General features: G+C 41.7%; 47 protein-coding genes and 1 tRNA gene (1 of these 48 running past the window's edge). 11 read left to right on the forward strand and 37 right to left on the reverse strand.

From position 1 onward, the window contains the following. Positions 1 to 96: 96 nt before the first annotated feature. From H6G18_RS16815 to H6G18_RS16825, 3 genes are all read right to left on the reverse strand, one after another. Complete coding sequence (locus H6G18_RS16815) at positions 97 to 1,932, reverse strand: DUF262 domain-containing protein (protein ID WP_190408245.1); 1,836 nt, start codon at positions 1,930 to 1,932, stop codon at positions 97 to 99. Between the two features lie 4 nt (positions 1,933 to 1,936). Then, positions 1,937 to 4,063 carry a type I restriction-modification system subunit M gene (locus H6G18_RS16820; protein WP_190408246.1) on the reverse strand — a complete coding sequence of 709 codons (2,127 nt, stop codon included), beginning with the start codon at positions 4,061 to 4,063 and terminating at the stop codon, positions 1,937 to 1,939. Positions 4,064 to 4,143: 80 nt separating this feature from the next. After that, a complete protein-coding gene (locus H6G18_RS16825) occupies positions 4,144 to 4,599 on the reverse strand; it encodes a MerR family transcriptional regulator (protein WP_190408247.1) in 456 nt (151 codons plus the stop codon). Positions 4,600 to 4,668: 69 nt separating this feature from the next. Here H6G18_RS16825 and cas12k point away from each other — a divergent pair, with 69 nt between their 5' ends. Then, positions 4,669 to 6,585, forward strand: coding sequence for a type V CRISPR-associated protein Cas12k (cas12k, locus tag H6G18_RS16830; RefSeq protein WP_190408248.1), 1,917 nt, complete (start codon positions 4,669 to 4,671; stop codon positions 6,583 to 6,585). A 951-nt stretch (positions 6,586 to 7,536) separates the two neighbouring features. Here the strand turns inward: cas12k and mutS are convergent. The 4 genes from mutS to H6G18_RS16850 all read right to left on the reverse strand — a co-directional run bounded on the left by mutS (position 7,537) and on the right by H6G18_RS16850 (position 14,071). Continuing rightward, positions 7,537 to 10,101: a DNA mismatch repair protein MutS gene (mutS, locus tag H6G18_RS16835; RefSeq protein ID WP_190408249.1), complete on the reverse strand. Its 2,565-nt coding sequence runs from the start codon at positions 10,099 to 10,101 to the stop codon at positions 7,537 to 7,539. Positions 10,102 to 10,191: 90 nt separating this feature from the next. Continuing rightward, the gene (locus H6G18_RS16840; RefSeq protein WP_190408250.1) at positions 10,192 to 10,812 is read right to left on the reverse strand and encodes a DUF4276 family protein; all 621 of its coding nucleotides are present in this window, start codon (positions 10,810 to 10,812) and stop codon (positions 10,192 to 10,194) included. Continuing rightward, the gene (locus H6G18_RS16845; RefSeq protein WP_190408251.1) at positions 10,806 to 11,999 is read right to left on the reverse strand and encodes an AAA family ATPase; all 1,194 of its coding nucleotides are present in this window, start codon (positions 11,997 to 11,999) and stop codon (positions 10,806 to 10,808) included. The genes H6G18_RS16840 and H6G18_RS16845 overlap by 7 nt, the downstream gene beginning before the upstream one ends. A gap of 470 nt (positions 12,000 to 12,469) precedes the next feature. Continuing rightward, entirely contained in the window at positions 12,470 to 14,071 is a 1,602-nt protein-coding gene (locus H6G18_RS16850; RefSeq protein WP_190408252.1) for an alkaline phosphatase D family protein, read from the reverse strand. Between the two features lie 325 nt (positions 14,072 to 14,396). Between H6G18_RS16850 and H6G18_RS16855 the strand changes: the two genes are divergently transcribed. Beyond that, positions 14,397 to 14,948: a PEP-CTERM sorting domain-containing protein gene (locus H6G18_RS16855; protein WP_190408253.1), complete on the forward strand. Its 552-nt coding sequence runs from the start codon at positions 14,397 to 14,399 to the stop codon at positions 14,946 to 14,948. 96 nt (positions 14,949 to 15,044) lie between these two features. On the opposite strand, the gene H6G18_RS16860 is transcribed toward H6G18_RS16855, so the two are convergent. The 3 genes from H6G18_RS16860 to H6G18_RS16870 form a co-directional block, all read right to left on the reverse strand. Continuing rightward, a complete protein-coding gene (locus H6G18_RS16860) occupies positions 15,045 to 16,166 on the reverse strand; it encodes an AI-2E family transporter (protein WP_190408254.1) in 1,122 nt (373 codons plus the stop codon). Between the two features lie 106 nt (positions 16,167 to 16,272). Further along, entirely contained in the window at positions 16,273 to 16,716 is a 444-nt protein-coding gene (locus H6G18_RS16865; protein WP_190408255.1) for an NUDIX hydrolase, read from the reverse strand. 31 nt (positions 16,717 to 16,747) lie between these two features. After that, positions 16,748 to 17,152 carry a hypothetical protein gene (locus tag H6G18_RS16870; protein WP_242040371.1) on the reverse strand — a complete coding sequence of 135 codons (405 nt, stop codon included), beginning with the start codon at positions 17,150 to 17,152 and terminating at the stop codon, positions 16,748 to 16,750. A 276-nt stretch (positions 17,153 to 17,428) separates the two neighbouring features. On the opposite strand from H6G18_RS16870, the gene folD reads away from it, so the two are divergent. The 3 genes from folD to H6G18_RS16885 all read left to right on the forward strand — a co-directional run bounded on the left by folD (position 17,429) and on the right by H6G18_RS16885 (position 20,013). Then, entirely contained in the window at positions 17,429 to 18,328 is a 900-nt protein-coding gene (gene folD / locus H6G18_RS16875) for a bifunctional methylenetetrahydrofolate dehydrogenase/methenyltetrahydrofolate cyclohydrolase FolD (RefSeq protein WP_190408257.1), read from the forward strand. A gap of 148 nt (positions 18,329 to 18,476) precedes the next feature. Continuing rightward, a complete protein-coding gene (crtE, locus tag H6G18_RS16880; RefSeq protein WP_190408258.1) occupies positions 18,477 to 19,406 on the forward strand; it encodes a geranylgeranyl diphosphate synthase CrtE in 930 nt (309 codons plus the stop codon). 136 nt (positions 19,407 to 19,542) lie between these two features. Beyond that, positions 19,543 to 20,013 carry a divergent PAP2 family protein gene (locus H6G18_RS16885; protein ID WP_190408259.1) on the forward strand — a complete coding sequence of 157 codons (471 nt, stop codon included), beginning with the start codon at positions 19,543 to 19,545 and terminating at the stop codon, positions 20,011 to 20,013. 48 nt (positions 20,014 to 20,061) lie between these two features. On the opposite strand, the gene H6G18_RS16890 is transcribed toward H6G18_RS16885, so the two are convergent. The 4 genes from H6G18_RS16890 to H6G18_RS16905 all read right to left on the reverse strand — a co-directional run bounded on the left by H6G18_RS16890 (position 20,062) and on the right by H6G18_RS16905 (position 22,810). Continuing rightward, complete coding sequence (locus H6G18_RS16890) at positions 20,062 to 20,706, reverse strand: hypothetical protein (protein WP_190408260.1); 645 nt, start codon at positions 20,704 to 20,706, stop codon at positions 20,062 to 20,064. Between the two features lie 113 nt (positions 20,707 to 20,819). Then, on the reverse strand, positions 20,820 to 21,149 hold the full coding sequence (locus tag H6G18_RS16895; RefSeq protein WP_190408261.1) for an MgPME-cyclase complex family protein: 330 nt from the start codon (positions 21,147 to 21,149) through the stop codon (positions 20,820 to 20,822). Positions 21,150 to 21,251: 102 nt separating this feature from the next. Beyond that, entirely contained in the window at positions 21,252 to 21,971 is a 720-nt protein-coding gene (locus H6G18_RS16900; RefSeq protein WP_190408262.1) for an ester cyclase, read from the reverse strand. A gap of 119 nt (positions 21,972 to 22,090) precedes the next feature. Next, positions 22,091 to 22,810: a pyridoxine 5'-phosphate synthase gene (locus H6G18_RS16905; protein ID WP_190408263.1), complete on the reverse strand. Its 720-nt coding sequence runs from the start codon at positions 22,808 to 22,810 to the stop codon at positions 22,091 to 22,093. Positions 22,811 to 23,330: 520 nt separating this feature from the next. Between H6G18_RS16905 and H6G18_RS16910 the strand changes: the two genes are divergently transcribed. Further along, the gene (locus H6G18_RS16910) at positions 23,331 to 25,457 is read left to right on the forward strand and encodes a hybrid sensor histidine kinase/response regulator (protein ID WP_190408293.1); all 2,127 of its coding nucleotides are present in this window, start codon (positions 23,331 to 23,333) and stop codon (positions 25,455 to 25,457) included. Positions 25,458 to 25,467: 10 nt separating this feature from the next. Here H6G18_RS16910 and H6G18_RS16915 read toward each other — a convergent pair whose 3' ends face one another. Beyond that, entirely contained in the window at positions 25,468 to 26,910 is a 1,443-nt protein-coding gene (locus tag H6G18_RS16915; RefSeq protein ID WP_190408264.1) for an MlaD family protein, read from the reverse strand. Positions 26,911 to 26,982: 72 nt separating this feature from the next. Next, positions 26,983 to 27,765 (reverse strand): ABC transporter ATP-binding protein, encoded by a 783-nt coding sequence (locus tag H6G18_RS16920; RefSeq protein WP_190408265.1) that lies wholly within the window; start codon positions 27,763 to 27,765, stop codon positions 26,983 to 26,985. 34 nt (positions 27,766 to 27,799) lie between these two features. Between H6G18_RS16920 and H6G18_RS16925 the strand changes: the two genes are divergently transcribed. Next, positions 27,800 to 29,350 carry a phytoene desaturase family protein gene (locus H6G18_RS16925; RefSeq protein WP_190408266.1) on the forward strand — a complete coding sequence of 517 codons (1,551 nt, stop codon included), beginning with the start codon at positions 27,800 to 27,802 and terminating at the stop codon, positions 29,348 to 29,350. A gap of 34 nt (positions 29,351 to 29,384) precedes the next feature. Here the strand turns inward: H6G18_RS16925 and ftsH2 are convergent, their stop codons facing one another. From ftsH2 to sixA, 11 genes are all read right to left on the reverse strand, one after another. Continuing rightward, positions 29,385 to 31,271 carry an ATP-dependent zinc metalloprotease FtsH2 gene (ftsH2, locus tag H6G18_RS16930; RefSeq protein ID WP_190408267.1) on the reverse strand — a complete coding sequence of 629 codons (1,887 nt, stop codon included), beginning with the start codon at positions 31,269 to 31,271 and terminating at the stop codon, positions 29,385 to 29,387. A gap of 292 nt (positions 31,272 to 31,563) precedes the next feature. After that, a complete protein-coding gene (locus H6G18_RS16935; RefSeq protein ID WP_190408268.1) occupies positions 31,564 to 32,058 on the reverse strand; it encodes a hypothetical protein in 495 nt (164 codons plus the stop codon). 161 nt (positions 32,059 to 32,219) lie between these two features. Then, on the reverse strand, positions 32,220 to 33,824 hold the full coding sequence (locus H6G18_RS16940; protein WP_190408269.1) for a glycosyltransferase family 39 protein: 1,605 nt from the start codon (positions 33,822 to 33,824) through the stop codon (positions 32,220 to 32,222). Positions 33,825 to 34,164: 340 nt separating this feature from the next. Next, positions 34,165 to 34,968: a GNAT family N-acetyltransferase gene (locus H6G18_RS16945; RefSeq protein WP_190408270.1), complete on the reverse strand. Its 804-nt coding sequence runs from the start codon at positions 34,966 to 34,968 to the stop codon at positions 34,165 to 34,167. A 300-nt stretch (positions 34,969 to 35,268) separates the two neighbouring features. Then, entirely contained in the window at positions 35,269 to 36,189 is a 921-nt protein-coding gene (locus H6G18_RS16950; protein ID WP_190408271.1) for an NAD(+) kinase, read from the reverse strand. Positions 36,190 to 36,195: 6 nt separating this feature from the next. Next, positions 36,196 to 36,501, reverse strand: a complete 306-nt coding sequence (gene nuoK / locus H6G18_RS16955; RefSeq protein WP_006199065.1) for an NADH-quinone oxidoreductase subunit NuoK — start codon at positions 36,499 to 36,501, stop codon at positions 36,196 to 36,198. A 42-nt stretch (positions 36,502 to 36,543) separates the two neighbouring features. Then, a complete protein-coding gene (locus H6G18_RS16960; RefSeq protein WP_190408272.1) occupies positions 36,544 to 37,152 on the reverse strand; it encodes an NADH-quinone oxidoreductase subunit J in 609 nt (202 codons plus the stop codon). An 86-nt stretch (positions 37,153 to 37,238) separates the two neighbouring features. Then, positions 37,239 to 37,823: an NAD(P)H-quinone oxidoreductase subunit I gene (gene ndhI, locus H6G18_RS16965; protein WP_190408273.1), complete on the reverse strand. Its 585-nt coding sequence runs from the start codon at positions 37,821 to 37,823 to the stop codon at positions 37,239 to 37,241. 80 nt (positions 37,824 to 37,903) lie between these two features. Beyond that, the gene (gene nuoH / locus H6G18_RS16970; RefSeq protein WP_190408274.1) at positions 37,904 to 39,022 is read right to left on the reverse strand and encodes an NADH-quinone oxidoreductase subunit NuoH; all 1,119 of its coding nucleotides are present in this window, start codon (positions 39,020 to 39,022) and stop codon (positions 37,904 to 37,906) included. A gap of 397 nt (positions 39,023 to 39,419) precedes the next feature. Next, positions 39,420 to 40,556 carry a citrate synthase gene (locus H6G18_RS16975; protein WP_190408275.1) on the reverse strand — a complete coding sequence of 379 codons (1,137 nt, stop codon included), beginning with the start codon at positions 40,554 to 40,556 and terminating at the stop codon, positions 39,420 to 39,422. 113 nt (positions 40,557 to 40,669) lie between these two features. Further along, positions 40,670 to 41,164: a phosphohistidine phosphatase SixA gene (gene sixA, locus H6G18_RS16980; RefSeq protein ID WP_190408294.1), complete on the reverse strand. Its 495-nt coding sequence runs from the start codon at positions 41,162 to 41,164 to the stop codon at positions 40,670 to 40,672. A 449-nt stretch (positions 41,165 to 41,613) separates the two neighbouring features. Between sixA and H6G18_RS16985 the strand changes: the two genes are divergently transcribed. Together H6G18_RS16985 and H6G18_RS16990 are read left to right on the forward strand one after the other, a co-directional pair. Next, the gene (locus H6G18_RS16985; RefSeq protein ID WP_190408276.1) at positions 41,614 to 42,336 is read left to right on the forward strand and encodes an isopentenyl transferase family protein; all 723 of its coding nucleotides are present in this window, start codon (positions 41,614 to 41,616) and stop codon (positions 42,334 to 42,336) included. Between the two features lie 381 nt (positions 42,337 to 42,717). Beyond that, the gene (locus H6G18_RS16990; RefSeq protein WP_190408277.1) at positions 42,718 to 44,475 is read left to right on the forward strand and encodes a putative bifunctional diguanylate cyclase/phosphodiesterase; all 1,758 of its coding nucleotides are present in this window, start codon (positions 42,718 to 42,720) and stop codon (positions 44,473 to 44,475) included. A gap of 104 nt (positions 44,476 to 44,579) precedes the next feature. Here H6G18_RS16990 and H6G18_RS16995 read toward each other — a convergent pair whose 3' ends face one another. Both H6G18_RS16995 and H6G18_RS17000 read right to left on the reverse strand, forming a co-directional pair. Further along, positions 44,580 to 45,863, reverse strand: a complete 1,284-nt coding sequence (locus tag H6G18_RS16995; protein ID WP_190408278.1) for a DHH family phosphoesterase — start codon at positions 45,861 to 45,863, stop codon at positions 44,580 to 44,582. A 790-nt stretch (positions 45,864 to 46,653) separates the two neighbouring features. Then, positions 46,654 to 47,151 (reverse strand): HNH endonuclease, encoded by a 498-nt coding sequence (locus H6G18_RS17000; RefSeq protein ID WP_190408279.1) that lies wholly within the window; start codon positions 47,149 to 47,151, stop codon positions 46,654 to 46,656. A 532-nt stretch (positions 47,152 to 47,683) separates the two neighbouring features. On the opposite strand from H6G18_RS17000, the gene alr reads away from it, so the two are divergent. Together alr and H6G18_RS17010 are read left to right on the forward strand one after the other, a co-directional pair. Beyond that, entirely contained in the window at positions 47,684 to 48,871 is a 1,188-nt protein-coding gene (gene alr / locus H6G18_RS17005) for an alanine racemase (RefSeq protein WP_190408280.1), read from the forward strand. A 97-nt stretch (positions 48,872 to 48,968) separates the two neighbouring features. Then, positions 48,969 to 49,050 (forward strand) — tRNA-Leu (locus tag H6G18_RS17010). 253 nt (positions 49,051 to 49,303) lie between these two features. On the opposite strand, the gene H6G18_RS17015 is transcribed toward H6G18_RS17010, so the two are convergent. The 8 genes from H6G18_RS17015 to der all read right to left on the reverse strand — a co-directional run. Then, positions 49,304 to 49,978: a hypothetical protein gene (locus H6G18_RS17015; RefSeq protein ID WP_313954440.1), complete on the reverse strand. Its 675-nt coding sequence runs from the start codon at positions 49,976 to 49,978 to the stop codon at positions 49,304 to 49,306. A gap of 108 nt (positions 49,979 to 50,086) precedes the next feature. Further along, positions 50,087 to 52,768, reverse strand: coding sequence for a DEAD/DEAH box helicase (locus H6G18_RS17020; protein ID WP_190408282.1), 2,682 nt, complete (start codon positions 52,766 to 52,768; stop codon positions 50,087 to 50,089). 128 nt (positions 52,769 to 52,896) lie between these two features. Further along, on the reverse strand, positions 52,897 to 53,709 hold the full coding sequence (gene proC / locus H6G18_RS17025; RefSeq protein ID WP_190408283.1) for a pyrroline-5-carboxylate reductase: 813 nt from the start codon (positions 53,707 to 53,709) through the stop codon (positions 52,897 to 52,899). Positions 53,710 to 53,807: 98 nt separating this feature from the next. Beyond that, positions 53,808 to 54,407: a cell division protein SepF gene (locus tag H6G18_RS17030; protein WP_190408284.1), complete on the reverse strand. Its 600-nt coding sequence runs from the start codon at positions 54,405 to 54,407 to the stop codon at positions 53,808 to 53,810. Positions 54,408 to 54,781: 374 nt separating this feature from the next. Continuing rightward, positions 54,782 to 55,450: a YggS family pyridoxal phosphate-dependent enzyme gene (locus H6G18_RS17035; RefSeq protein WP_190408285.1), complete on the reverse strand. Its 669-nt coding sequence runs from the start codon at positions 55,448 to 55,450 to the stop codon at positions 54,782 to 54,784. Further along, positions 55,447 to 55,725, reverse strand: coding sequence for a transcriptional coactivator PipX (gene pipX / locus H6G18_RS17040; protein ID WP_190408286.1), 279 nt, complete (start codon positions 55,723 to 55,725; stop codon positions 55,447 to 55,449). The genes H6G18_RS17035 and pipX overlap by 4 nt, the downstream gene beginning before the upstream one ends. Positions 55,726 to 56,301: 576 nt before the next feature. Continuing rightward, positions 56,302 to 57,228, reverse strand: coding sequence for an energy-coupling factor transporter transmembrane component T family protein (locus H6G18_RS17045; RefSeq protein WP_190408287.1), 927 nt, complete (start codon positions 57,226 to 57,228; stop codon positions 56,302 to 56,304). Positions 57,229 to 57,328: 100 nt separating this feature from the next. Further along, positions 57,329 to 57,671 carry the end of a ribosome biogenesis GTPase Der gene (gene der / locus H6G18_RS17050; RefSeq protein WP_190408288.1) on the reverse strand. The gene runs 1,019 nt beyond the window's last position, so the window shows 343 of its 1,362 coding nt (coding positions 1,020-1,362); its start codon lies beyond the right edge, outside the window; the stop codon is at positions 57,329 to 57,331.

Below are 57,671 nucleotides of genomic sequence, written 5' to 3' on the forward strand. Positions count from 1 at the left end.
GATATCGGGCATGGGCTGATTGTGGTTTTTGAGTTGTCGTTGTGAGAGACAATAACTCTACTACATCGGCCCTCTCTCTTCATCCTCTTATTTTGGCTAAGGTATTGACTCAAGCAACCTGTTTAAACGCTCTGGGTTCCAAATTTCCTCTGCAATCTTTTGATAAAGCTTTTGCCGTGCGTCCAAATCAGCTTTTTTAAATTCCTTATGAGGCTGAAACAGTAGCCCAGAGCGTTCCTTATATCTCAAAAAACCTGGATTATGGTCATAACATTGAGAATTAAGTGATTGAGCTAAAAGATTCTGACCGTAGTAATGAGGTAGTTTGTCAGCGTAAGGCAAGTCACCATAACTAGCATTAAATGACTTCGGCAGCAGTAACAATCCCCCAATACGGTTACGATACTCATAGAAATCTGCACTACTGGAAAACTCATCTGAGTGACGCTGGTGTTTATTTGCCCAAATATGCTCTACCTCATATCGAGTTTTACCAGTGGCAATATATTCGCTATAACGTGATGGTATTCCCGATTGCGTTTCTATGTAATCTGTTATCCGAGCAAGGAATTGGTAAATAGCATTGTAGTTTTGCTGATGCAGTAGCAGTCGTTCATTAGAAGCAAAAACTTCTGGTTCTGCATCTAACTTCTGCCGCATAATCGTTACAAGTTCAGTCGGTGCTTTCCCCCGAATATCCCGCATAACCACAAACATGGCATACTGCATCGTGTTGTATGTAATGGTTCGGAAATTCCATAACCTCCGAGCAAGCAGAATATCAAGAAAACTTGCCGCTAAACGAATCTTTTGATTTATGATACCTGGGTCATCATCTGGATTTAAAGGTGCAAGCAGCAATGGATATTGAAGGGTAAAACCGTGCTGTGCATTGTAGAAAACTTCCTCTAACCCTGGTTTCAAGGAAATCGATGCTTCCCGCAACTGTAAGTATTGGCGACTATAAAATGCAAAATCTCGCTCTATGAAGCGCACAAAATCAGCATTTTTGTTGAGTCCCATTTTCAGCTTATGGTCACGTACCCAACGGTGAAACTCTGTACTGATGCGGTCAAAGTCACCAGGGACAGCACCTTTTTTACGTTCCCGAATTGTCTGGGCGTACTGACTGCGAAGCCAAGTTTTAATCGCATCGGCTTCTTCATCTTTACCCAACTCTATCAATTCACTTACACGCTTTTTCCAAAGCTGATTCGCCTGAACCTTTTTAGCTTCATCACTGATATTCGCCAGCAAAAAGCCTTTAAGCATATCCGTAGGTGAAAGAGATAGCCCTCGGTCATTCATCGTTTCAAAAATGGTATAGGCATCCTCATCGGAGTAAGCTGTAATCTCAACGATGTGGACGTTCTCTATCAACCAGTCTATAAAGTAGGGTAAAGCTTCTTTAGTTAAATCTTGTGGGAAATATTCTTTAATATTGGCATAACGCGCAACAATATTCTTTACTGACTCTGGTTGATCGGTGTCATCAAAAGAAACGTTATTGAAGAGAGCTTCCATGCAAGCATTACGCTCTTCAACATCTAAATTAAAGGATTTTTTCCGATGCCTTTCGGAGAAAATTAAGTCGTCGAGTTTTACTTTGTCGGGGCGATCTTTTTGAAGATTATGCAGAAAAATTAGTAATAGAGATAAGGTAGTGAGGCGTTGCTGTCCATCAATAATGAATTTCTTTATTTCTTTCTGGCTAACAATAATTGACCCCAAGAAATAATGCCCGTAATTTTCAATGGCTTCTGGTTCATGACTCGGATCAAAATCATTAAGGAATTTCCCGGCTAGGTCTTCCAGCAGTTCTTGAACCTGTTTGGGTTCCCACTTATATTCTCTTTGGTAATAGTCGATAGCGTATTTATTACCACTGAGCAGTTGACGAATAGTTTTAGCATCACCCCGAATTTCTTTCATAATGCTATTTTTCCTCGCTAACAATCTGGCGTAAAACACCTTCTGTTTCTGCTTCTAAAGCAAAGATATCTGCGGCTATTTCTTCCAAACTCCGCAACGGTTTGAACTTATAAAAATATTTAGTAAAAGAAATTTCATAACCCCTGACCGTTTTCTCGTAATCTATCCAAGCATCTGGTACATGAGGTAGCACTTCACGAGCAAAATACTCGTCAATATCTTCCTTCAATGGCACATTCTCTGTATCTCGCAATTCAGAATCAGGCTCATAAGTTACTGCATCTTTAGTTTTTTTCTTAATTACAGGTTCCGCCGTTTCGTCTTTCTCTGTGAATGTGTCATAAACTAACTTAAACTCTTTAGCAGTTAGTTTAAGTTCTTTCGCCTTCAGTGCTTTTTCAAATTCTTGCTTAACTCGATTAAAATCTTTGTGAGGTTCGCTGCCAAACAAGTCTTTTAATATCCCCAAAATTACACCATTTTTTGTAGCCGAGGTGATATTTAGTGGTATTTCCTGTTGTCCTACACTACTTGTGTTAGTAGATGAAGTAGTAGGACTTGTTCCTAGAAACTGCGCTACTTGTTCAGGTGTAACTTGAAAAGTTAACCTTAAAGGACGGTCAACAGTAATTTTATGATAACCAAAATCTTCGTTATCAAAAATTTTAGACTGTTCTGTTTCTTCAAACGCTAAAAATGTTTCTGTAATTCGCTGAATATCTGCTTGTGTTAGCTCACAATTTTTCTTACCTAAATTTTTTCTTAACTTGCCATACCATTCAGTGGCATCAATTAACTGTACCTTGCCTCGACGCTGTTCAGGTTTGCGATTAGACAGCACCCAAATATAAGTAGCAATACCCGTGTTATAAAACATATTCAAAGGTAAGCCGATGATGCACTCTAACCAATCATTTTCAATAATCCAGCGACGAATATTACTTTCCCCGCCACCTGCATCACCAGTAAATAAAGCTGAACCATTATGAACAATTGCTATTCGACTACCCAAGGTAGTGGACTGCTTCATTTTAGAAAGCATATTCACCAAAAATAACAATTGACCGTCACTGCTACGAGGTAACAAAGTCAGCTTTTCTCCTGGTTTTAACCCAGGATGTTCTACAGCAAAACGGGGGTCTTTAACTTCCTTCTTTTTGCCATCAAACACAGCTTCTTGGTCTACAGTCCAAGACTTGCCATAGGGAGGATTAGCAAGCATAAAGTCGAACTGTAAATCAGCAAACTTGTCATGAGAAATTGTTGAACCAAACCAAATTTTTTCCGGGTCACGACCCTTAATCAACATATCCGACTTACAAATGGCGTATGTTTCTGGGTTAACTTCCTGCCCATATAACTCGATTGTGACTTTTTTCGCTGATTTTTCGACAAGATGTTGAATAAATGCTTCTGATTCTGTCAACATCCCCCCAGAACCACAAGCGTCATCATATACCAAATAAGTACCACCTTGAATCTGATTTTCAACTGGCAGAAATATCAAATTCACCATTAACTGAATAATGTCACGAGGGGTGAAGTGTTCCCCCGCTTCTTCGTTATTCTCTTCGTTAAACTTGCGGATTAATTCCTCGAACACAGAACCCATGCCCAGGTTAGTTAATCCCTCATGAATAATCTCACCCTTTTCATTTTTAACTGCTTCAGAACTAAGGTTAATTTCCTTAGCAACAAATTTTTGAATTAGAGCATAAAGCCGATTACTTTCTACTAAAGTCTCAATTTGATTTCGCAGTTTAAACTTAGCAATAATCTCTTGTACGTTCTCGCTAAAACCATTTAAATAATTTTCAAAATTTGCCCGAATATCGCTAGGAAAATCGAGCAAGGTTTTAAAAGTAAATTGAGAAGTATTATAAAATACATAACCCGTTACTCTAGGAAGCTGTTGCGCTATGGCATTTTGTCCGAAATTGCCTTCTTCCAGCCGCTTATAAAGTTCAAGTACCTTATCTTTAGTAGGTTCTAATAAGCAATCCAAACGCCGTAGTACCGTCATTGGCAGAATGACATCTCGGTACTTACCGCGTACATAGACATCTCTCAATACATCGTCGGCAATACTCCAGATAAAGTTAACAATAGTGTTGTGTGTCGTGTAATTCATATTGCCAGCACAGTAGGCGATTGCATCCCAATAGTTGTAACAGTTTAAGGTACAGTGGTGTCTGCTTTATACAGCCAGTCTTAATTTTTCTCTAACTTTTGACGCAACTGCTGATAAATCACGTCCAGCCAAACGGGAATCACAGGCTTACCTTCATCTAAAGATGCGATCGCCTTCGTTCTGTCATACTCCATTAGTGCAAGCGATACCTTTGGCACACCTAACGGTGAACGCTCCTGTGCTTCTAACAACAACATGAAGCGTTTACCTGTACCAGAACTAAATAACTCTGGTTCTTCGTCTCTCAGAGTTTTCAAGGTTTCGCAAGCGATATCAAAACTCAAACCTACAGACAGCCAATATACCATAGCTGCCAGCTCTACTAAATTGGTTTTTGAGTAATAAATACTACGCCCTATACCCGTATCACTAATGACAGGAATTACCACCCCTTTTTCTCGCCAATACTGGAGTTGACGGAGTGTACAACCTGTAATTTGAGATGCTTCCTTACTTGTAAAAAATGTCTCCTGCATAGATTTTTATTTTACAGAAGACCTGTTTAATACAAATATGTTAGTATTGAACAAAATTGTTTATAACGTATGAGCCAAATCACTATTCAGTGTCGTCTTGTAGCTTCTGAAACAACTCGTCATCAACTCTGGAAGTTAATGGCTCAGTTAAATACGCCACTGATTAATGAACTATTGGTTCAAGTAGCTCAACAGCCTGAGTTTGAAACTTGGCGACAAAAGGGCAAACACCCGACTGGTATTGTCAAAGAACTATGCCAGCCTTTGAAAACTGACCCTCGCTTTATTGGTCAACCAGGACGTTTTTACACAAGTGCGATCGCCACAGTGAATTACATCTACAAATCTTGGCTGGCATTGATGAAGCGATCGCAATCTCAACTGGAAGGTAAAATGCGCTGGCTGGAAATGCTGAAAAGTGATACCGAATTAGTAGAAATAAGTGGTGTGACTTTAGAAAGCCTTCGTACTAAAGCTGCTGAAACACTGGCTCAATTTGCCCCCCAGCCAGATACAGTTGAACCACAACCAGCTAAAGGAAAGAAAAATAAGAAAATCAAAAAATCTGAAAAATCAGATAGCGACCGTAGCATTTCTCAAATTTTATTTGAGGCTTACCGTGATACAGAAGACAACTTGACTCGTTGTGCGATTAGCTACTTACTCAAAAACGGCTGCAAAATCAACAATAAAGAGGAAGATAGTGAAAAATTTGCTAAACGCCGCCGTAAACTGGAAATTCAGATTGAACGTCTAAGAGAACAACTAGAGGCACGAGTCCCCAAAGGCCGAGACTTAACTGATGCTAAATGGTTAGAAACTCTTTTGCTTGCCACTAATAACGCTCCTGAAAATGAAGCGGAGGCGAAATTTTGGCAGGACAGGCTTTTAAAAAAATCTAGCACAGTACCTTTCCCAGTTGCTTATGAAACCAACGAAGATATGACTTGGTTTAAGAACAAGCTTGGACGTATTTGTGTGAAATTCAATGGTTTGAGTAAGAAACATAGCTTTCAAGTCTACTGTGATTCTCGCCATCTCCACTGGTTCCAACGCTTTTTAGAAGACCAACAAATTAAACACAACAGTAAAAAGCAACACTCTAGTGGTCTATTTACTCTCCGAAGTGGGCGTATTGCTTGGCAACAAGGAGAAAGTAAAGGCGATCCTTGGAAAGTTAACCACTTAATCCTTTACTGTTCTGTAGATACTCGCCTGTGGACAACTGAAGGAACAAACCTAGTTAGAGAAGAGAAAGCAGAAGAAATTGCTAAAACTATCACCAAAACAAAAGCCAAAGGAGAACTCAACGATAAACAACAAGCTTACATAAAACGCAAGAACTCATCTCTAGCGAGAATCGATAATCCCTTTCCTCGCCCCAGCAAACCCTTATATAAAGGTCAATCTCATATTCTTGTTGGTGTCAGCCTTGGTCTTGAGAAACCTACAACAGTAGCGGTAGTAGACGGCACTACCAGTAAAGTCATGACCTACCGCAGCATTAAACAATTACTGGGCGATAATTACAAACTGCTAAATCGACAGCGACAACAAAAACATTTATTGTCTCACCAACGGCAAATAGCTCAAATGCTGTCCGCACCAAATGAATTTGGAGAATCAGAGTTCGGGCAGTATGTCGATAGATTACTAGCTAAAGAAATTGTGGCGATCGCCCAAACATACAAAGCTGGCTCTATTGTCCTGCCTAAATTGGGCGATATGCGAGAACAGCTACAAAGTGAGATTCAAGCTAAAGCCGAACAAAAATCAGATTTGATAGAAGTTCAACAAAAATATGCCAAACAGTACCGAGTTAGTGTTCATCAGTGGAGTTATGGTCGATTGATTGCAAATATTCGCTCGTCAGCAGCTAAGGCTGGAATTGTGATAGAGGAATCGAAACAACCGATTCGAGGTAGCCCACAGGAGAAAGCGAAAGAACTAGCGATCTCCGCTTACCATTCTCGCAAAAGAAACTGATTGACAAAACACCGAACCTTGACAATAAAATAAGGAAATTCAACAGCGCCGCAGTTCATGCTTGTTACAAGCCTCTGTGCTGTGTAAGTTTGGGTTAGTTTGACTGCTGTTAAACAGTCTTGCTTTCTGACCCTGGTAGCTGCCCACCTTGATGCTGCTGTTCCTTGAGGACAGGAATAAGGTGCGCCCCCAGTAATAGAGGTGCGGGTTTACCGCAGTGGTGGCTACTGAATCACCTCCGATCAAGGAGGAACCCACCTTAATTATTTTTTTGGCGAATCGAAGCGGGGTCAATTTTCCTGGGGATTCTGCCAAAAGTTCAAATCGCTTATCTAGTGAGGTTCATAGCCTTTAAAGTGTCAGTTAATTTACTTTTTTGAGTGTTGACTGATGAGCGATTTTGGGAGACATGGCAAAAATGCTTTTAGAACTATTGGCAAGCCAAGGGTTTGAGGTGCAGAGTTTCAACGCCCCTCCCAGCTAGAGGCGGGTTGAAAGCTGATGCCTTGCGATTTTACTTAGCAGCCAATACCTGTTTCAACGCCCCTCTCAGATAGAAGCGGGTTGAAAGAACGTATAAAGTGGTCAATTGTTGATTGTGATGGCGAGTTTCAACGCCCCTCCCAGATAGAGGCGGGTTGAAAGATTCGAGTTAGTCAGTTAATAAATCAATTAAATTTGAGTTTCAAAAGCAATGTCAGAGTAAGGTGGGTTGGAAGATGGGGCAGATTGAGAATAGAAAAGTTGAACACAACGTGAGTTTTAAAAGCTGTGTTATCGTGTGCCAAGTTTTATACATTACACAACACATCACGTTGAAAAGTTTAATGAGATTATTTTCTTAATAGTTAGTCAACACAATTTGAAAACAAAAAATTGTTAATATGGACATTAATTAATTAAAATTGACATTAATTTGTTAACAGTGACAAATAATTAGTTAATGTACAGCTAAAGACCTTCACGCAATCCCATTGCAATCTTACTATGTTTCTCAATCTGCCCCATGACTTGTTTTGCCCGTTGAATGACCACGGCTGGTAAACCCGCTAACCGTCCTGCTTCGATACCATAGGATTTATCAGCGCCGCCTGGTTGGACTTGGTGCAGAAAGATAATTTGGTCTGGTAATTCTTTGACTGTGACTTGATAATTAGCCACATTGGGTAACATTCCCGCCAGTTCGTTTAATTCGTGGTAATGGGTAGCAAAAATGGTGCGGGAACGAATTTCGGTGGCGAGATATTCTGCTACCGCCCACGCAATAGAAAGACCGTCAAAAGTTGCGGTTCCTCTACCAATTTCATCTAGTAAAACTAAGGATCTAGATGTGGCATGATTGAGGATATTTGCTGTCTCATTCATTTCTACCATGAAGGTAGATTGACCAGTGGCTAAATCATCAACTGCACCAACACGGGTAAAAATGCGATCGCATACTCCCAACCTAGCAGATTTAGCCGGCACAAAACTACCAATTTGTGCCATTAACTGAATTAATCCCACTTGACGCAGGTAACAACTTTTACCACTGGCGTTAGGCCCAGTCAGAATAATCAGGTCAGGAAGTGAAATGTTTTCTTCCCCACTCCCCAAATTAGTAGAATTTGGCACAAAGAAGCCGGCAGGTAAGGACTGTTCTACAACTGGATGACGACCATCCACAATTCCTATTTCGCGCCCATGCACCATTTCCGGACGACAGTAACCTTGATGCACCGCCAACTCTGCTAAACCACACAACACATCGGCGGCGGCTACGGCGCGGGAAAGGTTGCGAATTACTTCCGCCTGTTCTCCTACCTTTTCCCGCAACGCCACAAATACCTCATATTCTAATTTATGTAAATCATCCCGTGCTGTAAGAATCCTGGCTTCCCGTTCCTTCAGTTCTGGGGTGATGTAACGTTCCTCATTCTTCAGGGTTTGTTTGCGGATATAATTAGCGGGTACTTGGTCAGCTTTGGCGCGGGAAATACTGATGTAATAACCGAAGGTTTCGTTAAATCCTACTTTGAGGAGTGGGATTCCCGTTCTCGCCCTTTCGTCCACTTCTAAATTAGCAATCCATTGGTGGTCTGCTTCTACCGTCGCCTTTCTCTCATCCAATAAAGGATTCACCCCAGGACGAATCAAGCCGCCTTCTTTCAGGTGTAGTGGTGGTGTTTCTACTAAGTGAGCTTGTATATTTTGTGCCAATTCCTCTAAAATTGACGGTACTTTTTGCAAAGCTTTGAGAAAAGGCGAACGAGTATTAACTACTAAACTCGCTAATTCTGGTAAACGGGAGAGAGAATCAGCTAAAGCAACTAAATCTCTAGCATTCGCTGTTCCTGAACTTGCTCGTCCTGTGAGTCTTTCTAAGTCGTAAATTTGCCGTAATAAATGCCGTAAATCTTGACGTAGAGGGGTATTATCTACTAGTTCTTGAATGGTGTCTTGGCGTGAGCAAATACCTTTAATATCGAGTAGCGGTTGTAACAACCATCGCCGCAAAGCCCGACTCCCCATTGCCGTGCTAGTTTTATCTAATGCCCAGAGTAAGGAACCGTGAAAAGTGCCATCACGGACTGTTTGCGTGATTTCTAGATTCCGGCGGGTTTGGTTATCAACTATTAAATAATCGGTAATAGTGTAGGTGCGGAGTCTTTGGAGAGTAACGGGGCTAGTTTTTTGGGTATCTTCCACATACTCCAACAACCCCCCAGCAGCACGGACTGCTAAAGGGAGATTGTCGCAACCCAAACCTTCAAGCGATCGCACCTTAAATTTCTGTAATAATGTACTTCTAGCTTCGGCTTGGGAAAAAGGTAGTTGCGGCCGCAAACTATAACAAAATGATGGTGGTAAACATTCTGGTAAGTGGGGTGAAGTTTCCCCCGGACGCAGCAGTGTACCCAAATCAGGGGCGTTGGTAGGAACAAGCACCTCGGACGGTTGCAAGCGCATCAATTCTTGGGTGAGATGTTCTAAATCACTACCCTGAGTTGTGAGAAATTCCCCAGTGGAGATATCTGCATAAGCTAAACCCCAATGATTACCAGTAATTACTACAGCAGCTAGGTAATTATTGCGTCTGGAACTCAGCATTCCTTCTTCTAGCAAAGTTCCTGGGGTGAGGATGCGCGTCACCTCCCGACGCACCAAGCCCACCGCTTCAGAAGCATCTTCTACTTGGTCACAAATCACCACAGCGTAGCCCTTTTCCACCAGTTGGGTAGTGTAGCGTTCCCAAGCATGGTGAGGGACACCAGTCATTGCTACCCGTCCGACTTCACCACCATGTTTACTTGTCAGAACTAATTCCAATTCTCTAGCTACTGTGACAGCATCTTGAAAAAACGTTTCAAAAAAATCACCTACCCGATACAGCAACAACGCATGAGGATACTTATCTTTAACCTCCACATAGTGCTGATACATTTTACTCAGCTTAGTCCGGTCTACTAGTTGAGTGTTGGCGTGGGGTGTTGGGGGAGTATTCGGTTGCGTTGGCTGAATGTCAGAAGCGGTCATAGATAGATGCTAGGATTTACGCACAGAAAAGCCACAATATTCGATGATAGCGTGATGTGTTGAGTTGGGGGGCGATCGCGCAAACTTTTTTTATGGTTCCATTATCTCTTGTAAAGTCATGAATAGGCGATCGCAGTACGGTGAAGCTTGGCGGACTTTGCTGACATCCAGCAATTCCAGCAGCTTAGAGGCGTGTTTAATTTTCTGATACTCTCCCTTAGTAGTATTACGAGTAGCATCCTTGAGACTAGGCTCTAAGCTATCTTTAGCAATAGTCTCTACATTAGAGTTTGTGGAAATAGCATTTTCTTTAAAACCTTTACCATAAAATTTTTTGAGCATTTCCATATCGGCAATCAACCAAGCCTCCATTGCTTGTACCATCAAATGACACTGGCTGTTATCAACTCCTGATGGTTTATCCCAATTATCCCTAAACTTTAAATGTTGCCAAGGTGACTCTACTTTTACCGATGCTTCTGCATCAACCAACAGTACATTAAATGCGTCTGGATGGTCTTGCAAAGCATTCTTGAAGTCCCGAAAAGCATTATTACGAGTCCCACAGATAATAATACTCCATTTGACTTTTTTACTTCTTGCTAGTTCAACCAATGGCCTGAAAAATTGATTAAACCCTTGCCTAATTAATGCTTTTTGATTTTTACCATCACCACCACCTTCTACATAAATTCGCACCTCCTTTACCATCGATTTCCCCCAATTTCACCCATCCGCCACAAGTCACCAAGATTATAATTTTCTAACCAATTCTTCAGTTTTTCAGCTTCAAGACTACGCAGATGAGAACCTTTATCATCTCGTTCACATACTAATATTGATTCAGGATACTCAGTTAAAGCAGAAACCAAAGCATCAGAGTGAGTTGTGACAATTAATTGTGTTCTTTGAGATGCTTCAATCAGCATTTCTGCAATAGTTGGTAAAATATCTGGATGTAAACCGATTTCTGGTTCTTCAAGACAAATTAGTGGTGGTGGAGTGGGGTCAAGCAGCAAAGCCATTAAAAATAAATAACGGAGTGTACCATCAGATAAACGATTTGCAGGAATTGGTTGAGTAAGTCCCTCTTCTCGAATAAATATTTGTACTGTACCACCATATATTCTGACACTGAGTTCTTCTGCTGCTTCATAAAATTTATTCAATTTTTCAATGAGTTTTCTATTACCTATTGTGTGTTGTAAATTATTTAAGAATAGTCCTAAGTTGCTTCCATCTTCTAGTAAGGGATGTTCAGGTAAATCAGTTTTCTGAGCATTTCTTGGTTCTGAATATCGCCCCATTTGCCAATGACGATATAAACTGATATTTGAAAAGCTTTTACTTATGTAAAAAAGTTCTGGATGCACTTCAGGGTCTCTTCTTTGAGATAAAATAGACTGTTCCAAACTCAAATTATCTCTATTAATATAGGCTTTTAATCTTTCTCCATTTTTAGTAACATTATTTAATATAGGACGACCACTTTGATAACGATAGTAAAAATAGACATCATCTTCAACTGGATATTTTTCTTCATCCTCTACAAGTTCGTCAACTAGCAATAGTCTTTGCCCTGTCGCAGTAAAGCTTAATTGATAATGTAAATTCTGAGGTTTTTGTGGGTAGTCTAAAATAACCTCTATTGTAGCTATTAGATTTTTATCACTACCTTTCCAAAGAAACTCATTCACTCCCCCACCTTGACGAAATGGAACAAGTAAATCTGTAGGTGTCGCTTTTAAAATACCGATGGCTTCAATTAAATTAGACTTACCAGATGTATTTGGGCCTATTAATACATTGAGTGGTTGTAATTCGATTTCTTCGCCTTCACTTCCATAAGAAAGAAAATTTCTTGACCTAATTTTATGGATGAATCTTTTGCCTTCCATTTACGTATCCTATTCGGCTCATCATCTCTAAGCTTACTACGGAAATTGTTAAGCCTAAACGCAACCTTAACGCCAAGCAGTCACTTAAAGCTTCCCTTAATGTAGCGTTTATCAGTATATATTCCTGCGGCGAGCTATGCCTACGCTCTAATTGTGCAAAAAATCACGCAAAGGCATTACCTGGTTCAACGTTATAATTTATTAACTGGATAAAGCCAAGAGACTCTAGGTTACTTGTTTATTGCTGTAACCCAACTAAATCTATTCGGGGATAATCTGTAATTACTACTACTTTAAAAAACCAAAGTCATTTATTACTATACTTAGTTGCATTGCTGGTCTTGTTCTAATACATTTATCTCGTTAGAGTACCCAGCCAAACAATTTAAATAACTATGGCATGAGTGTTTTTAATAAGGACTTTAGTGCTTAGAAAAATTAGGACTAAAGTCCTTACTACGAACTGATGTTTATGCTTCTGGTGGTAAATCTACGCTGTAAACTGTATCTCCTACTAAGTTACGTAGTGATACAGTCATTACTTTTGAGACAGCATCAATTTTGACTGCGCCGAAGAATTGCAAACCTGCGCTGGGAGGGCGATTTGCTCTTGTACCTGGGGGTAGGCTTTGAAAAATTAATTGGGGGCCAAAGGTGTTTTCTAATTGGTTGGGGCCGAATGTACCAGAGTTGAGAGGCCCGGCGACAAACTCCCAGAAAGGCTTAAAGTCTTGAAACTGGGCTTTGTTGGGGTCGTAATAGTGGGCAGCTGCGTAATGAACATCAGCCGTTAACCAGACAACATTCTTGATATTTCTATTTTTGATAAATCTTAGTAAATCTGCAATTTCTAATTCCCTTCCTAAAGGTACGCCGTTGTCTGCGTTAGCCCAAGCTTCAAAATCAGTGCTACCATCTCTAACTATCAATCCCAAAGGCATATCACTAGCGATGATTTTCCATGTGGCTTTTGATGTGAGCAATTGTCTTTTTAGCCATTGTATCTGTGTGACACCAAGCATTTGTGTATCTTTGCTGGCTGTTGGCTGACGGTTGGGGGTGTTTCGACCCCGGTAGGTGCGCTCATCTAGCATGAAAATGTCTAGTGATGGGCCGTAGTTAAAGGAGCGATAAATTCTGGCTTGGTCTGTATTATTGGTTGCATAGTCAATAGGCAGATATTCCAAAAAGGCTTGTCTTCCCCTTTGCGCCAATAAGTTAACATCCTTGACTTGATAGCGGTTATCGTTGAGAATTTCGCCAGGATACCAGTTATTTGTGACTTCGTGGTCGTCCCACTGTGCCAACATGGGAACTTCAGCGTTAAAACGCTTAACATTTTCATCTAGCAAGTTGTAGATGTAGTTACCACGAAATTCTTTGAGTGTTTCGGCTACTTTTGATTTCTCTTCTGTGGTGATGTTGCGCCAAATTGTGCCGTCGTCTAATCTGACTTGTGCTTGAATTGGGCCATCAGCATAAATATTATCGCCGGAATGGATGAAAAAGTCTGGTTGGAGTTGGCGCATGGTTTCATAAATTTTCATTCCACCAAAATCGGGATTAATACCCCAACCTTGACCGGCTGTATCACCACCCCAAACAAAGAATATGTCTCGTCCAGATATGGGGGGTGTGCGGAAAGTACCATCAACAGGAGCGCTGTAGGTGTTTTGATTATCTAAATCTTGGAAAAGCACCCGATAAAATATTTGTTGGTTTGGGGGGAGGTTTCTGAGATTAAGTCTGGCGGTGAAGTCGCTATTATCTAAGGCGTTAGGGCCTAACACCCGTTGCACGTTACTAAAAGTTTCGCTAGTGGAATATTCTACGATCATTTTGGCAGGGCGATCGCTCCGGCTCCAAATCACCACACTATTATTTGTGATATCTCCAGTGGCTACGCCATAAGGTATAGCAGGACGCATTCTATCAGATGTGATAATTGCAGGCGCTTGAGCAAAAACTTGTGATTTTGATACTAGATTTGTAGTGACAATACCACCTGCTGTCATCGCTGAACGTAGCAAAAACTGGCGACGATTTAGCTTTAATTGATGATTTGGTTCCATATTAATTAATGGCAAGCTGAAGCCAAAGGATTACAGCATCAGTGTTTACCATAGCTAGTTATGACTAAAAGTAAAGGTGGAGTTATCTAAGGGTTAATATATATTTCTTGATAAATATTTTGGTACTAGTTCCGTTGCTTCTCGCCAAAATATGTTAAGCAATCATATTACTTAATATAAAACAATTTATCTGTTATTTTTACCTCTAATTAAAGTCTACTTAAACATAATAACCACTAATAAGGAAATAATTAGGCAGGATTCAGCTGATAACTAACCCTTGCAGTTTGCATTGCTGACAAAGATTTACTGGGAGAAAACAGATATGAAATTATTTCCACAATTAGCACTTACTACTGCCATCTTGACGATAGGTTTTGCTACTGTAGGTACACAAATTACCTCTGCGGCAATTGTCAACTACTCTTTTAGTGTGGATAGTTCTACCAAGAAAGGGGAAGGCTTTTTTAGTTTTGATGACTCAATTTTTAGTAATGACAGTATTCCAGAAACTTTAGTACAGTCACTCTATTTCCAATTTGATGGTGACTCTACCGTTTACACAGAAAAAGATGATTTAGCCTACCCTTTCTTCCCTGTTGTTTTTTCAACTACATTTTTAACAGGAAAGCCAACTGTGGGATTAAGCTATTCGTTTTTAGATAAAACTAATCTCTCTGAACCCATAGTTTATGAAATCGTTGGTGATAATTTTACAATCCTTTCTGGAAGTTTTGCCAATACAGAAATTGACTTTGGTGGTGTAAATTATTCCCAAATACCTGAGCCTGCAACCTTGGGTGGTAGTCTGTTAACTTTTGGTCTTGGTTTGATGTTGAAAAAAAAGTCAACATCAATGAAAAAATCTAAAATTTAAGGACAAGATATTTGTTCTATTTGGTAATTGGTAATTGTTTTTACCATACCAATTACCACTTGCCATAAAAACTATTATTGTCCAACAAACATAATATTATTCTTGATTAGTTAATACTTCTATTGAAGAAACATCAATACCAATTTCTATATTTGTAGGTTCTGAATCAATATCCTTTATTTGATTTAATTCTCCATCCCGCCAACTATCAGCTATATCCTTAATAAAACTAGCGGTAGGAATAGCAATTAATAAGCCTAAAACACCTCCCAATTTAGCCCCCAACAATAGAGAAATTACTACCCAAACGGGATTTAAGCCAGTTAAATTACCCAAAATCCGTGGTGCAATAAAATTAGAATTTACTTGGTCGATAGCAACAGCTACGCCTAAAACTTCTACCCCTAACCAAAAGTTTTGTAATGCCACCAATAGACTAACTATGGCGATACCGATTCCTGTCCCAAAGGGGAAGAGGGAAAATAAACCAATTCCCAGACCAAAAAGTAAAGCTAAAGGAACTCGCAATGCTACAAATGCCAGTGTAATAGTTAATCCTAGTACAGCCCCTAGAGTGGCTTGACCGATAAAATAATTGTGAAAGTCCTCACGGAGTATTTGCCGCACTCTAGAACCAATATGGCTAGGAAACCATTGATAAAGACCATCCCATAAGCGATCGCCATTTAGTACCATATAGATAGTCAACACCACCGTCAGCAATACGTTAACCACAACACCAATGGTATCAAAGGCGAAACCCAGGATTTTCCCAGTTACAGACTGTAATTGACTAGATACCTTTTCTAAAACTTGAGTAACTAGACCACTTAAATTTACAGGTAACTGCTGGGTAGCTGCCCATTTTTGGAACGCGTCAATTTGTTGACCCCCAGAATCAATCCAATAGGGCAGAATATTAACCAGTTCATTAAGCTGTTCTATGACTAGGGGTACTAAAGTCACACCCAATCCGACTAAAATCACCACAGCCAAGAGTAATACACTGCCAATAGCTAAGTTACGTTTTACCTCCTGTTTTTGGAAAAACCGAATTGGGTAGTCCAAAACAAAAGCCAACAGAACAGCAGCCGCAAAAATATTCACCAAAGGTTGAAAATACTGCACAACCTGAAGCAGCAGCCAACCGTTGAGAATGGCTACTGGAAAAGCCAAACCGACAGTTAACCATCTAGGCAATTTATTTACTGACTCCATGAGTGGTAACTCCACACGAGGGAACTAATTAATTCAAAATTCAAAATTTAAAGAACTTTTGGGTAATGGAAATGGAGAGGTGGATGAAAAAAAGAAGAACTGTTGACTATTGACTATTGACGAGATCCTTTTCGATAAACTCTAATAAAATTTGCTGTGGTATCGCGCCCAGAGGTTTCTCTCCCCCCGCGTTTGCTGAATAAAAGTTACCTTGACGAATATCGTCTGGTGTTAATAAGCCCATATCCCAACCTTCATTTAACACCAGTTGATTAAATTCTACTAATAACGGCGCATGGAACACATGACGCACAACTACATTGTCGGCATAACAACCAAATTTAAAAAAATGTGGGAGAACATAGCCAATTTCTTCTAAAATTTCTCGCTGTACTGCTATATCTGGTGTTTCGCCGGGTTCAATGTGACCACCAAACAGCGCCCAATGAGCAGGATAAGGAATATTGGGGATATCATCCCGCAGTTGCATGAGAAACTTATTATCTTGGTAAAGAATAGCGATCGCTACTTGTATTGGTTGCTTACTCATAAAATTATCGTGGAAGTTTCTGTCACCAGTATTACTCCTCTTCTAGATAAACTTCTCCCAACTCTTCACCAGCTATAGGAATGCTTTTGTAGCGAACTTTACCTTTTACAACTACTGACTCTCCCTCTTTGAGATTATTTTGCTTAGTCACCACCCAGATTGTGCCAGTAGAATCATTAATTTTATATGCCCGTCGCTGTAATAGGGGAACTTGTTTTTCTACTTTACCTTGGACGTAAACGGTAACTTGTTTATCTTGTATTGGTTTAATTTCCCGAATCGGTGTGATATTACGGACAAAGCTAATATTAACGTCCTGTAAACCAGACATATTCAGGGTATCGCAACCCCATAACCCCACAATTAATAAAAACATCAATCCCAGACCATGAAATTTTCGGCATTTCATAAAAGTTACCAATTTGTCAATAGTCATTATTCATTAGTTCTCTTCTCCCCCTGCTACGCCACTTGCTCCACTTGGGGAGACCCCTTCTCTACGAGAGGCTTCCGCCAACGCGTAGCGTCTCGTAGAGAAGACCGCAGTGGCTCCCCTGCTCTCCTGCTTCTTCTCCTCCCCTATATGAGAAGATAAAACATATAGTCTAGTGGTAGAAACGACGCTACGGCATCAGATGGCAAGGCCAGCCATCATAATAATTACTGCGGACAACTGAAATTTGCGCTGAAGGCGAATCTTCTGGGAATTCTCATGGAAACAAAAACTGCCAAACTTCTTGATGGTAAAACTTTAGCTGAAAAAATTCAAAAAGAACTTACTGCCCAAATCATAGAATCACAAGCCAAAATTGGTCGTCCTCCTGGGTTAGCGGTGTTGATGGTTGGTGATAACCCAGCCTCAGCCGCCTATGTGCGTAACAAAGAAAAATCCTGCGCTAAGGTGGGTATTGCTTCTTTTGGTAAGCATTTCCCAAAAGAAACTACCCAAACAGAATTAGAGGATGTCATTGCTGCACTCAACCAAGATGAACAGGTAGATGGCATTCTTGTACAGCTACCCCTACCTGAGCATTTGGACGCCGTGAAACTACTGCATCAGATAGAACCAGATAAAGATGCTGATGGACTGCACCCAGTCAATTTAGGGCGGTTGGTACGTGGGGAGAGGGGTTTACGCAGTTGCACACCAGCCGGAGTCATGCGGCTATTAGCAGAATATGAAATTTCTTTGCGAGGAAAGCAAGCTGTGGTGGTGGGACGGAGTATTTTGGTAGGGAAGCCAATGGCTTTGATGCTCCTCGAAGCTGATGCTACCGTGACTATTGCCCACTCGCGATCGCAAGACCTCAAGTCCATCACCCAAAATGCCGATGTTCTCATTGCTGCTGCTGGTTTGCCAGGATTAATCACTGCTGACATGGTGAAACCAGGCGCTGTTGTGGTAGATGTGGGGATAAATCGTGTCACTGATGCTCATGGCAAGAGTCGCTTAGTAGGCGATATTAATTTTGCATCGATTGCTGGTGTAGCAGAATATATCACCCCAGTTCCTGGTGGTGTTGGTCCGATGACTGTTGCGTTGTTGTTACAAAACACTGTCACCAGCTATTTACAAGCAGCCGAGGAAAGTGGAGTCTTGAATGTTAAATGAAAAATTACGAATCGTAACATAAAACATCATTTATCATTCATCCTTGATGATTACTGATGTATGAGTTAATCTTTCAGCACCAGAGCATCTTAAAATTGTGACGTGTATGACAAACAGCCAAAAGCCAAAAATTTAAGGAATTGCAAGAATGGTAGCAGCTGATAACCTCCAGAAGATGTCAGAAGAAGCCAAATTTAACCTAGTAGCTTATCTCAAAGAGCGGCAAAAACTTTGTGAAGCTGCTTTAGATGAAGCCATACCTGTCATTTATCCAGAAAAAATTTATGAATCGATGCGCTACTCACTATTAGCTGGAGGTAAGCGCCTACGTCCCATTCTCTGTCTGGCTACCTGCGAAATGATGGGTGGGACAATCGAAATGGCTATGCCAACAGCTTGTGCTGTGGAAATGATCCACACCATGTCTTTGATTCACGATGACCTACCAGCAATGGATAATGATGATTACCGTCGCGGTATGCTGACGAATCACAAGGTCTATGGAGAAGATATTGCGATTTTGGCGGGAGACGGCTTATTAGCTTACGCTTTTGAGTTCGTAGCTATCCGCACTCCCGAAAGTGTATCTAGAGACCGAGTGTTGCAAGTAGTAGCCCGTTTAGGACGAGCATTGGGAGCAGCTGGCTTGGTTGGGGGTCAAGTGGTTGACTTAGAATCAGAAGGTAAATCAGATACTTCTCTAGAAACCCTCAATTTCATTCATAATCACAAAACAGCAGCTCTTTTAGAAGCCTGTGTGGTCTGTGGCGGCATTTTAGCTGGGGCATCATCGGAAAATGTACAAAGACTCTCACGCTATTCTCAAAATATTGGGTTAGCATTTCAAATCATCGATGATATTCTCGATATCACTGCTACTCAAGAACAGTTAGGCAAGACTGCTGGTAAAGACCTCCTAGCAAAGAAAGTAACCTATCCCAGCTTATGGGGAATTGAACAATCACGAGCCAAGGCTCAACAACTAATCGAAGCGGCTTGTGCAGAACTAGAACCATTTGGAGAAAGCGCACAGCCCCTCAAAGCGATCGCTCACTTCATCATCAACCGTAATCACTAAACAAGCTCATAGTTGTTGTGTTCAGCACCTAGTATATGTAGGCAGGAAGCAGTAAAAATAATAATTACCACTGACAACTGACAACTGACAACAACTAACAACTACTGCTAATATTGACTAACCAAACCAAAATACCATGCAGGACATAGGCGACATTTTAGATAATCGGGTGCTGCTGGTTGCTCTGGTAGCTTGTTTTGTAGCTCAAGCTTTGAAGCTATTTGTTGAGCTAATTAAAAATCGCAAACTGAATGTACGCGTTTTAGTGACCACTGGCGGTATGCCCAGCGCTCATTCAGCCCTAGTAACAGCTCTTGCTGCTGGTGTCGGGCAAACTCTGGGCTGGGCATCACCGGACTTTGCTCTGGCTACAGTTTTTGCCATCATTGTCATGTATGATGCAGCCGGAGTTCGTCAAGCGGCCGGTAAGCAAGCCCGTATTCTCAATCAAATGATTGATGAGTTATTTCATGAAAAACCAGACTTTAGCCAAGATAGGCTCAAAGAATTACTAGGACATACACCCGTGCAGGTAATAGCAGGGTCAGCTTTGGGTATAACTATTTCTTGGCTAGCTAGGGCTTTATTAATAGTCAATAGTCCATAGTCAACAGTCAAAATTTTTCAAGCCAGTTAATTAACTAATGACCAATGACTATAACCTTACAACAGATCGCAGTAACATTACATTACGACTATCTACTAACACAGCAAAGAAACCACGCTCATTGAGCCTTTGCAGTGTGTTATAAGCTTCTTGTTGATTAGTAGTGTAAACTGCCAATAAGAAAGGGCGTTGTCCGTAGGAAGCCAAACCTACATTACCGCCTACAGCTTGTTGTACGCTATTTACTAGTTCTGGACGGTTGAAATAGTCTACCAGTACGGCATATCCCTGACCTAAAGCTTGGGGATTATACGTCACCCTTGGAGGTGACGGTTGTTGTTGTGCTGTTGCTTCTCCAGGTCGTGTAGTAATGATGGCAGACAATCCCACGATGGTGTTGATATATCTAGCCCAACGGTTAGCATCGTCAATTCTTTTAAATCCGCCTATCCGCGTCACTGTATCATTCAGATATTGGCAGGTAGTAGTTTTAATTTCATTTGGTAAGGCATTCCGCAATTGCGTTTGATTTTCTGTGGTGGGACTGACTACCAGTAAAAGATACTCACCAGCACTGGGAGGTTGACATACAGGAGTAGCAGGTTGGGCATTTGCAGAATTTATGCTACCCATCAACCCCGCACTGGCGATCGCCAATCCTAATATACTAGGTAAAGTTGCAAATTTCTGCACAAAATTTAAGATGTATAAATCATGAATTCCTTAAAAGATTCTATTTAGTTATTAGTCAATAGTCCATAGTCGAAACTGTGTTGGTCTAATGACTAATGACTAATGACCAGTGGCTAAGACGCTGTAGCCAAAGATGCTAAAGGATTAGGAATTGTTTCCGAAGGAGCCGAAAATTCTCCTGTAATGACATACTCTAACCGCAGTTTGAGCCAGGTAATAAACTGAGCATTGGTAGAAATAATTGCGGCGGCCGGCTGAGGACAATTTGCTTTAATTTCTGTAAACTCAGGTGCTTCTAAAAATGCAGGTTGGGGAACCAACCAAAAATCAATCTCTTTTTCTTGTTCGTGATAGTGGCGGGTGCGTTCTTTCAGCACTTCCTCTATAGGTTCTTCTTGTAACAAAAAGCGTCGGCTAGCCAAAACGTAATAATATGTTTGCATTGTCATCCTCTGATTACTAATAGTTTTAGGGTACAGTATTCGGACTGTAGGGGTATAGGGGTGTAGGTGTTTAAAACCTTTACACCCTTACATCCTCCCAAACTAACTCTTGCGGGATTTTTTCAACCAAGAACTGAAAGGACAGCCACTTCCTTTGATTCCACTATTTGTGTTTTTACCACCAGCTGTTAGCTTATCTAAAAACAGCGTGTTGTCAAAATAGTGTTCTAAGGAAACAATTTTTAAGTCATCGGTAACATGAGCAACACTCAATCCGATGATTTCGACTGTCTCGCCAGTCGGGGCATAATCTTTGTATGCACCTTGAAAATGCCCCCAGTGCCGCCATTTGAATGTTACAGTTGGTGGTCCAGAGTAAACTTCCAGAACTTCCCAAGGAAAGCCTTGAGGAAATGTTGTATGGAAGAGTTTCGCGGATGATTCAAAGCTTTCTTCGGATGCTTTGTAATTTTCAGAATCCGCCATAAATAAATTGTAAGTACCTTGGGCAGATAAATCTTCTGCTGTATACTCTGCTCCACCATTGGTACTTACGCGAAACTGGTCGTTAACAATCGACAACCACTGCTGCGGGTCTGCTTTGAAAGATACCTCCATCTCGAAGGTTCTCACTAAGTTCTGTACGATCGCTTCCAGCGTACCCTCTAAGTGATTGCGTGTACTCTCTTTAGCAAGATTTTCTTTAGAACGAGAATAATCTGGAGGAGTCTGATAACGCCATTGAGCATCAGTACTTTCAGTAATCACCTGATCCCTGTCCTGCACCCAAAGCGGAAGGTTGTTAGATTGTGTTGCGCTCATATGAAGTCTCTCAAAATACCACAGATTTTCCAGATTTCGCAGTGACAACCCCTCTATAGAAGAAGCCGGGGAGCAAGTGGTATGGCAGGGAACACCCCTGCCTCTCTCTGCCTCTTTCCCTACTCCCCTCTTATCGCCTGTTTCATTTCCCGAACCGCTCTTTCTATGCCCACTAAAGCCGCCCGGCTGATGATGGTATGACCAATATTCAGTTCTTCCATGCCTGGAAGTGCAGCCACAGGGTAAACGTTCCAGTAGGTGAGTCCATGACCAGCGTTGACTCGCAGTCCGGCTTTAATTGCTTGTTCACACCCAGAGGCTAAAAATGCTAGCTCTTGTTTGCGGCTGGTTTCATTGGTCGCCTCAGCGTACCTGCCAGTGTGTAGTTCAATAAACTTTGCTTGTACCTTGACAGATGCTTCAATTTGTGCTGGTTCAGCATCAATAAACAAACTCACTGGAATGCTAGCACTCTGCAATTTACTGACGACCTCACCCATTCTAGCAATTTGCCCAACAATATCTAAACCACCTTCTGTGGTGACTTCTTCCCGTTTCTCTGGAACTAGGGTTACATAATCAGGCTTAATGTCAAGGGCTATTCCCACCATTTCATCTGTAGCCGCCATTTCCAAATTTAGGTGAGTACGCACAGTTTGCCGCAACAAGTGTACATCCCTGTCTTGGATATGCCGACGGTCTTCCCGTAGATGTACTGTAATACCATCAGCCCCGCCTAATTCTGCCAGTATCGCCGCCGCCACAGGGTCTGGTTCCACCGTTCGCCGTGCTTGCCGAATGGTAGCGATATGGTCTATGTTTACACCAAGTGTAGCCAACCCAAATATCTCCCTATCCACAGTTCTTAGAGTATTTATCTTACCTGAGATTGTCTGTAAATTAATGCTCGAAAATGTAAATAGATAGAGCGTAGTCGGAGCATCGCCAATTAATTAAATTTAAGAATTACTATGTTTTGAAATTCCTCTTAAAAATTGGCTAGAGTAAAAATCTAGATTCAGAGTGAGGATGCGCTGGATAATTGATTTAAGTTTAAATACATAGCTTACCTGTACCCATCGACATTGCTGAAAAGATTACTTTGGGTATATATACTTATAGTTAATAAAAATTTTAGTGTTAAATTTATTGAACAATCGTCATACAAGTGATGATTAAACTTAACAAAGCTAAGAAACTTAATCACAAATTCTCATTTTTCCATCATTTTGTAATTAAGCATTAAATAACCAAATTTTTTTCAGCAAAATAAATTTTATTTTTAAAAAATCTCATTTTAATTAATATTTTCAAACAGTGAATAAATTTTAAAAAACTAGAGTGTCAATCTCAATTAATATGTCAGAATTGTGGACTTATTTTTTTAATTCATCGCCATTTATCCCACATGGGCATTGCTATCTATGGAAAACAGATTTAGTTTTGTTACATATAGTATCTGATGCCCTAATTGCAATAGCTTACTATTCTATTCCTGCTACGCTTTTTTACTTTGTCCGTAAACGGCAGGATTTACCATTTTATTGGATGTTTCTGTTATTTAGTGGATTCATTGTAGCTTGTGGTACAACCCACATCATGGAAATTTGGACACTTTGGTATCCTACTTATTGGGTGTCAGGCTTTTTAAAAGCTGCAACAGCGATAATATCTGTATTTACAGCCACAGCACTAATACCTTTAGTTCCAAAAGCTTTAGCTCTCCCTAGTCCTGCTCAACTAGAACGGGCGAATCAAGACTTAGAAAACGAAATATTAGAGCGATTAAGGGTAGAAGCAGAACTAAGAAAATATCAGAATCACTTAGAAGAACTGGTTGTTTTTCGTACTCATGAAATTAGCAAGACCAATGAGAAATTACAACAAGAAATTAACGAACGTCAACGTATATTGGAAGTTCTCAGAGAGAGTGAGGAACGCTACCGTTATTTAGCTGAGGCAATTCCCCAACTTGTGTGGACAGCTGATGCTAATGGTGAGTGCGATTATTTTAATCAAAATTGGTGTAATTACACTGGGTTGACATTAGAGGCATCGTTGGGTTCTGGATGGTTATTAACGTTGCATCCAGAGGATGTAGAACGTGCTTATGAAGTATGGTTAAAAGCTGTAGAAACTGGTACTTTATACGAGAATGAATACCGCTTTAAGCGTGCTGTTGATGGTTCATATCGCTGGCAGTTAGGACGTGGTTTGCCACTCAAAGACCACCAAGGTCGCGTAGTTAAGTGGTTTGGAACTTGTACAGATATTCATGAGCAAAAACAAATTCTAGAAGAACGAGCGCATCTGCTGGAATTGGAGCAAACAGCCAGAGCCGAAGCCGAAACAGCCAACCGAGTTAAAGATGAATTTTTAGCAGTCCTCTCCCATGAGCTACGTACTCCCTTGAATGCGATTCTTGGCTGGTCTAAATTGTTACAAGAGCGCAAGCTTGACCAAGCAAGGACATCTCAAGCCTTAGCAACGATTGAGCGTAATGCTACATTACAGGTGCAACTCATTGAAGACTTGTTAGATATCTCCAGAATATTGCAAGGTAAACTAGTAATTAATATTACAAAAGTAAATTTGGTAATTGTTGTATTAACTGCCCTAGAAACCATGCGTCTTGCAGCCGAAACAAAGTCGATTCAGGTATCGACAAGATTTGCACCCAAGATGGGACAAGTCATGGGTGATTCTGCTCGCTTGCAGCAAGTTGTATGGAATCTTCTTTCTAATGCCGTTAAATTCACACCCAACGGCGGCAAGATAGAAGTACGTTTGGAGCAGGTTGAGCGCTATGCTCAAATCGTAGTAACGGATACAGGTAAAGGTATTAGCCCAGAATTTTTACCTTATGTGTTTGATTACTTCCGCCAAGCAGACAGCAGCTCTACTAGAAAATTTGGTGGACTAGGGTTAGGACTAGCAATTGTCCGTAAAATTGTGGAAATTCACGGTGGTACTGTGACAGCACAGAGCCTTGGGGAAGAACAGGGAGCAAGTTTTACCGTTCAATTACCAATGCTCCCAGAAGAAAGTTTGAGTGTGATAGATGATCAAAGTCATACTACATCAATAAGCACTAACTCTTTGCCTCTTGAGGGTATCAAGACCTTAGTAGTTGATGATGATGCTGATTCACGAGATTTCTTAGCTTTTATCTTAGAGCAAGAGGGAGCCGAGGTGAGCTTGGCTGCTTCAGCATGGGAAGCATTACAACTATTGGCAAAAATCAAACCGGATGTTTTAGTCAGTGATATTAGTATGCCAAATATGGATGGTTATACATTAATCCGGCAAGTGAGGACTTGGACAACACAACAAGGGGGAAAAATTCCGGCGATCGCTTTAACAGCTTTTGCGCGACAATATGATCGAGAACAAGCAATCCAAGCCGGATTCCAACTACATCTACCCAAACCCCTCAACGCCGAAGAATTGATCGCCGCCGTTGTCGAGTTGGTCAATAGTCAATAGTCATTGGTCATTAGTTCTCTTCTCCCCCTGCTCCCTGCTCTCTGCTCACCTGCTTCTTCTCACCACTCCCCACTCCCTCGTTTTCTGCATACTTCCGTAACTGCTGTAATAATTTTTCCTGAGATGATATGACAGTATTTACTTGAGATTGATTATCCGCAGTTGTCATATCAGTAGGTAATGAATTAGCGCTAAGAGAGGGAATGACAATATTGGGTTTGTTGGCTGCGGCTTTCATCGATTCTAAAGTGACAGCGACCTTTGCTTGCTGTTCCACTTGGTCTGTAGAAGACACCAAACCACTCAGACCATTGACTAATTGCCGGAGATTCTGCCGGAAATTAGCATCACCAGTCAATTCATCTAAATCAGATGTAATTTTTTGCGTATTTTCAAAAGTCACCCTGGCTGAATCTAAAGTCTGTTGCAGTACCAGAGCATTTTTCGGATCATTTAAACTCTGAGTTGCATCTCGTAAATTAGCCGAGGCTTGAGCCGCATTGGCTGAGAGACTTTCTAAATTTTCGATTAACTCTCCTTGAGTCAAGCGATTAAGACTAGGTGATAAGCTACTGACAGTGAGGCGCAGTTGATTGCTAGTTTCTGTAATATTATTCAAAGCGCTGACCAACGTCGAGCGATTGGTATTCACTAAGTTATCTAAGTCACTGAGCAAACGACTTGCTTGAGTTGCCGTTGTACCAAATTGACTGGCTGTAACACCTAATTGATTGACAGTTTTAGTAGTAGAAGCAGTCAGTTCATTGGTTGCTCGTTGTACAGTATTAGCGGTGGAGGCAAAAGTACCTAGCTGACCTTGAAAGCTTTTACTTAAGCTGCGAAAATCTTGGCTCAATGCGGCTACACCAGTAGCTGCTTCTGAGGAAGTTTCCAAAAGTTTATTAACATTTTGATAAAATTCAGGGTTGTTGTACACAGTAGCTAACTCAGTAGTACTACGAATGAGTGCATCCAGACTGATACCTATTTGTCCCTTCAATCGAGAATTATTACAAACGATGAGGCTGTTGTTACAATCCTTGTCCAAGGGTTTAGCGACGGTTTGCCCACTGGGTAGTGATGATTTGGGTGTGATATCAATAATACTTTCACTAATCAATCCACTCTGATTAGCCTCAATCACTACATCACGGGGAATAATCAGGTCAGATTGAGAAATTTCAATTTCTACATCTACAGCATTCGGCCCTGGTCGAATTTGAGAAATGTTACCCACTTTTACGCCACGATAGCGGACTGCTGCGCCTCTTTGCATCCCGCCTGCGTTGGCAAATTCTACAATTGCCTTATAAGAACTACGAGCAGCAGTGTACCTATTCAACCACAAGAGGATAATTCCAAATGCCCCTAGCCCCAGCAGAAATAACAACCCTACTGAGCCTTCCCTCAATGTGCGTTGTGATGTAAAACGATTGGTAATAAAGTCTCGCATATTTTACCTCTACCCAAAAACTAGCCCTAAAGCACTCCGCACTCATTACAAACGTTGCGTGAAACGTCTCGTCTAACCGACTACCTGAATTGGCCCTTTTACACTTCCACTGACAAATTGATTAATTAATGGATCATCGGTGCTATTTATATCATTAACTGTGCCTTCCCACTGCACTCTACCTTGATAGAGAAACACCAGTTTATCAGCTGTGCGGCGAATCGTACTATCTTGGTGAGTGACAATGGCATAGGTACTACAAACTCCTTGTGTACATTGCAATTCGCGGATTAAATCTTCTATAACAGTGGAAGCAATTGGGTCAAGTCCAGCTGTGGGTTCATCGTAAAGCAAGACTTCTGGCCCCTCTGTGGGATTATCGGGATTAGACATGATTGCGCGGGCAAAACTCACCCGTTTTCGCATCCCCCCAGAAAGTTCCGATGGGTAAAGATGACTGATTCGGGGTAAACCAACCATTTCTAATTTTTCTTCAACTAATTCTCGGATACGCGATCGCTCTAACTTGGAATGTTGGTACAGTAAAAATCCCACATTCTCTTCTACAGTCAAAGAATCAAATAATGCTGCTTGCTGAAATACCATACCAATCCCCACGGGGTCTTGACCATCCTCAATCAACCCTTCTCTTTTTACTCCCTGCACATAAACTTCCCCAGCATCAGGAGTAATTAAGCCAGCTATTACACGTAAAATTGTTGACTTACCAGTTCCTGAAGGGCCGATAATCCCTAAAGCTTCTCCCCGGTAAATCGTCAAATCTACGTTATTTAAAACCTGATTGTTACCAAAAGACTTAGAAACGCCTTTAAGTTCAATTAGTGGTTCTGTCATTAGTCGGTTGTCGGTTGTTATTAATCTATAAAGTATGAACTCAGCACTCTCCACTCCCCAATCCTCAATCGATGTCATCGTTATTGGTAGCGGTATCGGTGGCTTATGTGCTGCTGGGTTGTTGGCACGTTATGGTAACCGGGTAACAGTGTGTGAAAGTCATACAATTCCCGGTGGTGCAGCCCATAGCTTTAGGCGGCGCGGATTTGAATTTGATTCTGGCCCCTCCTTTTATTGTGGTTTGACTGACTCACAGAGTTTGAATCCTGTCAAGCAAGTTCTCGATGCCTTGGGTGAATCTCTCCAAGTTATACCCTATGATCCTCTAGGAAAATACCATTTTCCTGAAGGAACTGTTGCAGTCTATAGCAACACTGAAAAATACCTTCATGAAGTAGAGAAAATTACGCCCCAAGGTGCAAAAGAACTCCAGCAATTCATAGAACGCTTGTTGGGGTTATATGATGCCATGAAAAATATTCCCACCTTAGCATTACGCTCAGACTGGCAGGTAATTTTAGTTTTATTACAACGTTACCTACTATCTTTGGGGCAAATGTTAGCTTACTTACCCTTGCTTCAGTCTTCTGTGGGTAATGTCATGGATGCGACAGTTAAAGACCCTTGGGTAAGACGACTCATTGATTTAGAATGTTTTCTCCTTTCTGGCTTAAAAGCACAAGGCACAATTGCCCCAGAGGTGGCTTTTATGTTGGGGGAACGTTCCCGTGTCGGTGTGGAATATCCTGTGGGGGGTAGTGCGGCAATTGTTAATGCTTTGGTGCGGGGGTTGGAACGTTGGGGTGGTAAGTTACGTTTGGGATGTCACGTTGAGCAGATTTTGGTGGAAGGTGGTAAAGCTGTGGGTGTGAGGTTACAAAATGGGGAAATTCTCAACGCGCCTATAGTGATTTCTAATGCCACGATTTGGGATACTTACAATCACCTGTTACGTCCTGAAGATTTGCCTGCTACTTACCGCCAAGATGCTTTAGATACAACAACTATAGAAAGTTTTATGCACCTGCATCTAGGCATCAAGGCAGATGGGTTAGAAAATTTAACAGGACATCATGTAGTAGTCCATGATTCTCATCAAGATATCACCATCCCAGGTAATACCTGCATGATTTCGATTCCCAGTGTGTGGGATGCAACTCTTGCATCAGAGGGACATCATGTAGTTCATGCTTACACCCTCGAATCCTATGCAGGATGGGAACGGAATGATGAGTATGAAGTGAAGAAAACAGAGAAAGCACAAACTTTATACCGTGCCTTAGAGCGTATTATCCCCGATATCAGGGAACGTGTAGTATTGGAACTCATCGGTACACCCTTGACTCATGCTCATTACCTACGCCGCCATCAGGGAACCTACGGCCCTGCAATTGCGGCTGGTCAGGGGATGTTTCCTAGTACACATACCCCAATTCAGGGTTTGTATCGGGTGGGTGATAGCACTATGCCGGGAATTGGTGTGCCAGCAGTAGCAGCTTCTGGTATTTTATGCGCTAATACTTTGGTGGAGCGATCGCAAACAATAGAGTTATTAAATACCATAAAAAAAACTGGGAATACTTAAGTACTCCCAGGTTTTTGTAGACAAAGCTTAACTATTACAGTTGTGGTACAAACTGCTGTTTGTCTGGTACTTCGGTGTACTCAGCCACAATTTGACGAAATTCTTCGCCGTCGATGGTTTCTTTTTCAATCAATAAATCAACTATGCGATCGGTGACGGTGCGATGTTCACGCATAATCTTCTTAGCGTTTTCATAGCATTCATCAACAATTAGCCGGACTTGAGAATCAATCCGCGCTGCAATTGATTCTGAATAATCTGATCTGGTCATCCAGTCACGACCTAAGAATACTTCTCCTTGTTGACTTTCCAAGGACAAGGGGCCTAAATCAGACATACCAAATCTTGTCACCATTTGTCTAGCCATTCCTGACACCTGTTGCAAGTCTCCGCCTGCACCAGTGGTAACTTCAGCAGAACCAAAAATGATTTCTTCGGCTGCACGACCACCCAAAGCGCCGGTGATTCTAGCTTTGAGTTGGGAACGGGAGATTAAACCTTGTTCTTCGTTGGGAGTAAACCAAGTTAAACCTTGGGCTTGTCCTCTAGGAATCAAGGTAACTTTCTGCACTGGGTCATGGTCTTTTAATAAAGTCCCAACCAAGGCGTGTCCGACTTCATGGTAAGCAATTAAGCGTTTGCTCTTGCTGTCTACTAGGGGTGTTCCTTCCATCCCTGCAACGACTCTATCTACCGCATCATCAATTTCGGTAAGAGTGATACCTTCTTTGCGTCTTCTGGCGGTGAGAATTGCGGCTTCGTTGAGCAAGTTAGCCAAGTCTGCGCCTGTGAATCCTGGTGTGCGGCGGGCGATCGCTTCCAGTGATACGCTAGGATCTAATTTCTTATTCCGGGCGTGGACTTGCAGAACTTCCAAGCGTCCTTTGATATCTGGAGCATCAACGGTTACTTGTCTGTCAAAACGACCAGGACGCAGCAAGGCTGCATCTAATACGTCGGGACGGTTGGTAGCAGCAATAATAATGATGCCTGTGTTACCTTCAAAACCATCCATTTCGGTGAGTAACTGGTTGAGGGTTTGTTCTCTCTCATCGTTACCGCCACCGATACCTGCACCCCGTTGTCTACCAACCGCGTCGATTTCATCGATGAAGATGATACAGGGGGCGTTATCTTTAGCTTTTTTAAACAAGTCACGAACGCGGGAAGCACCCACACCCACAAACATTTCCACAAATTCCGAACCGGAAATGCTAAAGAAGGGAACACCAGCTTCCCCAGCGATCGCTTTTGCTAGTAAAGTTTTACCAGTCCCTGGAGGCCCAACTAACAGCACACCTTTGGGAATCCGCGCACCCACAGCTGTAAATCTTTCTGGCTGTTTGAGGAATGTAACGACTTCTTGTAGTTCTTCTTTTGCTTCTTCGATACCAGCTACATCGTCAAACTTTACCCCAGTCTTGGCTTCCATTTGGAAACGCGCTTTGGATTTGCCAAAGTTCATGGCTTGACCAGGCCCACCAGGAAGATTGTTAGAACGACGGAACAAAAAGAACAATCCAGTTATCAATAAGATGGGAAACACTAGATTACCCAACAATCCCCAGATAGCCCCATCATTACGGGCTGGATGAGCGTCAAAACTAACTTTCTTTTCTTTAAGCTTGCTGATTAACTCAGGAGCGTTAACTGGCAAATCCACCCGCCAACGTTGGACACGATTTTCAATATCTTGATCTTGCGCTTCTACGATGGCTGTTCTCCCGCCTTCATAGAGATCCACGTTGGTAACACGTCCAGCCTCTACGTATTCTAAAAAGCGACCATAAGTCATGCGAGTGTTTGCTGCATTCTTACTCATGTCAGCAGGCGCGCCAGCAAACGTCCCTTGCCAGAAGAAAAAGCCAATTACCAAAGCTGGCAATGTCCAGAGTATTAGGACTCTCCAAGAGAATTTCATTTTAATTTGCCTCTAGATGCCAATTTACAATTCACTATTTCTAGCAACTGGAGTTGCTAGACAGTTGTACAACGGATGTTTATAAATCCATTTTGTTTAATTTGATATCTAATCATGCACCGCCATAAAGCTATAAGACCATTATGTGAAATCTCAGATGCCGATAAGAATCTTAATTAAATTTAACTTAATTCTAATACAACATTGCAAGAGACTGGGGATTAGAGATCAGGAAAGATGAGGAGAATGTAACTTAGACTGCCCATTCTCCCTCATTTTCCCAATCCCCAGCCTACTTGACTTCCGTAATTTTTAGCGTGTAGGGAAAATACTTGCCTTTTTCGTAGGAACCGATCCAAACTTCGTAATTTCCGGACAACCATTCCCCACTTATGCCCGGATTTTTGCCGTCTAAGTCATCGTTACACCAAGTACCACCAGGGCCTTTAACTATGATGGTCGTATCTTGGGGAGCTTGCACTTGCAGTTTTAAGTAATCAAAATTACTTGTGAGTTTAATGGTGTGGTCTGGTGTTTCATCTATAAATCCGGTACAAGGGCCGGTAGGCGTTTCTATTCTGCCAGCAACTCGGTTCCCTGCTACTGAACCGCCACTCATACCCCGAACTACCAAGGGATCGGGAGAAAATTTCTGACCGATGGTGACATCACCAAATATCGGTGGCGCTTCCTGAGCGTTACTTCCGGGATGAAGTGCCGAGATAACGCCGAGTGTGACCATTATTAAAGATACCCGGATGCCTCTATTTAGCGATGTTTTCGACATTGTAATCACATAAGCTTCTCAGTGTTTGTGAAGACACGAATTTTACAGAGTAAGTTCCCCTTCTGGGAGAAAATAACTATCCAAATTTTAGACGGAGAGTTCAATCTGAGCCACAGATCATTTTATAAAGTAAATCTTAATTTTGTAGTAGTGCGACCAAGCTAAAATCCTGCATCACGAGGTTTCACTAATTTCCACACTAAATAATGGTCATCTCCATACACAAGATTTGGTTGTAACTGATACTTGTTAGCTATTTGCAGTCGCCAAGCATTTGTAGGATTGAGTAAGAAAATATCTGTAAAATTATTAGGTATATTAGGAAGTTTTTGGTCTGGCATTAGTTGAAACCTTGTTTTGGATTCTAAAAGATAACTTAAAGAAAATACATTGCCATAATTAATTTCGGAATAATTACTAATTAATAGTGGGCGAGATTTTTGATTGATAAATCTAGCAATCTGGGGATTACCATAACTTACACCCTTATTCCACCAAGTATCTGCTTGATAGTACACCCTAGAAGAAACTAAACCACAAATAATTAAAAGTCCGATGATGAACTGCCAGATTCTGCGTTGTGACAGATTACCGTTATACATTTGTGTGGCGAGTAGGTAGGCGACAATGATTTGAATCCCTAAATAAGATGGTAATAAATAAGGTTCTGAGCCTAGACGAAGACCCCCAGAAGAAATAGCAGGCAGAATTAAAGGTAAAGCAGGTACTACAATTAAGGTAATGATAAATAACCAAATTTGATAGTTAGTTGTGCGGTATAAGAAATAAATACCATATAATAATAAAATTAAAAAAAATGGTGATATTAAATAATTTATTTGGTTGTCTAAACCGATATTTAAATCAAAAAAACTCCTGCTGATTTGCACTACTAAAAAAGGAATTAAAGGTATTACATTTAGGTCTTGATTATTTATTCCATCTGATGAGAGTATAAATTGAAAGAACTTAGCAAAAACAATCATTAGCCAAGGAAAAAATGCTAAAAAACCGAAAATGGTAGCTATGAAATAAGACCTTACAGTTTCTGTCAAGCGTAGTTTAGCAATTAATACTACATAAACACCATGAGCGATCGCCACAAAAATAGTCCACAAACAAGTATATAAACTCAAAGCTAAAGTAATTACATAAATCCCCCAAGTTGTAAAGGGGTCTGATTTTTGTATTGATTGCAGACGTATCGCTCTTAGTAATGCAGTACTTGCAAGTATGATGGTGACTAACCAGAGGATATATTCTCTGCTTTCTTGGGCGTATACTAGGTGCATAGGAGAATTAGCCATGAGAGCGATCGCTAAACTAGGTAGCGATACAGTTACATTGAATAACTCTCGACAAAGCAAATAAAGGCACGGAAAAACTAATAAACTAATAAGTGCCGATAAATATCTAATTACTATTACTGAATTACCAAATATTTCTACCCAAAACCTAGCAATAATATAATATAATGGTGATTTATCAGGGCTTTCAACTGCTAAAGACATAACTATATCATTAACATTTTTGTTCAAATTAGGGCGTTGAAATTCTGTAAAGTTTTCCCTCGAAATTATCCGCCCATTAAATATTTGTGGTGTTACTTCAGCTACCGTATAGCCAGATATCCTTAATGAAGTATAAGTTTCATCCAGTGAGTAAACTTTTCTGTCAATATAAACAAATCTAAATAATATACACATTACTAAAAGTAAAATCATTAAAAACCGTAACCAACTCGGCACGAGTCTAAAATGCCGCATAACTATTTTTCTCAAGAATTATTTATCTCACAATCACCCAATAAATAGGGGTATCTGGATGGTGTGCTGAAGTGTGTAGATGCAAGGTAACATCAAGTAAGCTATTGCCAATTTTATTCTCTCAATATCCGAAATCTGTGCATTGGCAATAATTATTCCACTATTATTAACAGTTAAAGACGTTGCCACAGCTTTTTTAGATACTATAATTAAGTGTTAAAAATCAAAATATGCTACGTAAAACCTTAGAAATAACCTATTTTAAGACTTTAATGACTAAAGCATCTTATTTGAACATCTCCACCCCCTTATAGATGGAGATTGTGTCATTTTTTAGACACTACTTACCCAAACAATTCGGATAACGCCATCTGGTAAATTCTTGAATATTAGCTATAGTCAAAAAATCAATGGTTTTAAATTCCCGATCAATTGCTGGTAAACTACAAATTTTAGCTCCGACGTTTAAATATGCTTGTAAAATATTAGGAATGTCTACACGACAAACATCTGAACATTTGTGTGGAATATCTATATAAAATTGTGAATGGGGCAAGACTAAAATATTTTTGTGTATCAGATTATGTTGTTCAAAATAATGATAAGCACAAGCACCTTCCCCAGAACATTGTGTTATTAATGAAGCGCATCCAAAAAAGTATTTGCTACAATTCAAAATAAGATAGTTAGCTAACCCTTCCCATAGTAATAAAAGAGATTGGAGGCTGCGATATTCTTTAGCTATACACGCACGTCCAATCTCCACAGATACCTTTAATACAGAATCAGGAATAGTATTGAGTTCAAATATATCAGCAGCATCAAATCCTAACCCTTGAGAAGCCATTTTATAGGTTTGCATCCTATAAGTACCTACAGTTTTTCCAGTAAGTTTAGAAATTAGCATCAAATGATGGCAAACTGTGTCAAACTCATCTTGATCCATTTGATTCAGGCTAGAAGTAGTAAATCCTAAACCTAATTCCAGATTAAAAACTTCAAACCGTAAGCGAAAAATAGATGCTAATTCTTCTTCAGTCTCAGCAAGTTTGAGAATGTATTTATCGGTTTCTAGAATAGGAAAATCTTTGACAGTAGTAGGAGGACGAAGTAGGCAATTGATGTGGCGGTATGAAATTTCCATCTGTCTTCCAACTTAATGGTGTGAAGATATACTAACTTTTAGAATTTACTTACTATACTGTATTAGCGTATCAAAGCGATATTCCCGCAGCTTTTGCAAACAAATTGCGCCAACAGGATTAAGGATAGTAATGTGGTTTTATTATGCGCTTAATTCACAATAAAAATCTGGCACTAGGATACAGAATTTCTTGAATATCAACTTTAGATAACCGTTGGATATACATTTACTCAAAGTTAGTAAAATTCGTAACTCGTAATCTAATAGTTAATTACGAATTACGAATTACGAATTACGAACTCAATTTTGCTGAGTATTAGTGTATCGAACCCTAGTACCGGCCCAAAGCAATTTCTCTCGTAGCGTTTGATAGTATGAATTGTTTTCCCGCAAAACGATAAACTTCGCCCGACAATCAGCCATTCGTATATCAACACGATGTCCAGGCCAAATTGAAGTAGCTAAAACCCCATCCATCCACAATTTGGTACTTAAATCGTAATCTCCCAAAGGCCAGATACTCACTACAGAACCTGCGGGGAGAACGAGAGGACGACTAGAAAGACTCATAGGACAAATAGGAGTAATAGTAATCGCCTCCATACCATCGTGCATGATGGGGCCACTTGCAGAAACAGTGTAACCAGTCGAACCTGTGGGTGTAGAAACAATCAATCCATCGCCTACGTATTGATCTACTACCTCGCCGTCAATTTCCATTTCTAGAATAGAAGTGATCATACGATCAGCCGAAGCAGGTTTGACGCAAAATTCATTCAACCCAAGATATCGTTCTGTTACCGGTTCCAAATTCGTGCGGTGTCCTTCATACACAGTTGCTTGCAACATCATGCGCCGTTGAATAGCATAGCGGTCTTCAAACAGCCTGTCCCAAACTTTCTCTGTATCTTGGAATTCATCAACTGACTCGGTTAAAAATCCCAGATGACCCCCTACATTCACGCCGAGAATAGGGATACCAGCCGGGGCTAAATGTCTGGCACTGGTTAAAACAGTACCATCTCCACCTAATACAATTGCCAGATCGATTGGTTGACTAGCTGAAGCTAAAAACACAGGATACGGGTTATCTTTTGGCCCGCTAGGCCCCATCAAGACCTGACAATTGCGATTTTCTAGCTGCTTGGCGCAGAGTTCTGCCCAACGTTTGCTTTGAGAATCTCGCGCCTTATAAGCAATGATTACCTGCTTGAGTTGCACACGCAATTACCACTTCAGGAGATTAAACTGCTCCATATCGACGGTATCGCGGTTGCGATAAATGGCCAGCACGATCGCTAAACCAACCGCCGCTTCAGCAGCTGCCACGGTAATCACAAATACTGTGAAAACCTGACCCTTAATTAATGTTGAGTCAAGAAAGTTGGAAAATGCCATTAAATTCAGATTAACAGCATTCAGCAGTAATTCAATTGACATCAACACACGTACAGCGTTACGGCTAGTAATCAAACCATAAATGCCGATGCAAAACAAAGCTGCCGCAAGTAATAAAAAGTACTGGAGTTGCATGAATCCTCGTATTCTTTCTGAAAAATCTAGCTTTCTTTGTTGTTACTCTTGAGTTTCGCTACCAGTGCCTACCAATTCTCTAGGACGTTCTGGCAATGTCAATACGGTTTGAGGCAAGTCTGAGGGTGTAACTTCAGGCAAGTACTCACGACGTGCCAAAATAATTGCTCCCACCATCGCCATTAACAACAAAACTGAAGCTAGTTCAAAAGGTAATAAGAAATCGCTAAAGAAATGCTCTCCAATCACAATTATGGAAGCATCACCAACTTTAGGAGTAATTGAGTAAGCCCAAGGTGTAGCCAACACCATCGTACTCAAGAGTGCGAATAATCCTACACTGACGATCGCCGTCAAAACTTTCCGTATCCCGGTACTAGGATAAGGCGTAAAATCTTGCCGCTTATTTACCAACATGATGGCAAACAAAATCAGTACGTTCACCGCTCCAACATAAACCAGCACTTGGGCAGCTGCGACAAAATCGCCATTTAGTAGCAGGTACAATCCGGCAATGCTGATGAATACACCCCCCAACAAAAAGGCAGAATAGACGATGCTGGATGCTAACACCACACCAAGGGCGCAGCCAATCAACATCGTAGCTAGTATGCCAAAGGAAACAACCTGTACTCCTTCCGCTAGATTCACTTTTTTTTCCTCTGTCAGTTGTTAGTTGTCAGTTGTCAGTCGCTATTCTATGTTCTTTGCTACTGACTACTGACTATTGACTACTATCATGCTTCTGTTTTTTCTACCAAATCTTCTGGACGTGCGCCAGCGCGGGGTGCATTGGCGGGTAGGTCGTGGGGTTCAAGTACACCTTTGGGTAAGTAAACTAGTTCTCTTAGTGGTGTCACCATTGGGTCGTCGGTAACTTTGTAGGGGAGACGACCTAGAGCCACACTATCATAGTTGAGTTCATGGCGATCGTAAGTTGCCAGCTCATACTCTTCTGTCATTGATAGACAGTTTGTTGGGCAATACTCGACACAGTTACCACAGAAAATACAGACACCAAAATCGATGCTATAGTGATTTAGCTTTTTCTTTTTGGTGGCTTTGTCGAATTCCCAATCCACTACAGGTAGGTTGATGGGACATACTCGAACACAGACTTCGCAAGCGATACACTTATCAAATTCATAGTGAATACGACCACGAAAGCGTTCACCTGGAATTAGTTTTTCATAAGGGTACTGTACGGTGACAGGACGGCGGCGCATATGGTCAAAAGTCACAGATAGCCCCTGACCAATGTAACGACCGGCTTGTACTGCTTCTTTGGCGTAATCACCAACTTGCTTCAGGAACTTTAGCATTTTGTCTCTCTCTCTTTTGAATTTTGGATGTTGAATTTTAGATTTTAGATTCAGTTCAAAATCTAAAATCTAAAATTGGTTTATCCACCAAAGGCGACGGGAAAGGCAAGTTTCAGGGCTGCGGTTAAAAGTAGATTCACTAAACCAACGGGTAACAAAAACTTCCATCCTAAATCTAGCAATTGGTCAATCCGCACCCGTGGCACTGTCCAACGTAAGAGGATAGCGATAAACACTAAAAAGTAAGCTTTGAGTAAGGTCATGGTGATACCCAAAGCAGCACTAATTACCTGTAATACTGGGTTTGCTTCGCTGACTCCTACCCAGCCAGCTAAAAGATTGATGGGAATAGGAAAATCCCACCCACCCAAGTATAATACTGCTACCAACAGAGCCGAAAGTACCAGGTTAACGTAAGAACTGAGGTAAAACAGGGCAAATTTCATCCCTGAATACTCAGTTTGATAGCCTGCTACTATTTCTTCTTCCGCTTCAGGTAAGTCAAAGGGCAAACGTTCGCATTCTGCCAGAGCAGCTATCCAAAAGATGATAAAACCAAGGGGTTGTCGCCAAATATTCCAGCCAAGAATACCGTAGCCAGATTGCTGGTTAACAATATCCACAGTATTGAGGCTGTTAGACATCATGACGATCGCCAACACACTCAACGCTAAGGGAATTTCATAACTAATTGACTGAGCAGCTGCTCTTAGACCCCCTAAAAGGGAGTATTTGTTATTAGAGGAGTAGCCAGCCATCAACAAGCCAATTGGTTGGATGCTAGATAAAGCAATCCACAAGAATATCCCTGTGCCTACATTCGTAATGACAATATTCTGTCCAAAAGGAACTATCAAATAAGACAGAAATACTGGCAGAACAACAAGAATTGGTCCGAGGGTAAATAGCCAAGGGTCAGCCTGAGCCGGTACAATATCTTCTTTAAATACCAGCTTCAGACCATCTGCTACCGGAGCCAGCAAACCCAAAGGCCCAATGTATTCAGGGCCAATTCGTTGCTGTGCTGCTGCCGAAATCTTCCGTTCTAGCCACACACACACCAGCACGCCCACCGTCGCCCCAATAAGCATCAGGATCATGGGCAGAGGCATCCAAATCGCTTTAGCTGCTCCTGGTGGTATTCCTAAATCCGTGACGGATTTAATAAACGTTCCTTGGAGGTCAATTCCTGAATTCATGTTTTCGCTCTTTAAGTCATCAAGTCATGGTGAGTTACAATCATTAGCTAAACTAATACCTGCAACGACACCCATTAATATCTCTGCTGAGATGACACCTGATTAAAGATTTGTTGCCATTTCCCATGCCTAGTATATCGTTGGATGGTTTTAGGCTTTTGTAACTCTGTGAGAACTTCTACTTATAGGTAGGATTGAGTCCGACTATGGGGAAGAAAAAGAAGCAGGCGGGGAACAGGGAGTATCGCTTTTTCCCCCGTTCCCTTGCCTCTTTCTACAGTCCCTCACTAAAGCATCACAAATAAGCCGCTTCCATTTTGGCAACGGTTGTCAGCTTACTATTGATTTACTGATTCCCCGTAGCAAGGGGCTAATAGACTGACGATATAACTGTCAGTTAACGTTGGTCAATGGGGGTATAGATGACGCTGTGTTTACCGTTATAAATCTGGGTAGGACGGAAGATGCGGTTTTCTTCGAGTTGTTCTTTCCAGTGAGCTAACCAACCGGCAACACGGGCGATCGCAAATATTGGTGTAAACAAGTCTGTAGGAATTCCCATCTTCCTATACACTAAACCAGAGTAAAAGTCAACATTGGGATAAATCCCCTTGTGACCAAGTTTCTCTGCGACTACCCGTTCCATTTCTTGGGCGATGTCGTAGTACTTATCTGCACCAAACTTGGCAAACAACTGTTCGGCGAGGTTTTGCAAGATTGTAGCCCGTGGGTCTTTAACTTTGTAGACACGATGCCCAAAGCCCATAAGCTTGTCTTTGCGTTGCAACCTCTCCTCTACATAAGGACGGACATTCTCCACAGAACCGATGTTTTCCAACATCTGAATTACTTCTTCATTGGCTCCACCATGTAGTGGTCCTCCCAAGGTTCCCACAGCACTAGCAACCACCGCGTAGGGGTCAGTCAAGGTGGAAGCTGTCACCCTAGCGCTGAAGGTAGAGGCATTCATTGTATGCTCGACATGGAGAATCAAGCAGATATCAAAGATTTTTGCCGCCAAAGCATCCGGTTCTTTCTCGTTGAGCATGTAGAGAAAATTGGCGGAATAATCTAAGTCATCGCGGGGCTTTACGGGGTCATTACCTTTCCGCATTAACTGGAATGCTGCTACCATCGTCGGAATAGTAGCGATTAAGCGCACTACAGCGTCCCGAATGTAGGCAGGATTAGTTAGATCCCGACGGGAATAAAACAAACCTAAAGCAGCCGCAGAGGCTTGGAGCGCATCCATTGGATGACCGGACTCGGGAAAACATTTCATCATATCCCGAATCCGGTATTTGATCCGCCTGTGGAAGCGAACTTCCTCCTCAAATGCTTGCAATTCTTCTTGTGTCGGCAGTTCACCCCAGATGAGGAGATAAGCAGTTTCCAGAAAAGTACTTTTCTGCGCTAATTCCTCAATCCGGATGCCACGATATTCTAGTATTCCCTTTTGCCCATCTACATAACTGATACTCGATTGGGCGGCGGGAATGCCTTCTAAACCAGGCTTGTATTCGCACACCATCATGGCAACACCATTTGCTTAGTGAAATATCTGATCAAGCTAACTTACCAGAAATTATTGTCGCCATAACAGTAGCCGATCTCACAACAATTCTTGAAAGAAATGTTGAAAAACAGTTACAGCAAGTACTTGGGGGGTGTCAACCAGAACAACTGACTACGACCCACAGGTAAACCTATTTCTGGTAGTTTTACTCCGATCATACCTGCTTTTTTCAAGACTAAGCTGTCTTTGGCTTCCCCCCATAGAAGAATTTCTGCCCAGTTACTTAAACAAGGCTCGTGTCCTACTAGGGCAATTTGGGCATTTTCAGGAAAATTTTTCGGTTTTAACCAATAATCCAGCCAATTGAAAATATGGCCATGAGGAGCAAGGTAATTAGATTCCTCTAATTGGGAACTGAGTCCAAAAGCTAAAAGAATTTCTGCTGTTTGGCGAGCGCGGACTAAAGGACTAGTGACAATTAAATCAAATTTCAATCCCAATTTTAGGATGCGGAGGGCAACTTTCTCGGTTTTTTGTTTTCCTTCTTTGGTCAGCTCACGCTCTTCATCTTTGATACCAGTTTGTTGTGCTTCAGCGATGCCATGACGAATTAGATAAAGTTCCATAATTTTGATGTGTAAACAATGGCGTAACTGCACACCGTAGCTGATGAGCTACGCTCCGCCGTAGGCGATGGCGTTCCGCCCACCGTCGGTGATCGCACTTACATTATCTTGCCATACTTGACAACCGTGAGTGCAGATGCTTCATCTCACGATAGGCGCTGGCGCAGCCTCTGTCTCCGCCACGCTCCGCGTACTCCTACGGAGAAGCAAGCTACTCGCAGCGTCCCGCAGGGAACGTAGAGATGGCGTTCCGCCCGCCGTAGGTGACGCCAAAGTTTTCTCTACTAATATTTCTCATGTTCAATATGAAATGTTATTTTTTCTCTCAGTATTAATACTAAAATATTTTCTGTATAGATCAAAATTACCGTAAATATCTCATGTCCAATGACAATTTCTTGTTTTAAGCTCATGACACAAAAAATTCACAGCATTAAGTATTAACCCTCATGCAACTGCATATAATTTTGGGACCAACCAGTATAGGCAAAACTGACCGATCTGTTGTATTAGCCAAACAAACCAAAGCACCTGTCATTGTGCTAGACCGCATACAAATTTACCGAGAATTGACAACAGGTAGCGGCAGACCATTGATTGATGAACTTGACGGAACAACCCGTATATATCTTGAAGATCGTCAGATAACAGATGGAGAGCTTACTACAGTTGAATCCTTATCATTAGCATTGCAGCACATCGATAGACTATCACAACAACATAATTTGCTGATTCTTGAGGGAGGCTCTATTTCACTCTGCACATCTCTATTTAAGAGTGGCATTCTGGATAACTATCAAACTACCATCGAATACTTGACGGTTCAGGATGAAGAGCTTTACCACAGTCGGATGTGGAGACGTATGCAGAAAGCACTCATGTATAATCCTAGACAGCCATCGCTTATAGAGGAGTTATCTAGAGTTTGGAAACAGCCCGAAAAATTGGCGTTTGTGCAAACAGTGGTTGGTTACGACGTACTAATAGACTGGTGCCAACGTTTTAATTTCTCACCAGATGAAATGTGGCATAATTTTCAAGACAATTCGCTCTACATTAATCTGACTCAAGAGATGTTTTCCGCTTACATACAGTACTCGCAAAACCAACGCAAAGCTTTTGATCAGCTTGTAATCGAGTATAAACAACGACGAACCTTGCTAACGTTTTGATGTTTTAAATTGCGCTGAAAATATAATTAGCACAATTTAAAACATCAAAAAACACAACGTCTTTAATATTTCCCATTCTCAGTTCAAGCTCAACCCAAAAGTTATTTTCACTCCTTGGGGAATTTTTTGGGTAGAATTTGGCTGAGTGTTTTTATACTGGATCTAAAAAAGCTTGTATCTGTCGGAGGATGAGTTAAAGAGACAAAAGTCATGTGTGACTTTATAGTTGATATTGGGAGGTATAGCAATCCTAAGTGAGTTGTCAGAAAATTCACCCCCAGCTATCGCTGTCCCCTCTTGTATGGGGACTTCAGGGGGATAATAACAATCCCAAATTCTCACGAATAATTTAGGACTGCTGTAGCACGGAGCGTCATCTGCATGACAAGCATCAGTGAAAATATTACTGAAAGCAATAAAGCTGAAGCGGCACTGCATGAAAGTGAAGCTAAATTTCGTTCGCTGATTCAAAATAGCTCTGACATCATTGGTATTTTTGAACCAGATGGAACCATTCGCTACGAAAGTCCATCCGTTGAGCGAATTTTAGGATACAAGCCAGAAGAACTAATCGGCAAAAACGCTTTTGATTTTATTCATCCTGATGATATTTCCAGCAATTCTGATAGCTTTAAGTACTTAGTTCAAAACTTAGGTGCTACTGTACTAGTAGAGTCTCGCTTTAGATGCAAAGATGGTTCATGGTGCTTTCTAGAATCAACTGGTAGTAATCTTCTTGATGAACCATCTGTGAGAGGCATAGTCATTAATTCCCGTGATATCACCGATCGCAAGTTAGCCGAAGAGCAATTAGTTCATGATGCCCTTCATGATGTTTTAACAGGTCTTCCCAACAGAGCTTTGTTCATGGATCGCTTAAGACGTGCGGTCGAGTATTCAAAACGGCATTCGGATCATCTGTTTGCTGTGCTGTTTCTAGACCTAGATCGCTTCAAGTTTATCAATGACAGTCTAGGACACACATTTGGTGACCAATTACTAGTTATTATTGCTCAAAGGCTGATAGAATGCTTGCGCCCTACAGATATAGCTGCACGGTTTGGCGGAGACGAGTTCATCATTCTGCTTGAAGGTATTCAAGATATCAGTGACACAGTACGTGTTGTTGAGCGAATACAAGAGAAATTGCTACTTCCAGTGGCTTTAAGTGGACAAGAAATTTTTACCACAGTCAGTATCGGCATCAGCTTGAGTGGAACAGGTTATGAGCAACCGGAAGAACTCTTACGTAACGCCGACATCGCTATGTACCGAGCTAAGGCACGGGGTAAGGCGTGTTACGAAATATTTAATACCGATATGCACGTTCAGATAGTGGAACGCTTGCAGTTAGAAAACGACTTGCGCCGAGCAATTGAACGTCAGGAGTTCCAGGTTTATTATCAGCCAATTGTGTCACTGAAGACTGGAAGCATAACTGGCTTTGAAGCGCTTGTACGTTGGCTGCATCCAGAACAGGGAATTGTTTTCCCACAGGAGTTTATGCCAATCGCCCAAGAAACTGGGTTAATTATCCCAATTGATGAGTGGGTGCTGCGTGAGGCGTGTCGTCAGACAAAGCAGTGGCAAGAGGAATTTCTCCCTGAATCAACGAATTTAGATGAGCAGCCTTTGGGTATTAGCATTAATCTTTGTAGTCTACGATTCAGTCAACAAAAGCTGCTGGAGGAGATTAATCAAGTACTACAGGAAACTGGCTTAGATGCCAAGAGTCTGAAGTTGGAGATTACAGAAAGCGTCATTATGGACAATGGCGAGAATGCAACTACCATGCTCAAGCAACTGAGAAATTTAGGAATTGAATTGGCGATCGATGACTTTGGTACAGGATATTCTTCATTAGGTCGTCTCCATCATTTTCCGATTAATGGGTTGAAGATTGACCAGTCTTTCGTTAGTGGGAGAGGTGCGGAAGAAGGAAATTTACACATTGTTGAGACAATAGTTACTCTCTCTAGAAAACTGGGTGTAGATGTGACAGCCGAAGGAGTGGAAACACCAGAGCAACTTCAAATACTCAGAGATTTGAAATGCGAATATGGACAAGGATACTTTTTCTCGAAACCATTGGATAGCAAAGCAGCAAAGGCGTTAATTATCACGAATCCGCAATGGTGACAATAATTGCTAGGGACAGTTCCCAATTACGTTAGTTACAACCCTAGCCTCTAACCCTTAGTCTCTAGTCCCTAACTTCAACGAGAAATGCTAGAAATACCAGGCTACTCTGACTGAATTGGGTTATCTTTAGGATTAACTAATCTCAGTAGCTTTTGCTTAATTTGAGCATCGAATACTTCCCACTTCATTCTGGCATAAGCGGAATTTTCGTTCCCACCAGATAAAAAACCCATCGGTATCTCAAAGCCGCCAGCGCCTGTCCTACCACCACCAAAAAATCGACCTGTACTATCTTGACCAAAGGCTTCTTTGATAAATTCATCAGGGTCTAAGGTGAGTTTAGTGGTTCTCAAAGAGCCGATGACTACTTCTAGTTCATCGTCTTCATCGTGAACGATGCCATAAACTACGGCCGTATGGACATTTTCTTCAGTAACGAGAAAATCTGCCGCTTGGGGGATAGCGTCGCGGTCATCGTAGCGCAAGTAACCCACGCCAGCAATGGAGAAGTTATTTTGGACGATGCGATTTTTGAGCGATCGCTCGATCACATCCATTACTCGTTTGGAACGGTTAGCCTGGAGAATCGCGTTTAGCAATTGGGCATCATAAAATCGACTAAGATAGGCTGCTGCCATAAAGTCTTCTTCTTGCGCTTGCATCAGTCGATTTGTATCTGATCGCAAGCCGTGCATCAAGGCAGTCGCACATTTAACATGATGGCTGATGCTACTGTCTAAACCTAGTAAACCAGACTGGAGATATTGAGTAAAAATTGTTGCAGTTGCTCGCACATAAGGGCGAACATCAACAAAATCTGCTTTCAGTTCTGATTGCAGGCTATGGTGGTCAATCACTGCTACCAGTGGGATACCTGCCTGTTGCACAGCTGACAATAGCTGACTAGTTGTCCCCTGGTTATCAATTAAAATAAACCCTTGATAAGATGATAGGTCTTTACCCTTGAGGGTTTGCGGTGTCCAGCGCTGGGCTGGCAAACCTGTAAGTTTAACTAGGGCAATATTTTCTTGGTGGCTTAAAGTCCCAGCATAAATAATTTCACACTTGATATCGTATTGTTGGGCGATTAATTGGTAAGTCCAAGCGCAAGAAAGGGCATCTGGGTCAGGGAAGTCTTGCAGAATTACCAACTGACGCTCATGTCGGTGTGATAATAAAGTCTTTTGCAATTCTTCTGACTTCTGGAAGGCAAGGGAATTGTTCCGTTGCCCTATATAAATACCTACTCCTTCACCTGTAGATGCTGGCAAGGATGGTTTGGTTAATGTCACTTCTGCTTCTTTGTCTATTTCAGGTTCTTCCGGATTTGGCTCTTTAGTCAATGAAAAACTCTCAGACTGCTTAAATGAAGAATTCAATTGCATAAGCAAAGTTTTTGTAAATGTGAGGCTCTATTTATTTGTTCAGAGATATTGCCATCAGCAATTGACTGATTTAGCCCCACATTCTGATCTTCGCAAAAATCTAGCAATATGGGGATACATATCTCGGTATATTTTTTGTCAAAATGGAAAATTAGCAATCTGACAAATTCCACCATCATGCTGATAAAGTATGAAAACAAAGACTATGGGTTCTTGGGAAGGCATTATTAAATTTTGATTCGTCTTTGTTATCTTTCGTTGATAAATGGGACAGGGTGCGAAGTTAAGCTATCTGCTATCACAGCTTTTGCTAATTCAAAGTTGAATGGGATGATTTTATTGTGTACGATTTATCTCTTACTAATTATTCCCATTAGGCATATTTTTTACATTCCCCTGGTTTACCTCGATGGGGTTTAGTTTTGACTTCACATTTCAGTCTATCCTTTGGTTGACAAAGATTTATACTCAATAGTCTATTGACCAGAATACGATTTTACAATTTTTTATATTTAAAAAAAAGACGAATTAATTCTGTTTTTCTGCTTATTTATGTGTTACTATTAGAGGCTGTTGGCTATTTTGTGGGTTAAATTCATCAAATCTATACTAAAACCTGAGGAAAAATATCCCTCAAAAAGTAGAGAAAGAAAATTCAACTTTATGCCCACTTTATGACCTGAATAAGCTGAACTTCAGGCTTAGAGTGTGCTACCAAAATAGACAAGCAACCACTACACCTACTTGTAGGTGACAAATTAACTTGGGATATAAGGTTATTGTATTAGTGTCAAAGTCCTATAACATATTTCTGCCACTCTTGATGCAAGCCAGTCTTCAGGTGTTTGCTGACCTCAAAATAGAGGCTACTATACGGCTGTCGAGGAAGATGACGGAGGGGCATACGAGCCTCCTGAGGTGTGCGATTGCCTTTTTTGACATTACAACGGACGCAAGCCGTCACGATGTTCTCCCAGCTATCACCACCGCCACGCGATCGCGGAATGACATGATCTAAAGTCAATTCGTCCCCTGTGTAACCGCAGTATTGACAGGTATGCCCATCACGATGCAAGATATTGCGGCGAGTAAGAGGAATTTCCTTATATGGAACGCGGACATAATGACGCAACCGGATCACAGTTGGTAACGGAAAGTCCGAGTAAAGAAACTTGCCGTTGTGTTCAATGCGTTCTGCTTTGCCTTTGATTAACAGAACCGCAGCGCGTCGCCAGCTCGTTATATTGAGCGGTTCGTAAGAGGCATTTAGGACTAAAACCTTCCCCATTGATTAGCGCTCAAGGTATTAGTTTTACATATATTAACACAAATTTCCCCTTCTTGGCAGAAGAGGAAATGTGATACTTCCTAAATAATTCAGGAATTATCCGGAAGAGTATTTATGATTACGCAAAAACTCTCATAATAGGCGACTATCCCACTAAACAGCAGAATTTTATCTCTTCTTCTTACAAGTGATTAGTAGTTAAAACCACCTGTTAATTTTAATTAAGTTGTTGCTTACCTAAAATTAAGTGGAGAGTAGAGAGTGCTGAGTTATGAATACTGAACGATAATTTCTTCCTCTCTGCTGCCAAAGCGTTCGCGTAGCGTCCCGCAGGGATGGGACATTTATTTAGTTGTAAGTCCCTGAGTGGGAGTTACGCAAAACAATTAAAAAAATTGACCCAAGTATGTTGTATCTGTTGCGAAATGCGCGTTAAACTTCCTGATTAACTCTGATGTATTTATCAGAATAGGAAAGACAAATCAATCAGACATTCAATAGCTGAATAGTGGTGTGATACAAGGAAGTAAAAATGTTAAGTCGTCAACAAGCCTCAAGTATGGCTTCTCATCAACAGTGTGATACTTACGCTTGGTTCTCACAACGTGCTTGGGTAGAAATTGACCTGGACGCGTTGTCACATAACGTCCAGCAACTCAAGCAATTTTTATCACCACATACTAAGTTAATGGCGGTGGTTAAAGCAGATGCTTACGGTCATGGTGCTGTGACAGTGGCGCAAATAGCCTTACAAGCAGGTGCTAGTTGGTTGGGTGTCGCCACGGTTCCAGAGGGGATTCAATTGCGAGAAGCGGGGATTCAAGCGCCAATTTTGATTTTAGGAGCTACCCACACATCAGAACAGATTCAAGCGATCGCCCAGTGGCAACTCCAGCCAACCATAGGTAGTCCCAAACAAGCTTTGATATTTTCCAATACTTTGGAAACTATCCAACATGATTCTCCCATACCTGTACATATTAAGTTAGATACGGGTATGTCTAGGTTAGGGACTAACTGGCAACAGGCTGGTGAGTTTGTCCAGTTAGTAGACCGTTTACCCCATCTGGATATTGCCAGTGTTTACTCCCACTTAGCCACAGCAGATAGTCCAGATCCAGAGATTATGCAAGAACAGCATAGACGATTTGAGGAAGCGATCGCCCAAATCAAAGCTTTGGGTATTAAAATCCCCAGCTTGCACTTGGCAAACTCAGCCGCAACCCTAGCCGACCAACGACTACACTACGATATGGTACGTGTAGGTTTAGCTGTGTATGGACTCTATCCAGCTACTCATTTACAACAGGAAATTAACCTGAAACCAGTTATCCAAGTTCAAGCACGAGTTACCCACGTCAAAACCATTGCTATGGGTACTGGTGTAAGTTATGGGCATCAATTTATTGCCCCCCGTGAAATGCGCCTTGCAGTTGTTGGTATTGGTTATGCTGATGGAGTACCGCGTAATCTGTCCCACAAAATGCAGGTATTGATTCGTGGTCAGCGCGTGCCACAAATCGGTACGATTACGATGGATCAGTTAATGATAGATGTTAGTGCTGTGCCTGATGTACAAGAAGGGGAAATAGTCACTTTACTAGGGGAACAAGGAAAAGAAAGAATCACAGCTGATGATTGGGCAGAAGAACTAAATACCATTTCCTGGGAAATTCTCTGCGGCTTTAAACATCGCCTGCCTCGTGTAAGCGTGATGTAATTGAATGGTCAATGGGGGATTGTTATAGATTTTAACTATTTCCCATTCTCTGTTGTATTTTTTCAGAAAAATGTGTTACGCTAGTATAGTTGCATAAGCGGATGTGGCGGAATTGGCAGACGCGCTAGATTTAGGTTCTAGTTCCGAGAGGAGTGAAGGTTCAAGTCCTTTCATCCGCATATAGATGAATAAGATAATAAAAGGGGCTTCAAAACTAGTACTTGGTTGAAGCCCATTTTTTATGTCTGTTGATTGGTGGGTAATACCAATTCAAAATTAAGAAAGCCAGACATGACAAAGCTTTGGTTATGGGTATCTGTCGCATTCTTTTTTCAAAGTGGTATAAGAAATAGGGCGCAGACTTGATTTGAGTCAGGATTGCTATAGTAAATCAGTATTTAACGTGAGTCTGCAACGGAGGCGCACGTGTATTTAATCGGGGTTTAGTAGAACAATAACCTGTGTAAGCTTGACTCCTAAAGGCTTCCAGTGGCGATCGCTAGAGGCAAAAGTAGCATCTCCAGAAACGGCTCGGTAAGCATTAGGATACTTCTCACCAGCATTGGCTGCTGCATCTACCCGTAAAACAAGTTTTCCTTGGTAGCGCGATAATTTGCTACTTTCTAACAAAATAGTACCGCCATAGTCCCAACCCAGTCCCAATACTTTAAAGTCACCTAACTTATTGCGTAACTCATTCCAAGAAGTTCCGACTCCAATACCTTCACGAGTTTTCCACGCACTACCCAAGTCACGCACATCCAAGGGTTTAGTCCGAGTTTTATCAGTCCAGACTATCGAAAATGACCGTCCTCGATTGAGATTTACTTGAGTTGCGGGAAAAATACCTATACCTTCAGGGCCATAAATGTTTTTATCAACCAAACGGGATGCACCAAAAATTCTTGCTAAATCTTTCCTTGTAGTTTTGCGGGTCACCGGGCCAACCCTTTCTCCAGGGACAATTAAGGTGTCTGTCAACTGTGGCGCTTGAGCAACCGTAAAGTTTTGATGGTGATTACTGGGTAGTGCAACTACTGGATTAGCTGAGTATCCCAGTAATAAAGTTAAGGTAGTAGCAGCAATGGTTTGAACAGATGGGTTCACAATTGACCTCGGCATAGAAAATGAGTTCGTTCTTACTTTCTACAATTCCCCATTTCTAATTTCCCATTGCTCACTAAACAAATAACTTTTATGACAAGTCCCTATCCCTTACTCGACAACTTCATTGACTGGGAATCGATCAATCAGTTGCATGGCACGGTAGGCATTACGCTGTAAAACATCGGGTAAATTAGGAACATGGGGTATTTGGGATAATAAATCCAAACTCCGGCGTAAAATTCGCACCACATCACCTTCATCTAAGGTGGTGTTTTGGCAAAGTTCAGTCCATTCTGTTCCTAAAGCCCACTGTTCGACAAGGGCAATCAAGCCAATATAACGATTTTCTAAGCCAACAGGTAGGGCTACACCATGTCGATATTGCACCTTTAAGACGGCTCGACGGATTTTTTGTAATCTCGACCATGCGTCGTCTATTTCGGGGGAAAGGTTGAAGTTTACTCTGCTATCTGGACGCGGAGTTTCTGTAACTAAAGCTGCAATGGTTGCGGCTAAGTGTTGTGGGTCTAAATCATTCAACTCACCACTAGCTAAAGCTAGACCTAACCACAATTCATTTTCTCCCCGAATGGCGGCGGCAATTTGACCCAATGCCGTGGGTACTAAGTTATCCAAGCAATCAAATTGCTGCAATATGGTAATTAAATTGAGAAACTCTTCCCAATAGCGCTGGGATTGCTGTTCTACTTGCGCCTGCATCTCTTCAAGTTCGGCTTCAAGTTCGACATAGCGGGCGCGAGCTTTGAAAATCGTTGATACATTGCCTGATTGATGCAGAGGATGGGCTTCCAATTGGGCTTGGATAGCGGCGGTGCGGCTGAGTTGTTCTGCTACCTCTGGGGAGAGATACAGAGACTCTCCTGGGTCTGGGATACTTTGAGCGATCGCCATTGTTTCTCTAGCACCACGGCTGGATTGTCCTGGTTTCAGCATCAATTCTGGTGGTGGTAGGATGTCTGGCGGTACATCCACACGTGGTAACTCAGCATACAAATCAACTACATCCGCAGTGGAAGCAACATACCATCGGTTATCTTGCCCTAAGCACACCAAACAGGGAGATTGAGTCGAACCTGAGGTTTTCCCCACTAACACTGCTTTTACAGGTGTGGAAACTGTAATATTTTTACCTTTCAGACTCAACAGTGTCCCAGAAATAGCAAAATCCAAGAGCATTTTGATTTGTTCTTGTCGCTCTTCCTGGGCTTGCGCCTCTAGTGTTTTTAATAACTGGCGTTCTACTTTCAACCGTTGCCGCAATTTTTCATAAATAGCTATGTCATTTTCGTCAACGGCGGCGATTTGCTCTTGTAGTTTGGCTAAGTCGGCTTCTAGAGCCGCAATCTCTTCGTAATCTGGCCTTAAATGTAAGGTTGCCATGTACTGTCCAAAACTGCGTTCAATCAGTTCTTTGGTTTTTTCTATGGTGTGGGTTTGTAGTAAGTTCAAAACCATGCCATAGCTAGGCGTAAACTGACTCACTAGGGGGTCTGGTTTGGATGTAGCTAAATACGCTGCTTCTTTTGATCCTTCAAAGGGAGTTTGTACAGTCACAACATGACCTTGCTTATCCATTCCTCGACGACCAGCCCTTCCCGCCATTTGCAAAAATTCCGAAGCGTTCAATAGGCGGTGTCCGGTATCGGTGCGTTTGGATAGGGTGGAAATGACTGTTGTTCGGGCAGGCATATTAATGCCGGCTGCTAAAGTTTCTGTAGCGAATACAACTTTAATTAGTCCTTGTTGAAATAATTCTTCAACCAAGACCTTCCAGGCTGGTAAAATCCCGGCGTGGTGGGCTGCTATTCCTCGATAAAGGGGGGCGATTTGTCCAGAACGCCCGGCTTCAGGGTTACGGCTTAAGAAGTCATCGATTTGCCGTCGCAGTATCTGGGACTCTTCATTATCAACTAGCCATAAATCACCTACTTCTGCCACTGCTTTATCGCAACCCCGGCGGCTGAAGATGAAGTAAATCGCCGGTAGCATATCCCTTTGTTGTAGGTGATTGAGAGTAAAGATAATACCAGGGGCTTCTGGTCTGCCATTTTTCCCTCTATCCCCTTGTTTCTTTTTACCTCTATTTGCTAGACGGGGGTTAATTTTAGTTTTGCTATCATTGAGCAGGGGAAACAGTCCCTTAGGATTGCAGTAGTGAAATTCTAAGGGAACAGGGCGAAAATCAGAGTAAATCAGGTCGGTGGGGCCATGAACGCGATTCAGCCAGTCGGTAAGTTGGTCGCTATTAGCAACGGTTGCCGATAGGGCTACTAACTGCACTCCACGGGGACAATAAATTATTGATTCTTCCCAAACTGTACCTCGTTGGCGATCATTCATGTAGTGGCATTCATCCAACACGACTGCTTCCACATCTACTAAGGAGATACCAACTTGCCCAATTGGTGTGCCATAGAGCATATTCCGAAAAATCTCTGTGGTCATTACCAAAATTGGCGCGTCTCTGTTGATGGAAGCATCGCCAGTTAACAACCCAACTTGGTCAAAGCCAAATTTGTCTCGGAAATCGCGTAATTTTTGATTAGATAACGCCTTTAAGGGAGTGGTGTAAAACACCCGTTTCCCCCGTGCTAAGGCACGATAAATGGCGTATTCTCCTACTAATGTTTTGCCCGAACCTGTGGGCGCACATACGACAACAGAACGCCCCGCGTTAAGGGAGGCGATCGCATCTTTTTGAAACTGATCCAGATCAAAGGGAAATATCAACCCTAAGTCCAGTTCGGGAGACGGCGCAGGATAATTCACTCAATTAATTTTTCAACCAGACTGTTTACTATAGTAACGAGTCTTTTGTCAACTTCGATAGATGTCAGTTGTCAGTTGTCAGTTGATTTTGCACAACTAACCACTGACTACTCACCACTGACGAATAATTATTTCCCTAGTTCTTGCGATCGCCACGTAGCTGCTTTGACTGCTTCGATTAAAGCGGAACGAAATCCAGCTTTTTCTAGTTGGGCAATACCAGCTATTGTAGTGCCGCCAGGGCTGGTAACTCTGTCTTTGAGTTCGGCGGGATGGATTTTGCTTTCGTGCAGTAACCGGGCTGTTCCTAGCACAGTTTGTAAGGCTAGTTGATTGGCGATTCCTCTCGGTAAACCGGATGCAACTCCTCCATCGGCGAGGGCTTCCACTAATAAAGCTACGTAAGCAGGGCCACTGCCAGAGAGTCCCGTGACTGCATCCATTAAGCTTTCGGAAACTTCGACTACTTCGCCTACTGCCGAAAAGATTTGCTGTGCCAATTGATGATGTTGGGAGTTGGTATACACACCGGAGGTTATGGCTGTCACCCCAGATCCTACTGTGGCTGGGGTATTAGGCATGGCTCTAATTACTGGGGATTGAGGAAACGCTGCTTCTAGCTGCCTGAGAGACACTCCTGCCAAAATTGAGATCACCAGGGGTGAGTTTTCTGTTAATACAATATCTGCTAATTCTTGGGCGAGCGCACTAAATACCTGTGGCTTCACCGCCAAAAATACCACTTCTTGAGCTTGTGTAAATACCAAGCTGTTATCTGTGGTAACACCCACGTTATACTTTTGTTGTAAAAAAGCTTGTCGCGCTGTTTGCGGTTCGCTGACTATGACTTCCGATGATTGATAAATTCCTCGCGCAATAAGGCGGGATAAGAGCGCTTCTCCCATTACCCCGCCACCAATTAAACCAAATTTTATAGTCATTAGTCATTAGTCGTTAGTCATTGGTCAATAGTCATTAGTCAATAGTCAAAAATTTTGCAATTTGGACTCTTGACTATGGACTAATGACTAATTTAACTTTATTGTGCCATCCGGTTGGTTTCGTTGCCCCAAGAAGTTGGATTGGTTGATGCGGGGGGACGTGCGGGGCGTGCTGGGGGTTGGGGTACTTCATGAATAACTCCACCTTGGGTGCTAACTTGCACACAGCTGGGTGTAAACAAAAATATACTTTCGCCAATACGTTCTTGATGTCCATCTAGCGCGTAGGTACCACCTGCAACAAAATCAACAGCCCGTTGTGCTTGATCTGGATCCATGATTGTCAAGTTCAGCACTACTGATTTACGCTCACGCAATGCTTGAATTGCCTGGGGCATTTCTTCAAATGTACGAGGTTCAAGCACCAATACTTCAGAAATTCCGTTAATTGCTCCTGGCATACCAATCACATTCCCCATCGTCGATTTTGTTCCTGTTGCTACGTCATCACCCATTGTAGACATGGGTTCGCGCCAACGTCGATTGTTTGGGGCAGCCTCTGTTGGTGCTGGTTGGGGATTTTCCTGTTGATACAGATTTTGGTAGTTATCTGTATCAGGTTCTTCTTCGTAGTATTCGTACTCTACCTGTTCGTTAAGACCTACAAAGTCTCGTAGCTTAGAAAATATATTGTTCATTTAGTTGCACTCCTTCTGCAAATTGCCTCTAACTTATCCGGTTCATCATTAATGTAGCCAATCGAATCGCTACAAAAGGCAAATAGCCAATTAATTTTATCGCTATTTGTAGCATCTACTACTGATATTGGCAATGAACTGGCGCTATTGGGAACGCCTGTACATTAACCTAGATACAATAATTGAGTCAAGATTATATCCCAACAATTCTCCGAAAGAAAGTTGACTAAAGTTATGTTTAGTGCGTTTTCTCGTTTGTTTACTTTTGTTTACACTAAATATCTGGTAATTTATTGCACTGGTATGGGCAAAAGTTGTCTGTATCCCATACCCAGCGCTAATTGATACGAGAAAAAAAGTACGAGTACTTCTGCTTAAGTACGCTTGCCAAACAAGATAGTCCCTAATCGTACCATCGTTGCTCCAGCTTGTACCGCCAGTTGGTAGTCACCTGACATACCCATCGATAACTGCTCCATCTTGATATGAGACCAGTCTTGTTCAGTAATTTCCTTAGCTAATTTTTGAGTACTATTAAATACATAAAAAATTTCCGCATCATTTAAACCAAAAGGCGGAATTGTCATTAAACCCTGAATTTGTAAACTTTTGCACTGGTTTAGTGCAGGTAAATCTGCTAGTAATTCTGGGACAGTCCAACCGGACTTATTGGGATCTGGGAGGATTTTCACTTGTAGGCAAACTTGGGGATTGACTCCTAGCTGTGGCGCTAATTGATCTAAGCGCTGTGCTAATTTCAAATTATCTACAGAGTGAATCCAGTCAAATTGTTCCAGAGCTTTTTTGGCTTTATTCGTTTGCAAATGCCCAATAAAGTGCCAAGTAATACCTGGTAAGTCTTGCAACTCGCCTTGTTTAGTCGCAGCTTCTTGGATACGATTTTCGCCAAAATCGCGGATACCAGCAGCATAAGCAGCACGAATAACTTCAGTCGGCATTTGCTTAGTTACAGCAATTAACCTGACTGAAGGCGGTAGTGAAGCCCGAATTTGAGTAATACGTTCGCTAATCGAACTAATCATTGGAAGGTGCGTTGGAAGACACTCTGAAGTTGATCGTACTCCTGTGATTGACCATTGCGACGCAAAGTCCGCAAGCGATTTTCTAGCAACATTCTCGCTTCAGTACGTCCTATAGGCTGGAACTTGATCGCTTTAATGTCATTCACTACTAGAAAAAATAAGCGTTGGGCATAAAGTGTAGTGAACAGATCCTGGTTTTCATCAACCATGCAGATCCGATATAGCAAACCCCAAGTAGGGTGATTTATGTAAGTTTCCGAGTTTTCTGGATTCATCTATCAATCAAGCAGGAGAATCTATAATTTTTTTCGCAGTTAAATACAAACATTCGGACGATAATATCTCTTGCGCCAGAATATTTGCATAAAGTCAGGTGAGAATCAGCAAATTTTACCCTTAAACGGAGCTTTTGAAGACCGTTATCTCATCCTCATGGGTAGATGAAGCCAGTAGAAGAGGTAGGGGTCAGGGGAAAAGAGTAGAATAATTTGTACCATATTCCGACCCCTGAGTCCCTAGTAGCCTTCTCGCAATTGTCAATGGCAGCATGGAAAATCCCTGATGCGTTTGTTTGCAATTTCCAGTGACATTGGGATGCGCCCTTTGAAGTTGTCGGCACAAATTCTTATACTACTGTTTACTCTAACTTCTCTCCATGTTGCCATAATTATCGCTTGTTGGAGCAAAATAGCCAACAGGCGCATTCTCCTAAGAACTGTTCCTGACAAACAGTCTGTATTGTTACAGTTTGAGAGGAAATTGAGGAGTAGGGAATGGGAAATTTAATTTTAAACTTTAGATGTTGGATTGAATAATCTAAAGTTTTGCGTTTTCCTCATCCCTAACCGCTTTTAAATTTGATTACCAAAGACTACTCTTATTCCCCAGAATAGGGTGAGAATAGCGATCGCTAACCAGTCCCACGATTTTAAGCGCAAGTCGTGCCAAGGGACTCGGTGTTCGTTGGGGCTTGTAAAGCCACGTACCATCATGGCGCTAGCCATTTGTGATGCCCTCAATAGCAAATTTTCTAATAACCTTTCTGCAACAATCATCCAAACTTTGACTGCGCCTTTTAAGCCTAGTTTTTTCCAATTAATCGCCCTAGTCATGATAGAACGGATTAAATTCTGCACTTCTTCTAAGACTAGGGGGATAAAACGCAAGGATAAAGTTAAGGTCAATGTAATTTCTGTTACAGGTATCTTAAACCGTCGTAGGGGCTGCATTAAGCTTTCTATACCAGATGTAATTTCTTCTGGTGCAGTTGTCAAAAGATATAAATTTGTGCTGTAGATGACGGTAAATATAATCGTACTTAAGCGCACAGCTAAGTCTAAGGAACGGCGAGTTACTCTAACTGGGCCTTTGTGAAACAGCACATAACTATAATTTTTACTACTCTTTACCTGTTGTGGAACATCGGGAGAATTATTTGTATTAGCTGGCTGGGTTAAAACTTGGGGGTTAGCTGGTAGACGTGGCTGATAGCTTACACCCAATCCATCAGGACTAATGGATGCGATCGCAAATACAAAAAAGGCTAGTGTTAATAACCAGCCCATCTGTTGTTGCCAGACTCGTCGGGGAATTTTCGCAATTAGTGTAAAAAGTATTAATAATGCTACCAGTAGTATCCGCCAGAAGTTATTGGCAAAACTGTAACTAGTCAGAAAACTCATCAACCAGATAAACTTGACCCGTGGATCAAGTTTATGTAGCCAAGTTTGCGGTTGTTCTAGGTAAAGTCCTAAGGGTAGCGATCGCAGTAAGTCCATAGTTAATAGTCCATAGTTAATAGTCCATAGTTAATAGTCCATAGTCTGTAGTTAAATACTAATGACTAATGACTATTGACTAAATGACTATTGACAAATCTTACACGCGAGTTGCTCGATTGGCGCTACCGCTTTCCACATCTCTGACTTTTTTACTACGCCAAAGTAAGCGAATGGGAGTACCTTTAAAGCCTAACTGTTGGCGGAATTGTCTTTCGATATAACGACGGTAGTTGTCGTTAAAGCGTTTAGCTTCGTTGACAAATAAGGCGATGGTTGGTGGTTGAGTACTTACTTGTGTACCATAGTAAATTCTACCTTGGCGACCACCACGAGAGGTCGGGGGAGAGTGCCAACTAACAGCGTCTTCTAGAACTTCGTTAATCACTGATGTACTAACGCGGCGTTTGTGTTCTTCATTGGCTTTAGTTACCAACTCTAAA

The organism is Anabaena subtropica FACHB-260 (genome assembly GCF_014697105.1).
In the GTDB taxonomy this organism is placed as follows: Bacteria; Cyanobacteriota; Cyanobacteriia; order Cyanobacteriales; family Nostocaceae; genus Trichormus; species Trichormus subtropicus.

Excerpts from the sequence above, each read along its gene's own strand:
- H6G18_RS16815 (WP_190408245.1), bottom strand. The coding sequence starts at position 1,932 with ATGAAAGAAATTCGGGGTGATGCTAAAACTATTCGTCAACTGCTCAGT.
- H6G18_RS16820 (WP_190408246.1), bottom strand. The coding sequence starts at position 4,063 with ATGAATTACACGACACACAACACTATTGTTAACTTTATCTGGAGTATT.
- H6G18_RS16825 (WP_190408247.1), bottom strand. The coding sequence starts at position 4,599 with ATGCAGGAGACATTTTTTACAAGTAAGGAAGCATCTCAAATTACAGGT.
- cas12k (WP_190408248.1), top strand. The coding sequence starts at position 4,669 with ATGAGCCAAATCACTATTCAGTGTCGTCTTGTAGCTTCTGAAACAACT.
- mutS (WP_190408249.1), bottom strand. The coding sequence starts at position 10,101 with ATGACCGCTTCTGACATTCAGCCAACGCAACCGAATACTCCCCCAACA.
- H6G18_RS16840 (WP_190408250.1), bottom strand. The coding sequence starts at position 10,812 with ATGGTAAAGGAGGTGCGAATTTATGTAGAAGGTGGTGGTGATGGTAAA.
- H6G18_RS16845 (WP_190408251.1), bottom strand. The coding sequence starts at position 11,999 with ATGGAAGGCAAAAGATTCATCCATAAAATTAGGTCAAGAAATTTTCTT.
- H6G18_RS16850 (WP_190408252.1), bottom strand. The coding sequence starts at position 14,071 with ATGGAACCAAATCATCAATTAAAGCTAAATCGTCGCCAGTTTTTGCTA.
- H6G18_RS16855 (WP_190408253.1), top strand. The coding sequence starts at position 14,397 with ATGAAATTATTTCCACAATTAGCACTTACTACTGCCATCTTGACGATA.
- H6G18_RS16860 (WP_190408254.1), bottom strand. The coding sequence starts at position 16,166 with ATGGAGTCAGTAAATAAATTGCCTAGATGGTTAACTGTCGGTTTGGCT.
- H6G18_RS16865 (WP_190408255.1), bottom strand. The coding sequence starts at position 16,716 with ATGAGTAAGCAACCAATACAAGTAGCGATCGCTATTCTTTACCAAGAT.
- H6G18_RS16870 (WP_242040371.1), bottom strand. The coding sequence starts at position 17,152 with ATGACTATTGACAAATTGGTAACTTTTATGAAATGCCGAAAATTTCAT.
- folD (WP_190408257.1), top strand. The coding sequence starts at position 17,429 with ATGGAAACAAAAACTGCCAAACTTCTTGATGGTAAAACTTTAGCTGAA.
- crtE (WP_190408258.1), top strand. The coding sequence starts at position 18,477 with ATGGTAGCAGCTGATAACCTCCAGAAGATGTCAGAAGAAGCCAAATTT.
- H6G18_RS16885 (WP_190408259.1), top strand. The coding sequence starts at position 19,543 with ATGCAGGACATAGGCGACATTTTAGATAATCGGGTGCTGCTGGTTGCT.
- H6G18_RS16895 (WP_190408261.1), bottom strand. The coding sequence starts at position 21,149 with ATGCAAACATATTATTACGTTTTGGCTAGCCGACGCTTTTTGTTACAA.
- H6G18_RS16900 (WP_190408262.1), bottom strand. The coding sequence starts at position 21,971 with ATGAGCGCAACACAATCTAACAACCTTCCGCTTTGGGTGCAGGACAGG.
- H6G18_RS16910 (WP_190408293.1), top strand. The coding sequence starts at position 23,331 with ATGTCAGAATTGTGGACTTATTTTTTTAATTCATCGCCATTTATCCCA.
- H6G18_RS16915 (WP_190408264.1), bottom strand. The coding sequence starts at position 26,910 with ATGCGAGACTTTATTACCAATCGTTTTACATCACAACGCACATTGAGG.
- H6G18_RS16920 (WP_190408265.1), bottom strand. The coding sequence starts at position 27,765 with ATGACAGAACCACTAATTGAACTTAAAGGCGTTTCTAAGTCTTTTGGT.
- H6G18_RS16925 (WP_190408266.1), top strand. The coding sequence starts at position 27,800 with ATGAACTCAGCACTCTCCACTCCCCAATCCTCAATCGATGTCATCGTT.
- ftsH2 (WP_190408267.1), bottom strand. The coding sequence starts at position 31,271 with ATGAAATTCTCTTGGAGAGTCCTAATACTCTGGACATTGCCAGCTTTG.
- H6G18_RS16935 (WP_190408268.1), bottom strand. The coding sequence starts at position 32,058 with ATGTCGAAAACATCGCTAAATAGAGGCATCCGGGTATCTTTAATAATG.
- H6G18_RS16940 (WP_190408269.1), bottom strand. The coding sequence starts at position 33,824 with ATGCGGCATTTTAGACTCGTGCCGAGTTGGTTACGGTTTTTAATGATT.
- H6G18_RS16945 (WP_190408270.1), bottom strand. The coding sequence starts at position 34,968 with ATGGAAATTTCATACCGCCACATCAATTGCCTACTTCGTCCTCCTACT.
- nuoK (WP_006199065.1), bottom strand. The coding sequence starts at position 36,501 with ATGCAACTCCAGTACTTTTTATTACTTGCGGCAGCTTTGTTTTGCATC.
- ndhI (WP_190408273.1), bottom strand. The coding sequence starts at position 37,823 with ATGCTAAAGTTCCTGAAGCAAGTTGGTGATTACGCCAAAGAAGCAGTA.
- nuoH (WP_190408274.1), bottom strand. The coding sequence starts at position 39,022 with ATGAATTCAGGAATTGACCTCCAAGGAACGTTTATTAAATCCGTCACG.
- H6G18_RS16975 (WP_190408275.1), bottom strand. The coding sequence starts at position 40,556 with ATGATGGTGTGCGAATACAAGCCTGGTTTAGAAGGCATTCCCGCCGCC.
- sixA (WP_190408294.1), bottom strand. The coding sequence starts at position 41,164 with ATGGAACTTTATCTAATTCGTCATGGCATCGCTGAAGCACAACAAACT.
- H6G18_RS16985 (WP_190408276.1), top strand. The coding sequence starts at position 41,614 with ATGCAACTGCATATAATTTTGGGACCAACCAGTATAGGCAAAACTGAC.
- H6G18_RS16990 (WP_190408277.1), top strand. The coding sequence starts at position 42,718 with ATGACAAGCATCAGTGAAAATATTACTGAAAGCAATAAAGCTGAAGCG.
- H6G18_RS16995 (WP_190408278.1), bottom strand. The coding sequence starts at position 45,863 with ATGCAATTGAATTCTTCATTTAAGCAGTCTGAGAGTTTTTCATTGACT.
- H6G18_RS17000 (WP_190408279.1), bottom strand. The coding sequence starts at position 47,151 with ATGGGGAAGGTTTTAGTCCTAAATGCCTCTTACGAACCGCTCAATATA.
- alr (WP_190408280.1), top strand. The coding sequence starts at position 47,684 with ATGTTAAGTCGTCAACAAGCCTCAAGTATGGCTTCTCATCAACAGTGT.
- proC (WP_190408283.1), bottom strand. The coding sequence starts at position 53,709 with ATGACTATAAAATTTGGTTTAATTGGTGGCGGGGTAATGGGAGAAGCG.
- H6G18_RS17030 (WP_190408284.1), bottom strand. The coding sequence starts at position 54,407 with ATGAACAATATATTTTCTAAGCTACGAGACTTTGTAGGTCTTAACGAA.
- H6G18_RS17035 (WP_190408285.1), bottom strand. The coding sequence starts at position 55,450 with ATGATTAGTTCGATTAGCGAACGTATTACTCAAATTCGGGCTTCACTA.
- pipX (WP_190408286.1), bottom strand. The coding sequence starts at position 55,725 with ATGAATCCAGAAAACTCGGAAACTTACATAAATCACCCTACTTGGGGT.
- H6G18_RS17045 (WP_190408287.1), bottom strand. The coding sequence starts at position 57,228 with ATGGACTTACTGCGATCGCTACCCTTAGGACTTTACCTAGAACAACCG.